Source organism: Cohaesibacter celericrescens (genome assembly GCF_002866925.1).
Classification (GTDB): Bacteria; Pseudomonadota; Alphaproteobacteria; order Rhizobiales; family Cohaesibacteraceae; genus Cohaesibacter; species Cohaesibacter celericrescens.
In genome coordinates this window covers 403,701-461,371 of sequence record NZ_PKUQ01000016.1, presented here as the reverse complement: position 1 = coordinate 461,371, position 57,671 = coordinate 403,701, and the positions used below count along the sequence as shown (strand labels likewise).

Sequence of the window (57,671 nt, the reverse complement as noted above, 5' to 3'; positions counted from 1 at the left end):
ACACATGATGGTGTTCCAAATCTGAGAACAAAAAAACCGCGATCAAATTGATCGCGGTTTTTTTAATTCGGTCACCAACAACGCATCAGTTCAACTGATCATTATCCGGTTGATAAATGCCTTCTTTCAGGCCCTTAAACAACTGATGTACTTGAGGATGGCGCACGGGCTCACCCGTACGATCCTCTAGCAGATTCTGCTCTGAGACATAGGCGACATATTCAGTTTCATCATTCTCCGCAAAGAGATGATAGAAAGGCTGATCCCGACGCGGCCGCACATCTTCAGGAATGGAATCATACCATTCTTCACTATTTGCAAATTCCGGATCAACGTCAAAAATCACGCCCCGAAAGGAATAGACCCGGTGACGTACGATTTGACCGATCTGAAATTTTGCAATTTTCATTTCTGTCATGGAACCAGGCTCCGCTCCGTTGTTTGCTACCATTCAGTGGATCTCCAGACCAACCTAGCACGAAACGCCGACTGGATGCCACGCGTATTCAAGTGTGCAAAGGGGGTCAAAACAAGGCGCAGAAAAGGCCATGACGGCGATAAGAAGTCAAGTCGCAAATGCCCCAATCACCTCATCATCAGAAAGAAATGCTCCTATAGACCATATTGTTGCGCCATATCAGGGTCTTTGACTGCAACCTGTCTGGCGAGATCAACAATGACCTTGGCTTGTTTCCAGGTCGCGTCGTCTTGCATTTTACCATCGATCATCACAGCACCGGTACCATCGGGCATCGCCTCTAGGATACGAAGAGCCATTTTGACTTCTGCAACCTCGGGACTAAAGACGCGTTTTGCTATGTCGATTTGCGTGGGATGCAGCGACCAAGTCCCCATACAGCCAAGCAGGAAGCTATTCAGGAACTGCGCCTCGCAGGCTTCAGGATCAGAAAAATCCCCAAATGGTCCATAAAAGGCTTTCAATCCATGCGCCATGCAGGCATCAACCATTTTGGCCATCGTGTAGTGCCACAAGTCCTGCTGATAGATTGCACGTTCAACGCCCTCCTGAATGTCGCCCAACACCCGATAGCCCGGATGTCCACCGCCAACCCGGGTGGTTTTCATACCGCGAGAAGCTGCCAAATCAGCCGGCCCTAGCGAAACCCCATGCATGCGAGGAGAAGCTCCACAAATGGCCTCGACATTATTTACCCCCTCAGCTGTCTCAAGGATGGCGTGGATCATTATCGGCGTCTCAACGCGATGTTTGGCTTCCAGCTGGGCCAACAATTGATCCAAATAGTGAATATCCCACGGCCCTTCGACTTTAGGCAGCATGATCACATCAAGCTTATTGCCAACGGCGGCGACGATCTGGGTGATATCATCCAACAACCAAGGTGAATTGAGACAATTTACCCGCGTCCAAAGCCCCGTGTCGCCAAAGTCGTTGTCCTGCGCCATCTGGATGAAACCGGCTCGGGCTTCTTCTTTCATATCCGCAGGTATCGCATCTTCCAGATTGCCCAGAATCACATCTACCTTGTCGATCAGAGCTGGCACTTTGGCGCGCATTTTTTCAATCTGCGGCGGCACAAAATGAATCATGCGCTCTACTCGAACGGGTTTTTCCCTGAACGGCACCGGTGCTCCGATGGCGAGTGGTTTGAAAAATGCAGTTGGGGTTTTCATTATTTCCTCCCTGACACACGCCACCAAAAATGATGCAACGCCTCACTCCAATAAAGCGGGCAGGGTGCAGCGCGTTCCTCGGGCTCTATTTGCCGTCAATTTATGCTGCAACGCAATAAGACTGAAGAAGGAGAGGTTGAAGACCGGATTAGCCCCAGCGTTTGTGCGCCCACATCCATTGTTCCGGCTTGGCACGAATCCAGCCTTCAAACACCTGCTGAACTTGTCTGGTGGCCGACAAAATATCGGCATCCAAATCATCTGTACGCAGCACTTCGATCAATTCAGCATTGATCTTGAACTGAACGCCATCTTTGCGCAAAATTTGCACCGCAATCAGGGGAACATTCTGTTGCAGGGAAAGGCGTGCCGGAAAGGTGTTGGTCGGGGCTGGGCGACCGAAGAAAGGGACTTTAACGCCCCTCCCATCGCGTAAATCGCCCATGATTGCAGCAACGGTTCCGCCTTTTATGGTCGACATAATGCGTGTTCCCGCCTTGTCGCCTTTGGCATAAATACCGCCCTGAAAGGTAGATGCGCGTCTGCTGACCACATAGTCATGCACCAAAGGGTTCTTTAGCTTCTGAATGGTCACAGCAGCCTTAAACCCGTATTTGGAAGACACAACACCCCCAAGTTCCCAATTGCCTGAATGCAGAGAGACAATAACAGCACCGCTAGTTTGAATTTTTTCGACCAGATCGTCAAACTCGGATGTGATTTCAATCAGGGAAGCTGCCGTATCCAAAAACTGCTCTGCCAACAAACTTTCCACAAAAGTGCGGCCTAGATTATCCCACATGCCCTGCGTTATGACATAGAGTTCTTTTTCACTTTTCTCTGGAAAACATAAGCGCAGATGCTCCATGGCGCGTTTCTGGCGTGATAATTTTGGTGCTATGAAGCGCCATACTCGTCCCATCATTCCAGACGCCACCGAAAGAGGCATCAAGCGCAGCACAAAAATAACAAACATGAGGCCAGCATATTCCATGCGATGGCTAAGGGTGACTTTTCTCATGAGTGCTCGCTCTTCATACCAAATCGATCTGGTCCTGTTTTAGCCAAGTTATCAAAAAGCGCAATGTCCCATGTGGACAGTAAAATCTGAGCTAGAATGCTGGGGACATTGCTTTTGGTCCGGCAATTTGAAAGACTGGCAAGCCGCATCTGCCGCTAAACATCAACCCCAGCCATCAAACGATAAAACAAATGAATGACCTATTCACATTGGCATTGCCCTTTTTCGGGTTGATCTTGCTTGGTTTTCTGTCTGGAAAAATCGCTTCTTTGCCTGAAGCGGGACTGACATGGCTCAATTTCTTTGTAGTCTATATCGCACTACCATCGTTGTTTTTCAGATTGATCTCACAAACACCGCTAGAAGAACTCAACAATTGGAGCTTTGTGGCCGCGACCACTGCCACCACCTATGTGGTTTTTTGTCTCGCCTTTGCTTTTGGACTTTGGAAGACACAGGGCAATATGGCAGAAGCCACCATACAGGGGCTTGCAGGCAGCTATTCCAATATTGGTTACATGGGACCGGGCCTGACCTTGGCAGCGCTAGGACCGGCGGCGACGGTTCCAACTGCGCTGATATTCTGTTTTGATTCTGTTCTTCTCTTCACGCTGATCCCGATCTTTATGGCACTGAGCGGAACTGACAATAAAAACTGGCGTGAATTGACCTATTACGTGCTTACCAAGGTTTTTCTGCATCCCTTCATTGTCGCCACCATTTTGGGTGTTCTAGCTGCAGCAATAGATATTGAGCCACCGATCTGGATTGATACGATGTTGAAAATCCTCAGTGGAGCTGCAGCCCCGTGTGCTCTGTTCGCTATGGGCGTAGCTGTCGCACTGCGTAAGGTGCGCCGCATACCCGCAGAACTGGGTATTTTACTCCCAATCAAGCTGGTTTTGCACCCCTTGTTGCTTCTGGCTTTGCTCAGCTTTTTGGGCACAGTACCGCCCGTATGGATCCACACTGCGATCTTAATGGCCTGTCTGCCACCAGCTGCCAATGTTTTCATTGTTGCACAACAATATGATGTCTATGTAGAAAGAGCCTCAAGCGCGGTGATGCTAGGAACGTTGGTTTCGGTTGTTTCCGTTACGTTCTTCCTTTATCTCATCACACAGAACAAACTACCTATTTAGACATCTTGGTTTGCGGCATCCCCGACCGAACCGATGCGACTAGGGGACGCAAGGCCTGCTTTCATCATAAAGCGCCGCAAAGACGGAACCATTTTGGCAAGCGCCAAACCAGCGGTGCGCGCACCTTGTCCAAAAGGCAAAGACGATAGCAGTGACATGTTGAGCATATGCACCCCAGCAGTCCGGGACCAAATATCGCTGATGCGAGAGCGGCCATAGCTGGACAACACCTGTTCAGAGCCAGGGTCAGCCTCGCCTTTGGATACTATGGCATCCGTCAGCGCTTCAATATCCCGAAGGCTTAAATTCAACCCTTGCGCACCGATAGGTGGGAACACATGGGCACTTTCTGCAATAAGAGCCGCCCGTTGACCATGAAAGCCCTTGGCCACCATACCGGCCAAGGGAAAGACTTGTGGCTCGGTCAGAAGCTCGAAAGCACCATAAATGGATTGCGCACGGCGTTCTAGCTCCATTGCCAACGCCTGCTTATCCATTGCCTTTAGCTCTTGTGCTGTTTCCGGTGTAACCACACAAACCAGACTTGACGTATGGGAATCGCGATAGGGCACCAAAGTGAACGGACCGGTTGGCGTGTGAAATTCCGTCGACGTATTGTTGTGCGAAGAAGAGGGGTGATGCAAATTCACCACCAATGCAGACTGCGGGTATGACCACCTACGCATCTCGACACCAGCGGCTTCTTTGACCAATGAATTGCGACCATCTGCAGCAATGGCCAGCTTGGCCTGCCAGATTGAGCTATCCTCCATCTCAATCGAAGCATAGTCATCACCGAGAGCAACCGAACGGGCAAATTGTTGATCCTCAACCAACAGATCCCGATCAACCGCATCAAGCCCTTCATGCAGCGCAGAGACCAGCGAGTTGTTGTCGATGTTGTAGCCAAAGGCTTCCAACCCGATTTCGGAACTGTCAAATTCAGTGGTAGGTGCCCGCAACAATCGACCGGTATCATCAATCAAGCGCATCACACGCAAGGCCTGACCTTTGGATTTGATGCCATCCCAAAGCCCAAGCCTCTCAAGATAGGAGACAGAACTACCCAGCAATGCCGTCGTGCGCCCATCCTTGCCGCTATGGGCCGGACCAATCAAGACAACCGAGAGACCAAGCCGCACCATCTGAATGGCAGCAACATGTCCTGCAGGGCCACTTCCAACCACAGCAACATCAACTTGGCGCATCTCAACCATAGTGGTTCCTCAATTTATATTTGGACAGACCTATAGGAGCATCTGTTTGCGGGGTCATAACGTGATGCCAAGGCGAAATCCACCCCTCATTATGCCCTAGGCAATGACAAACCATTGCAAGGCGAGCATGAGACATTATGGCGCATGACTTCCAAGTCATCATGCGATACTTCTTGAGACCAGTCCAATTCCCTACCTACAAACACCTACGCGCAGGATCTTGTATCGGATGAGTTTCTTTAGCACTTTCTTTGACACCAGCAGCGCTACGCAATTGCAACAGCAAATGAAGCGCTTTCGTCAAGAACATCCCGAGCTTGCCAAAGCGGAGACCAAACCCCGCATTATCTTATTCCTTTGCATTGGCATCGCGTCTGTTTTTGCATGGCTCTACCTCTTTGCCATGGTGGTAGATATGGCACCGGATATGGACATGCGAGCACTGGGGCCGGGCATGTCTGCCTTCAATGTCTTTAATGGCTTTGAAAGTCTGGACCCTGCGACCCGCGCTTTCATCGCTGCGGTTTGTGCGCCATCTGCAGCACTGGGACATTTCGGCATGCCAAGTCTTGGTGCTTGGGGGCTGTCCGATCTTGGCATCGTCTTTGCCATGTGGATAATGATGGCCTTTGCCATGATGTTGCCAACGGCAGCGCCAATCTTGAAGAGTTACGCAGCCGTACAGGAATCCAACGGCCACAAAGCCGGACCACTCGCTATTTTGCTTTTAGCACTGGGATATCTCACCATTTGGGTCGGTTTTGCCCTACTGGCCACTCTGGCCCAATGGGGCCTGACAGAAATACAAACCATGTCGCCCGTTATGGCGCCTGCCTCGATGATTTTCTCCGCCTCCACCTTGTTGCTAGCCGGTTTCTATCAATTCACGGCAGTCAAACAAGCCTGCCTGCTGCGTTGCCAGTTGCCGTTTCCCTATTTTACGCGCCGCACCGAACAGGGGTTCTTTCGCTCCTTTGCCGGATCCTACGTCATGGGGCTGGAGCAGGGACTCTTTTGCACCGGCTGCACATGGGCATTGATGATTGTCATGTTCGCGGTCGGCGTCATGAATATTGTCTGGATGGCAATCCTTGGTATTTTGATGGGGGTGGAAAAAGCAATTCCCAATCCTTGGGTTACCCGCGGAATTGGCATCTTTCTCATCCTATGGGGGCTTTTGGTGCTGTCCATATCTCCGGCGGGACGCACAATCTTGGGTATCTAATCATCGAAATCCGGCATTGCCAATGAATGGATGATAAGCTAGTCAGTGCTCATGAAAACTCTTTGTGCATTCCTAATTCATTTGCTCACCGCATCCGGTGGCGCCTTCGCAGTACTGGCCACATTGGCAGCGGCTGACCTTCAGTGGTCAGACATGTTTTTATGGTTGTTCGCCGCACAGGTTGTTGACGGCATTGATGGCCCTCTCGCGCGCAAATTCGAAGTGTCAAAGCATCTGCCCAATTGGAGCGGTGATAGTCTTGATTATGTCATTGATTACGCGACCTATGTTTTCATTCCAGCCATTGCTTTTGCCCGTGCAGATCTTTTGCCGGCGCCTTACGGTCTACTTGCCGCTTGTTTGATCGTGATCTCCGGCGGGTTGTATTTTGCAGACAACAGAATGAAAACAAAAAGCAATGCCTTTCGCGGTTTCCCGGCCGTTTGGAACGGCGTACTGTTCTACTTCTTTTTATTCACACCCAGCCCTATCCTTGGCTTTGTAATCATCGTGCTACTGGCCGTGGGTCAGTTTTTGCCGGTGGAGTTTATCCACCCCGTGCGTGTTGCCGCCTACCGTCCATTGACCCTCGCTGTCATGGCGCTCTGGGCAGTCTTTTGTTTTCTCGTCATTCGCAATGATATGATGCCAACAGCCTTGGATCAGATTGTATTGGGCCTGACGGGCTTGTATTTGTTTGCAGTCGGCCCAATCTTGCATTATCAGCGCAGCCAGCGGCATTAAGCGGCTTAAATATAGCATTCATCGCCCAATGTTTCGCCCGATCGATCAAACCGCTATAGTATAGCCCCGAACCATCAGCAGACGGACGTAACATGTTTCCCAACTTCCTTGACCCGACCATTTTGGCCAGCCTGTTGACGTTGACCGCTATGGAAATCATTCTCGGCATCGACAATATTGTGTTCATCTCTGTGCTGGTGAGCAAGCTCCCTGCCCAAATGGCCAAGCGCGCCCGCGCCATTGGTATATTATTGGCACTGGTGTTTCGCATAGGCTTGTTGTTCGCCTTAACTTGGCTGATCGGCTTGACACAACCGGTCTTCACTGTCTTTGACCAGCCCTTTTCATGGCGTGATCTGATCATGATCTCCGGTGGTCTGTTCTTGATTTATAAAGCGATGGCAGAAATCCATCTCGAACTTGAATTCTCCGACGAAGATGAAACAAAGATCCGAACAGGCAAAGCCGAATATGTCTTTGGTGCAGCCATTGCGCAAATTATCGTCATAGACCTTGTGTTCTCCATAGATTCCATCGTCACCGCAATTGGTATGGCAGAGCATATCGAGGTGATGATCGCTGCCATGATCATTGCCATGATCGTCATGTATGCAGCCTCTGGGCCCATTTCGCATTTTATCGAAAGACATCAGACCACAAAAATGCTGGCGCTATCTTTCCTCATGCTGATCGGCTTTGCCTTGGTAGGGGACGGCATCAGCCTTCACATCCCGCGCGGCTACATTTACGCCATGATGGCCTTCTCTGTATTGGTTGAATTTCTCAACATTGTCTCTCTCGATGCTCGCCGTCGAAAAAAACTGGCAAAAATCAATAAACAACAGGAAGAACAGCAAGGAACATAAGGCAACGCCTTGTTTCATAATGCTGAATATGCCATTCTAATTGAACACTAAAATCGTCTAGGGAGCAGGATTCTGGACCGCGCTCGACTTCTCTATTCACCCGCGATGCGATATTTCGCAGCCGTCGCTGAGCACGGAGCCATCCGCGCCGCCAGCCGTGAGCTTAATGTTGCATCGTCGGCGGTCAATCGCCAAATTCTGTGGCTTGAAGAAAGCCTCGGCGTGCCATTGTTCGACCGGGTAGGCCGTCGCTTGCAGCTTTCGTCTGCGGGCGAAATTCTGCTCAAGCACACCACACAAGTTTTGCGCGACTTCGAACAAACCTCATCAGAACTCGACGCCCTGAAAGGCCTTAAACGAGGTATCGTCCGCATTGCCAGTGTAGAGAGCGTTGCGACGGAATTATTGTCAGATTTAGCTGCATCCTTTGGCAAGAGCTATCCAGACATCCAGTTGCGCATCACCGTGACCCATTCAGACAAGATTGCCAAACTGGTCATCGATTCTGACGCCGATATCGGTTTCACGTTTGATCCACCCGACGATGATCTTCTAGCTGTCAATTATTCGAGACCCTTCGAAATTGGTGCGGTTGCAACCAAGGATCATCCTCTGGCCCAAAAAGAAAACTGCAATTTCGAAGATTGTCTTCAATACCCAATCATCCTGCCATCCAAAGGCCTATCGTTGCGCACGGCCCTGGATCGATTGTTGGCAAGCAGCGATGCTGAACCGTCCGTATTTGCCGAGGTTAGCACCTTGCATATGATGCGCCGTTTAACCGCTCGCGGGCTCGGCCTGTGTTTTCAAACGCGTATCGGCCTCAATGATTCTCTTGATCATTCAGAACTATGTTTCATTCCGTTGACTGACGAACAGCTACAGCACAACCGACTGTCAATTGTGACCCACCATCAGCGTCAGCTCAAGTTGGCGCCAGCGATGTTCCTAACCCACGCCAAACGGTTCTTTTCAGATCAGTTCCCTGACGCCTCCTAGTCTTACTATGATGCCTCCCCACATCCGGCTTGTTCAAGCATCGACGATGTCGAGATGAGCATGGTCCCGCAATTCACAGCACGTTCAATAGACAGCTTGTAGAAAAGCTAAATCTCATTCGGGCGTAAGGCATTCTTGCGTTGCGTAAAATTCCTTATATTCAAATGACTTAAGGTGAAGCGACTCGATTATCTCATTTCTCGATAAAATCTTTCAGTCTCTTTTGGTTATCGAACAAATAGACAATGATCACATTTTGTGCACACTAATGATGAGTGCCCAAATGTCGGTCACAAAAACATTGCAAAAGCGTAAGATTTTTGCGGGAACCAGCGAATCCCGTGTGGATTGTCGACAGATTGTCACTTAAAAAAGGACAAGAACTCGATGCCCATCATACGAAACAAATTTGCCGTAGAAACACTTCTTCGGGCCACCCCTTTAAGCGGGGCCGATCATTGTTTGATGATCGCCTGCAAAATCGGACGAGCCTCATAGTCAAAGCTTCGTTGAGACAGGTCACCATGACAACTGCCCCCCTTCTTGAAGCCAAAGGCCTGACAAAAGCATTTGGCACACTGCTTGCCAACGATTCTGTTGATCTCGTGATCCAGCATGGCGAAATCCACGCTCTTCTCGGCGAAAATGGCGCTGGTAAGTCAACGTTGGTCAAAATGCTTTATGGCTCGCTGGAACCGACAGCCGGTGAGATTTTCTGGAAGGGCGAGCGTATTTCCCTTTCAGACCCTGCCCAAGCACGCGACCACGGAATTGGGATGGTGTTTCAACATTTTTCGCTGTTTGATAGCCTCACCGTGGTTGAGAATATCGCACTCGCGTTGCCCAAAGGCCAAAAAATGCACGAGCTGGCCAAGCGAGTTGAGAAGGTTAGCCATGAATATGGCTTGCCACTCACCGCTGACACTCTGGTTGCTGATCTCTCTGTTGGCGAACGCCAGCGGATCGAGATCGTCCGCTGCTTGCTGCAAGATCCGCAATTGATCATTATGGATGAGCCAACGTCGGTTCTAACACCACAAGAAGCAGAGCTTCTCTTTGAAACTCTGGCTCGGTTGGCAGGTGAGGGGCGTTCTATCCTTTATATCAGCCATCGCCTCGAAGAAGTGCAGCGCATGTGTGATACAGCAACCATTCTGCGCCACGGCAAATTGATTGCCCATTGCACGCCGTCCCAAGAAACAGCCTCATCTCTAGCAACTCTCATGGTTGGAACCAACGTCAAGCCAGTCACGCGCATCCAACCTGACCTGAATGACGCCCCTGTGCGTTTACAGCTCAAAAAGCTGAACCTTCTGGCATCCGGCCCATTCGCCGTTGAACTGAAAGACATCTCACTTTCGGTCAAAGGGGGAGAAGTCGTCGCCATAGCCGGGGTAGCCGGTAACGGACAATCCGAATTGTTCGACGCCCTGTCCGGGGAACGCGACAGCGCAGTAGATGCCATTGTGATCAATGACGAACCTGTCGGCCGCAAAGGCGTCACCTTCCGCCGAAATCTGGGAGCTGCCTTTGTGCCTGAAGAGCGCCTTGGTCATGCAGCAGTGCCCGGCATGTCACTATCAGACAATGTGCTTCTGACGCGTCATGGGTCTGATAAACCGTTGACGCGGAAAGGCGTTTTTCTCAAACGAACCACAGCTGGAAAAATTGGAAAACGCATTTCCGACAATTTTGATGTCCGCAAGGGCGAACCAAACCCTAATGCGGGCAGCCTGTCTGGCGGAAACTTGCAAAAATTCGTCGTGGGCCGCGAAATCGACCGTGCCCCCAGCGTTTTGGTCGTCTCCCAGCCGACATGGGGTGTGGACGCGGGTGCCGCGGCCCTCATACGTCAGTCACTTCTCGATCTAGCCAGAGAAGGAGCCGCGGTATTGGTCATCTCGCAGGATCTGGATGAAATATTTGAAGTCGCCGACCGTATCTCTGTGATCAACAAGGGCTCCCTATCAGATCCCGAGCCGGTGGAAACCATGACATTGGAAAAAATTGGCCTTTTGATGGGGGGCGTGCATGGAAAAGACCCACGCAGCAAGATCAATTCAAATGAAATGACACCATCTGACACTTCATCTTCCAAAGGAGATACCGATGCGGCTTGAATTGCAAAAGCGCAGATCATCTTCTTCGGCGATGTCGCTGCTTTCCCCGCTTCTGGCAATTTGTCTCACAGTTTTGACTGGTGCGGTTATGTTCGGTTTGCTGGGCTTCAATCCAGCTGAAGCCCTGTATGTTTATTTCATCGAACCATTGTTGGACCCCTGGAGCCTTCAGGAACTCGTCGTCAAGGCATCACCCTTGATACTGATTGGTGTTGGCTTGTCCATTTGTTATCGGTCCAACAACTGGAATATCGGCGCAGAAGGACAGTTTACCATCGGCGCCATTTGTGGTTCGGTTCTTCCCATCCTGCTGCCAGAATGGCAAACCCCGATTGTTTTTCCGATCATGGTGGCTTTGGGCGCCGTCGGAGGCGCTTTATTTGCTTACATTCCAGCCGTGCTCAAAAATCGTTTCGGTGCCAATGAAATTCTTACCAGCCTTATGCTCACTTATGTGGCCTTGTTGGTTCTGGATTTTCTGGTCCGTGGTCCTTGGAAAGACCCCGAAGGATACAACTTCCCCGAAAGTCGCCTGTTCCACGATTTTGCAATTGCCCCCAATATTATAGAAGGCAGCCGCATGCATATCGGGGCCATCTTTGCGCTGGTCGCTGTGGTCGTTGTCTTTATTTTGTTTTCGCGCACCCTCAAAGGTTTTGAGATCAAGGTGTTGGGCATTACACCACGCGCAGGTAATTTTGCCGGATTTTCCAAAGAACGCATGATCGTTTTTGCATTCATGTCATCTGGTGCTCTGGCTGGCATAGCAGGTCTGCTCGAAGTAGCAGGCCCCATTGGTCAACTTCGTCCAACCATTTCACCAGGTTATGGCTTTACCGCCATTATTGTTGCATTTCTGGGTCGTCTCAATCCCATTGGCATCCTGTTCGCAGGATTGCTGTTGGCCTTGTCTTATTTGGGAGGAGAGGCAGCACAGGTAGAGTTAGGGGTTTCAGAGAAAACCGCTAAGGCCTTCCAAGGTATTTTGCTATTCTATGTGCTCGCCTGCGACACGCTCATTCATTATCGTATACGATTGGTCAGAAACAGACCGATGAAAAAAGAGGTCGCCTGATGGAATTTGCAGAAGCCTTGCTCATTTCGATTGTCACAGCGTCCACGCCCTTACTTTTGGCCTCACTGGGCGAACTGATCGTAGAGCGATCCGGCGTTCTCAATCTCGGCGTTGAAGGCATGATGATCATGGGCGCGGTCTGCGCCTTTGCAACATCACTTACAACAGGCAACCCTTATCTTGGCATTCTTGCTGGCGTCGCAGGGGGCATTGTCATGTCTCTGCTGTTCGGGGTCCTAACCCTAACTTTGGTCGCCAATCAAGTCGCGACAGGTTTAGCCCTCACTCTGCTGGGGCTTGGTATATCGGGCATGATCGGTGAAAATTTTGTCGGAACACCCGGTGTGAAGCTGATGTCGATCGACATACCATTTCTGTCCGATCTTCCAATTATCGGCAAAGGCCTGTTTAGTCAGGACATTTTATTCTATAGCTCCTTTGCACTGGTTATTGGTGTCAGTTGGCTGTTGTTTAAGTCGCGCTGGGGCCTGATTTTGCGAGCGGTCGGCGAAAACCACACCTCCGCTCACGCTTTGGGTTACGATGTCATTCGCGTTCGCTATTGGGCAGTTCTGTTTGGCGGTTTTTGCGCAGGCCTGTCTGGTGCCTATCTTTCGTTGGTCTATACCAATCTGTGGATTGAGAATATGACTGCGGGTCGCGGCTGGATTGCATTGGCGCTGGTGGTGTTTTCATCATGGCTGCCAGGTCGCATTGCCGTCGGCGCGTATTTGTTCGGGGCTGTATCAATCTTACAATTTCATGCTCAAGGAGCCGGCTGGGATGTGCCGTCCCAACTCCTTGCAGCACTGCCCTATTTGGCAACCATTGTCGCACTCGTGGTTATTTCACGTAACCGTGCTGTGGCAAGGGTCAATACGCCATCCTGCCTGGGTCAGCCTTTTGTGCCTGACCGCTAAACAAAGGCCCTTGCCGCGATTGCGGCAGTGGCAAAAAATGGAGTCTCGATTGTCTGCCAGTCGTGGTCCTAATAAACAAACGACGAGATCCCCTATCAGGATCCGGTTACAAAAAAGAGGGATGCAACAAATGCGTAAATTCTTAGCAGCGGCAGCAGCCGTAGCACTCGGCCTTACGGCCGGAATGGCACAGGCTGCTGACAAGACCAAAGTCGGCTTTGTCTATGTCGGACCAGTTGGTGATATGGGGTGGTCTTATCAGCACGATCAAGGCCGTCAGGCCATCGTGGAAGCATTCGGCGACAAAGTCGAAACCACTTATGTTGAAAGCGTATCCGAAGGACCAGACGCCGAGCGCGTGATCGAAAAGCTTGCTCGTTCTGGCAACGACATCATTTTCACCACGTCCTTTGGCTACATGAACCCAACTCTCAAAGTTGCAAAAAAATATCCAAACGTAAAATTCGAACATGCAACGGGCTACAAACGTTCTGATAATGTGTCTACCTATGCAGCACGCTTCTATGAAGGGCGCTATGTCATTGGCCAGATCGCAGCCAAAATGTCCAAATCTAACATTGTTGGCTACATTGGTTCTGTGCCGATTCCAGAAGTGGTACGCGGCATCAATGCATTCCTGTTGGGTGCACAGTCCGTTAATCCAGACATGAAAATCAAAGTCATCTGGGTTAACAGCTGGTTCGATCCAGGCAAAGAAGCCGACGCAGCCAAAGCCTTGATCGATCAGGGCGCAGACATCATCACCCAGCATACAGATTCCGCCGCACCTCTGCAGCTTGCAGCTGAGCGTGGTGTATTGGGCTTTGGTCAAGCATCTGACATGATCAAATTTGCTCCCAACAATCAGTTGACCGCAATCGTCGACGTTTGGGACGACTATTATGTATCCCGTGTTAAAGCTGTTATGGACGGAACCTGGAAATCCCAAGACACTTGGGGTGGTTTTGACGCAAAAATGGTCAAAATGGCTGATTACACCAATCTGCCTGAAGACGTTGTTGCAATGGCTAAAGAAACAGCAGCAGCCATTGAAGCTGGCACTCTCAAGCCATTCACCGGCCCAATCTTTAAACAGGATGGTACAGAAGCGGTCAAAGAAGGTGAAACCCTTGATGATGGCGCTCTGTTGGGCATGAACTGGTATGTCAAAGGCGTTGACGGCAAGCTGCCTAAAAACTGATTTTAAGACATAAAACCAAACGAGAGAAGCCCCCGATATCGAAACAATAATCGGGGGCTTTTTTGTGCCTGCTTTTTGACAGATACGTGGCTCAACCACATCAAGATAATACGTATTTATGCTTCCGTAACAATGCGTTATGAAATACCGCAAGGTTAGATGTGCGAATATAACACTTCACATACAGTCGAAAAAAGCTCATAAAATAATGAGCACCAGTGGCCAAACATTGGATTTCTAAACCAAACCTCGACCGCAAACCAATATCGAGCATCGGTGTAGCTCGCGAACAGGAAGGTCGCCATTGGGACAATTTCCTGCTCAACAGGAACGACGAGAGCAGAAGAATGACTCACCTAGCAAAAGAATTGCGGTCACAGGCCCACTACATCAGAAGCTGTTTGCAACAAGGAAATTTGGGCTATGCTGATGCTAAAATGCAAGAAAAACTTGAACGCGCTGCAGCACGCATTACGACACAAAACAGCAGTTTAGATGACTTACAAACCTTTGCAAAAGATCAAGCTGCATTAAATGAAGAACTGACACGGTCCAACGGAAACCAGCGCCATGCACTGGAACAAGTGGTAGAAGCCCTGTCCGCCACACTGACCAAGATGCATAGCGACAGCACCAGCGAGACTTGCAGCAGTTATAAGCTCTTCGAAACGCTAGAGTTAGCGCGCAAGGCACTAAAATAGAGCATCTTTGCTCCGCATCACCATCCAAGCCTCAAGCGAGGAACCTCTGACCCGTTATTGAACAGGCTCAGCCTATCTTTTAGTGGACTTGTGTTTCCAATGATTGAAAATTCAAAAGCATCATGATCTAGTATTTCAACTTGAAATTGAAGGGAATTGTTCATGAAACGCACAATGAATCTGTTATCAATCATGGGGTTAGTATTTATGGTATGCGCACCTAGCGCTCAGGGCGCTCGGAGAGCAATGGTCTATACAGAAGGCCATAAAGGCGCGCAATCCGCTATCAAAAAAATGCAGAAAAGTGATCAGATTCCGACAAGCATGAGCTGTCGGAACTCTCCATCTGCCGGAAAAATGCTAAAACCTGAGGTTACCTTCAAGGCAGCTCCGAACAAGGAAAAGCGTGCTTGGACAGTCTTTGCCTATTTTGGTCAAATGGAATGGAAACCAGGAAAGCCAGGCGTTAAAAATGCTTGGACCAAACGCTATAGTACCCATTTCGGGGCACCTGGTAGCGGTAGAGAATTTCACTGTTCTCTTTGGTATGGCCCAAAAGGATCTTTGGGCAAGCTTAAACGAAATGGTTCAAACGCGAGAAGTCAATAAAGGCTAGACTATCAATCAGATATGCAAAATGCCCCAAAATGCAAGCCAGCAAATTTGGGGCATTAGACTGAAAAACCTTATCAAAATTTGTCGACAGTCAAACCACCAACTGGAACACGATGCCTGACAGAATGGCGCCTGTGATACCCAGCCCAATATACAAGGCAAAGACAGCGCGCTTGACCAATGACCAAACAGCGGCCATTGCCGGTATCGAACTGACGGCACCGGCCACCATAAAGGACATGGCAGCACCAGCGCTCATCCCCTGTTCCATCAGACCGGCCAAAAGCGGTGGCGCGATATAGCTGTTAAGGTAGGCCGGAATGCCAACAACAGCAGCGATAGCAATTGGCCCAATGCCCGTTCCGCCGACAAGACCGGCAATCACGCTTGCGGGTACATACGTAATCAACAAACCTTCCAGCATATAGGCCAACGCCAACCACTTGACCAAGAACAGTGCGTTGGTTTTCAATTCAGCCACAAACACATCCTTGCGCTTATTGTCTTTCCATACCGCCCAGACGGGTTTGCCTGAAAAAGGCGAAGGACCACAGCCACAAGAAGAGCAGCCAACCGAATTTTGTTTCAACGGGCTGGTTAGCAAGCCAGCTTTCATTACGTATGAAACAATAAAACCGCCAAACAATCCCAACGCCACGGCGGATATGGCCTTACCAACCGCAAACGGCCACCCGAGCACAGACGCAGTAATCAGTAGAGTAGGGGGATCAATAAGAGGGGAGGAAAGCCAAAATGCCATAACAGCAGACAGCGGTGCCCCCAAAGCCAACAAGCCAGCGATAAAGGGAATAACCTCACACGAACAGAACGGGGCCAGCCCACCCAACAGCGCGGCCAAAAAGATCATCCGGACCTCTTTGCCCTTAAAGGCCTCGGCAATGACAGCCTCTGCACCCGCAGCCTTCAAATAGGCAATCAGAAACACCGCAAATGCAATGACCGGCACCGTTCCCAGAAAAGCCGTAACGGCAATATCCACCACCGGCACCAGATTGGAAAAATCCAAAATAGAAACCATCACAGGAATCAGAACAACAATGGTCCAGGGAGATTGCAGCGTGCTCAGAGATTGCCGCCAAGAGGATTGATCTGGTTCAGCAAATTCACTCATATTTTGTCCTCAGTTGGACCGGTTTCAAAGACCGGTCTGTTCATCAGTTAAAAGAGTTTCATCGACACAACATTCACTTAAAATGAAAGCAGCCAATGCGCGCAGCCGGTCGTAATTGGCCCGATTGACAACAGACCGACCTTGCTTTTCCTGAAGGATGACATCCGCATCAGTCAGAAATTTAAGATGATGGGCAAGAGTTGAGGGAGCTATTCCGGTTCGCTCCTGTAAATCACCCACACTCAAACCCGTTGATCCAGCCCGCACCAAACACCGAAGCACGGCAAGACGTGCTTCAGACCCCATTGATGCAAACCCTTGAGAGGCAAGCTCTGTTTTCATCATCTACACTCCATATCTATATAACTAGTTTTATAGTTATTAAGACTGCAAGTCAAGTCGGTCTAACGCCCCTTGAACCAAGGCGCTTTAAAAAGTTTCAAAAAATCAAAGGATCATTGACGATTAAAAGGGAATATTTTTCCCCTGAAAGGTGCGTTTTTATGGAAAATGCCGCCCGTAAAGTCGACGAATTCAACAAGTATCCATATATAAAACACCAATTTGCCTGTTAGAGAAACACATGGTTCTGTTCAAAGAATGATGCCGCTGCCTTTAAGGTGAGCTATTTCGAGAGCAATTTCGTCGGAAAAAGCCTTACCCAACCTGCTCAGCTTATATTCCTTGGGGATAAACTGAGCAATATCCCAGTGAATTTTGGGAAACAACGGGCGAGTGACTATTTTTTGAGCATTTATGAGCTGACAAGCCACGGGGTCAACAATTGCAACGCCTAGCCCCCTTTCAACCAAATTCACTACCCCACGCAAATGGCGCATTTCTGCGACAATGTTTCGTTTTAACTCGACATCTTGCATCAAATAATCAACGCGGGTTCTTAGGGGGCTGCCGGGGGCAAGTTCAACGAACTTCTCATTCAACAATTGAGGGAAAAAAACGACATTCTCATGGGTTAGCGGATGATCAGCCGGCATAATACAGACAGCCTCACAACGAGCAAGAGGTGTTACCGAAGCGCCAAACAGATCTCCGTTCAAAGTGATTCCAAGCGCAAGATCGCAGCTGTGATCACTGATCATTCGCGAAATTTCTTCCATTCCGGCATCAATAATTCGTACATTGACCTTGGGATGATTGAGATTGAAACGCGCCACAAGATCCAACAAGAAAGTATCACAGAATATAGGCTGGGCAGCGACGACCAAATTGCCCACTTGTTTATTGGCAATGGCTACGGCCTCTTCCCGAATATGACGAAAAGAAGCAAGCGTCCTCACCACCGCAATATGATACTGGAAGGCCTCGGGAGTAGGGGTTAACCTATTGCGACTCCTAATAAAAAGTTCAAAACCGACACGCTCTTCAAGCGAGGTCAATAGACGGCTCACCATTGGTTGCCGAAGCCCCATCGACACCGCAGCTTTCTGCATTCCTCCGTGCCGCATATAGGCGTCAAACGCCTCGAGTTCTCGCAACTTCACCATAACAAGCGCCTCTCCTCAGTATTCATAAAAGTAATAGTAAATCAAAATACTTGTCAAAATAATAATGCCGTGAAAAACTGAATTGATCACCAACCTTGGCCGGAACCCGGCCTAATATGCGAGGGAATAATGAAATCCTTTCTGACAGGAATTGTATTTGCCGCCGCCCTGATATCAGGCTCGGTGCAAGCTGCTGATTATCCAGATCAAGCTGTTACACTTGTAATACCTTATGGCCCAGGTGGAGCATCTGATTTGGCTGGACGTGCTTTGGCTGAAAGCGCCAAACCTTATCTGGGGCAACCCGTTACCGTCATGAACAAACCGGGCGCAGGTGGCATGAACGGCGCACGCTTTGTCTCCAAAGCTGACCCTGATGGCTATACATTGCTTCTTGCGCGCGTTGGTATGGCGCTAAGTCCGGCCGTCAGCCCAGATTCAGCTGTGCCTTGGGACTCCTACACCTTTGTTGGTGCTCTGGAAGCCACACCAATGATCCTCGCCGTTAAAGGCGATGCGCCCTATAATAGCGTTGAAGAACTGATAGCCGCTATCAAATCCAGCAATGGTTCAATGACATATGCAGCATCTGGCGCAACTGCCATTGACGGTTTTACCGTCCAGTCCTTGCTGTCTGACAATGACCTTGATCCTTTGACTGCTGCAACGCTCGTCCCCTATAAAGGTGGTGGCGCTTTGGCAACGGCATTGCTTGGTGGCCATGTTGACTTCCTAGCCGTCTCAGCCGGTTCATTGGTTTCACATGTCGAAAGCGGCGCGATGAAAGCACTGATGGTTTTTGCTCCTAAACGTATGGAAAAATTGCCAGACGTCCCCACTGCAGCCGAACTCGGTTTCGCTCAAGCTGGTAAAGTAACCGGTTGGAGTGCTCTTTATGCTCCCAAAGGACTGCCTGAAGATGTCCTTGCGAAATGGAGTGAAGTTATGAAGAAAGTCTCCACAGACGAAACTTGGCTGACCCTTGCAGAGCGTCGCGGTTCCATCTCGACTGTTGCCGCAGTCGACATGCCAGCTTATGCGGCGGAGCAATACAATCTGTTCCACGATATGGCTCAGAAATTTGGCTACCTTCCTGCAGAAAAATAAAATTCAAAATGCTGTGGAAGCATGAATTCAAGAACACTTCTCGCGATAGAGTTTTCGCGAGAAGTGCTTGAGCGGAGATGTGAATATGAACAAGGCTTTATGGCGCGGAGTGTTTACCGTTGCATTCTTTGCAGTAGTGACATTTATTTTGATACCGATCTATGTCCCACGCCCTTCCTTCATTCCCGGTTTTGCCCCACCACCTGATATGTGGCCCTTCACAGTATCAATCATCGGTATAGTTCTTGGTTGCGTCGCTGTTATCGGTGCTTTCCTTGACCCAAAACGCGCCGTGGTGGAAACAGCTCTGGAACATGACGGCGCCCCGATCAAAATCAAGCTCCAGCGCTTTCTAGGCTTGATCACACTTTTCGGCCTGTTTTTGTTACTCGTGCCTTATATCGGCTTCCTGATTGGTTCCATTCTCCTAATTGGAACAACCATTCTGCTGACTGGCGAACGGTCCTACCGCATTTGGGCCGCGGCTATCACAGTCGTTGGACCGATCCTCCTGCTTTATATTTTCAACATGGCTCTGGGCACACAATTCCCCAAAGGGCTTCTCACCAAACCCTTTGGATTCTAGGAGAATATGACCAATGACGAATGATATTCTTCTGGCCTTTCAGGCTGTTGCGACCCTAGAAAATTTTCTGGTTATGATGGCCGGTATTTGGGGTGGCGTAATCATTGGTGCCATTCCCGGCATGACTGGCACCATGGCAGTAACTCTGGCGTTGCCTTTTACATTTTATATGGATCCAGTTCCCTCCATCTTGCTGCTTGTTGCTCTTTACAAAGGCTCAACCTATGGCGGGTCTGTCTCCGCAATTTTGATCAAAACCCCCGGAACGGCATCCGCAGCCTGTACAGCCCTTGATGGATATCCCTTGGCCCAACAGGGTAAGGCAGGCAAAGCGCTCAACATGGCGCTCTATTCTTCTGTTATCGGCGACTTTGTTTCCAATATATCGCTAATTTTTCTGGCCGCCCCCCTTGCCATTTTGGCCTTGCGTGTCGGGCCGCCAGAATATTTCATGCTTATGCTCTTCGCTTTGACTACGGTCGCAGGTGTGTCGGGTAACTCACTTCTGCTGGGCTTAATCTCAGCCGCGTTGGGACTGTTGCTCGCGACAGCAGGGGAGGATATGTATGGCTCATTCCGCTTTGCTTTCACCGATGAAATGCAAGGCGGCCTCTCGGTTGCCCCCGTACTCATTGGACTTTTTGCCCTACCTGAACTGATAAAACTCGTCGTTTTTCGTGCCTGTCCGATAATGGATGCTGCCAAGCTAGGGGATCAACGGGTCTCATTTTCTGAGTTCAAAGGCTCCATCAAGTCCATCACGCGCGGCAGCGTGATTGGTGTTGTCCTTGGTGCCATCCCCGGCATTGGTCCCTCTGCTGCGGCCTTCTTTTCTTACGGTGAAGCACAACGATCTTCAAAGAATGGCGAGAAGTTCGGCAAGGGTGAGCTTGAAGGCATTGCCGCCTCGGAATCGGCCAATAATGGTGCCTGCGGCGCGACGATGATCCCTCTACTGGCATTGGGTGTGCCCGGCGATGTCATCACCGGAGTTATGCTGGGAGCCTTTATGATCCAAGGCCTGACACCGGGGCCACTTCTGTTCCAAACCAATCAACATGAAATTTATATGCTGTTTATCGGCATGTTGTTTTCCTCAACATTTCTGTTTTTTGCCGGAAAGGTTACGATGCGGATGTTCTCGCATGTTGCGCACATTCCGCAAACCCTACTGACATCCGCAGTTTTGTTGCTCTGCCTATTCGGCATTTACTCGATCTCTTCGAGTATGTTCGATGTTGCCATTTTGTTGATCATGGGGGTCGTCGGATTTGGCATGATGCTTTTCAGTATTCCAGCCGCTCCTTTCCTCATCGCTTTCATTCTCGGTCCGATGATCGAGGAAAATTTGCGCCGTGCACTGGCTATTTCCCGTGGTGACCCCACGGTCCTGTTATCGTCCCCGATCACCTGGATATTTGCCGTTCTCATCATATTCGTAACGGGTTTGACAATCCATCGGGAGCTAAAAAAATCAAAAGATAGAAAGGCCTCTCGGTCATGAGTCAGAATGCGTTCGCAGACCCTCAAAGTCACCCCAGACTGGACGCAGCCAAAGCTCATCTCAGAGCTATGGTGGGCTTTGATACTGTTTCAAAAAATTCAAACCTCGCACTGATTGCCTATATGGCAGACTATCTAAAAGAGCTTGGCGCCGAGCTGACCATTCTCCCTAACCAAACAGGCGAGAAGCAAAATCTTGTTGCGCGCTTTGGACCATCAGATAAGGCTGGTATTGTACTATCAGGTCACACTGATGTAGTGCCCGCCAACGAAGACAGCTGGAAGACACCTGCTTTTGAGGTCAACGAAATCAACGGCCTGCTCTTTGGCAGGGGAACCTGCGATATGAAGGGCTTTGCTGCGTGTGTTTTGGCAACAGCGCCGGTTTTGGCTTCGAAGAATTTACAGCAGCCCGTTTATCTCTGCTTTTCCTATGACGAAGAAGTAGGGTGCCTTGGTGTTCCTGCGATTGCAGAATATCTGGCCTCTCTCGATACCCCTCCCAAGCTGGCAATCATTGGAGAGCCATCCAATATGCAGCTGATCACGGGCCAAAAAGGCAAGATCGCAATGCGGGCCCACGTCAAAGGAAGCTCTGGTCACTCGTCTTTTTCACCCAAACACTTAAACGCAATTGAGTTGGCTGGCCATGTCATTGATCTGATAGAAAAGCGCGGCGTGAAGTATGAAAAAGAGGGACCGTTTGATCCGGAATTCACCATACCGCATTCCACTATGCTCGTGACGATGATAAAGGGAGGTGTGGCAACCAATGTAACCCCAGATACTTGCAGCTTCACGTTCGAATTGCGCTCAATTCTTGAAGAAAACGCAAGACCCGATATGGACGCACTGCTGGCGTCTGCCGATGCCGAAGTTGCCAAAAGAGTGAGCAGCAAATCCGTCGCCGGAGGAATTGAGTGGCAAGAGATATTTTCCTATCCCGCCATGGGTGATGCTCGCCAAAGCGAGGGTTTTCAAGCACTAGCCCACATCATGCCTGAACTGGGCGGTAAAGTTTCTTATGGATCAGAAGGTGGCGTGTTCGAAACCATTGGTGGCATTCCCTCGGTAATCGTCGGACCCGGTTCCATTGAACAGGCTCACAAACCAAACGAATTTGTTGCTATTTCTCAGATAGAGCAATGCTTGTCGTTTTTAGATCTGGTCGCAGCAGAAGTATCTAAATAGATCAAAAACAGAAGCATTGTAAGATGAAATCTTCAACGCAGAGAGGAGAGGGCTCTTCACTTCTCACTCTTCGCTCTGCGCACCATGTTTGTCACGGACACGGTTCCCCAGCCCAGACAAGGTTGCCCCACGCAATCTCTGCTTACCGCCTTGGCATATCGACCAAAATGATGAACCATTGCAGGCCTCGATACTTAAAGCTCACGGTTATGAGGCAGTCGTATTTCGATCAGAACCCGCTTTGGACGTTCATTTGGTGTATCCAGAACACTCAGATCTAAAAATTAAAAAACAGAATTTTACGCTGCAAGGATCAACTTCATAACGCATCGCGGCGACAATCATAAAACAATGATGCTCAAGTCGGTTGTCTCTGTTCAAACGCCTAAGCGTGAACGGAGGACTGAAAACCCGCGCAATGCTGAGCTACGATACATTATATATCAAGGAAATCACACCGGACTACATCTGCCAATACTATAGGGCTTTGCTGCGTCAGACTCATTTTTGAGCCTATAAATCCAACAGATTCACTATAGACAAAAATCAAATTGAATTGCAAAGAAAGTATATGGCGGAGAGGGTGGGATTCGAACCCACGGAACGCTTGCACGCTCGCCGGTTTTCAAGACCGGTGCATTCGACCACTCTGCCACCTCTCCAGGTCCATTGTGGTTGCTCGCCCTTTTGCCGTTATTCTCTATCAAATGCAAGCCTAGAATTTGACATTCTGTTTTGCTGTTGAAAAATCCATTGCATCGTTTCAAATTTTTGGCAGAAACGAGACAAAACACCGCACATCATTAAAGTCCCATAGCCAACACTCTTCATAAATCCTTTACCATGTGGATGAGAAAGCGGGGAAATGGCTGGTAAATTGATTTTGATTCATGAATAACAATCAATTACGATTTACGATCCTACTTAACGCGTGCAGCTTGTATGATTAACCTTGATACTTTACATTAATCGGCGATGTAACCGGCCCGCCGTTTAATCATGCGAGTCTTGTTGACGAGCAAATTTTGACAAAATGGACCCCTTACATGGGCAAACACTTTCTTTCTTTTGCTTCCACAATGCGAAAGCGCAGCATGCCAATTGCGACAGTTGGCACTCTGTGTGTTTTGCTGACGGCCTGTTCAGGGTCGGGGCCCTCGCCATCGTCAAAAAAAGGCAAGTTTGACCCCAAATATGGTGTATCGGCCAGTGTAAGGGTAGCAAACAAACAAAACGAATTCCGTAAGGGTGGCGGACATTACAAAGTCGGAAAACCCTATAAGGTTGCTGGCAAAACCTATGTCCCCAAAGATGAAAAGGGTTATATCAAAACCGGAAAAGCGTCTTGGTATGGCGACGATTTCCATGGTCGCCTGACGGCCAACGGCGAAATCTTTGACATGAATACCCTAACAGCGGCCCATCCGACGTTGCCCCTGCCATCCTATGCACGAGTGACCAACTTAAAGAATGGTCGATCCGTGATCGTTCGCATCAATGACCGTGGTCCCTATGCCCATGGAAGAGTCATTGACTTGTCCAAACGTGTGGCTGAGGTGTTGTCCTTCAAGAATGACGGCATCACTGATGTGCGCGTAAAATACCTAGGCAAAGCGCGGATGGATGGAAAGGATGCCCCCTATCTGGAAGCTTCCTATCGCAAGAAAGGGCAGCGTATCGGCGACGATTTCAAAGCCGTGCCCAAAGAAGGCGAACATCGCGCGCCACCACCAGAGATCATGATGGCTTCTGCCGCCCCAAAACCGCAAAAGAAAAAAGACTCCAACTTCTTGATGGCCCATGTACCTGCGCTTGGATCAGGGTTCGCGTCAAACGAAACACCCAACACTACGCAGGTGGCTTCGGCCCCCATATCGGGTTGGGCGCCTGTTGATCTGGTTGGAGACGGATATTTCCCACCATCTGGAGATTTGGCGACATCAATGAACCTTGCTAAAATGGCGCCTATTCAGCTTTTCTACACGCCAGCTATGTCTTTACGCATTGAAACAGGTCACCAAGCAATCGCAAATCAGTTTGATGATCGCAAAACCTCAAACCTGGCCATGGCACTTAAAAGCAAAGTTCAGAAAGCCACTGTAAAGTCGGGCGCTGCTGCAGCAAACTCGGCGGATCAAGCTCATCAAAGCAACATTGGCGCGTTTGAACCAAACTACGCTCTCCGCTTAGCAGAAGAATTTGCATCCATTGCCGCAGTCGAAGTGAAGCGTGCGCCAAATGGGTTATCGATCGTACGGATCGTAAAACTCAAATCCGGCGTACAACCGAGCGACCTTACAGCAATGAAAAAACGGCTTGGCCTTGCCAACGGCTAAAATCGCAATAAAAACCTAAAAAAATCAACGAAAACGCAAGGAGAGTGTCAACACTCTCCTTTTCCTTTTCGAGCTTGCCATGTAGTATCGACAGGAATGAAGGCTGCTTTGATTTTGCCCATTTAAGCAAAACACAAAGCAATTATATCACAAACTGCGATCAATCTATTGTGTAACGTTGGGAGGGGGATGGATGCTCAACGCGTATATTAAGAAGCCATTTGTTTTTATCATATTAGCCACAATTGCGGTTTTTGCTTTTGAACAAGGCGCCTTGGCTCAGATTTATCAAACCAAGGCAAAACAGGCCTTTTTGATTGATTGGGCCAGTGGCTCTGTCCTGTTTTCTAAAAAAGAAGACGAACCAATGCCGCCAGCATCGCTGGCCAAGCTGATGACCATTGAAGTGGTTTTCAATGCGCTAAAAAACAATGAATTATCTCTTGATGATGAATTCATGATTTCAGAAACTGCTTGGCGAGAGGGTGGGGCCAACTCCGGTGGCTCAACGATGTTTGCCAAATTGAATTCAATGGTGCCTTTGGATGCCTTGTTGCATGGCATCATTGTTCAATCGGGTAACGATGCCTGTATTGCAGTTGCAGAGGGTATGGCTGGCAATGAAGCAACCTTCGCCCAGCTCATGAACCGTCGTGCAAAAGAAATCGGTTTGACCGGCTCAAATTTTGCCAATTCCACCGGATTGCCCGCTGATGGTCAATATGTGACACCGCGTGACTTATCGGTGCTTGCGCGACATATCATTGATGAATATCCAGAATACTATCACTATTTTGCCATCCCTGAATATACTTGGAATGGCATCACCCAGCAGAATCGCAACCCGATTCTCGGTTTCACACAAGGGGCAGATGGACTTAAAACAGGTCATACACAAGCGGCCGGATACGGTGTCGTTGCCTCAGCGATGCGCGGTGATCAGCGCCTAATCGCCGTTCTCAGCGGCATGAAATCAAAAAAAGAACGTCGCGAAGAAGCTCGTAAAATCGTAAACTGGGGGTTCCGTGCATTCACATCTCAACGCATATACGATGTAGATGAAGAAATTGAATTTGCTAGTGTGCACGGCGGCGACCAATCAAAAGTGATGCTGGTCAGTGAACGCCCCATCAGCTTATTCATGGCGCGTTCCAACCAAGGAGCGCTGAAGGCCCGCATCTATTATCAAGGCCCGCTGAAAGCGCCAATTGAAGAAGGCACTGAAGTGGCGACTCTAAAAATCTGGTCCGATGACAAGTTGATTTTGGAGTCCCCGCTCGTGACTGGACATGCCGTCCATAAGGGAACAATCACACAGCGAGCACTGGATGGATTGCAACAACTGCTGTTGGGGTGGTTATAGACGTAATGTGATGTTGAGCAGACATAGCCCTACTTAAATATTCACAGTAAAGATAAGAATGCGCGCAGATGGATTCCGAAAGAGTGCATCCGGCGCGCATTTGCGTATGATGCTCACAGCAACGACCACTTAGGAACGAGTCGCACATGCAGCGCGGAAAATTTATCACCTTTGAAGGCGGAGAAGGGGTGGGCAAAACCACCCAAATTCGTCTTCTAACGGAAAGATTGGCCGCAAGAGGCATCAATTGCATAAAAACCAGAGAACCGGGCGGCTCCCCAGGCGGAGAAGCTGTGCGTCATGTCTTGCTTTCTGGCGCAGCAGAAAAACTGGGCATCGGCCCCAGAGGCGAAGCCATTCTGTTCGCAGCGGCCCGCGCCGATCATGTGGATACAAAAATTCGCCCAGCTCTAGATCGAGGCCAATGGGTGTTGTGTGATCGCTTCATGGACTCAACTCGCATTTATCAGGGCGAACATACCGATGTTCCACAAGGATTGGTCGACATTTTGGAGCGGATCGCAATAGATGGACTGCGTCCGGACCTCACCTTTGTTCTGGATTTGCGTGCAGAAATTGGCATGAATCGAGCCAACACACGCAGAACCAAAGGCGAAATTGCCGACAGATTTGAGCGTGAAGATCTCTCTATTCACAAAAACAGGCGCAACGCCTTTTTGCAGCTGGCTCGTCAAGACCCAGCTCGATGCAAAGTCATCGACGCTTCACAAACAGTGGATGAAATTTCATTTGATATCTGGCAAATCGTGGAACGGGAATTGTTATTAAAAGAGCAGGGGCAGACCGCACTCCTGCAGAATGAAAAGGAAGCCTAGATGGCCGAGACAGATCATGAGATCCCAGTCTTTGACGCTTTAGACAATTTGGCTCCACCTCATCAGCAGCATCAATTTTTCGGTCATGAAAAAGTCGAGAAGGATCTATTGTCCGCGTGGCAAACAGGCAAAATGCATCATGCCTGGCTGTTAACCGGACCAAAGGGCATTGGCAAAGCAACATTCGCCTTTCGGGCTGCCCGGTTCATTTTCAATGAAGGCATACAAGAAACCCCGGGGCTTTTGGGCGATCATAAGCCCTCAAATATGGATGTCCGGCCTGATAGCCATGCGGCGCGCCTTACAGGCAATTTGGCACACCCAAATCTTTTGGTGATTGACCGCCCCTATGACCAAAAGGGGAAAAAATACAAAACAGAAATTACCGTTGATGAAGTGCGTAAAACCGTGCGTTTTTTTGGCTCAACTGCAGGTGAAAGCACTTGGCGGGTCTGTATCGTAGATCCGGCAGATGAATTGAACAGCAATGCCGCCAACGCTTTGCTCAAAATCCTAGAAGAACCACCGAAACGTACGGTATTTTTTCTAATTTCACACGCACCTGGAAGACTACTGCCGACAATCCGCTCTCGCTGCCGTCGGCTGTCCATGTCGCCGCTTGAAAATCCGCAATTAAGCAATGCGATTGCCTCACTTGACATTGCGCAAGGCGAAATCGTTTCACAACTTAGCGAAATCTGTGATGGCTCTCTTCGCAAGGCAGCTGAATTGCAGTCGGATGACGGCCTCATCTTGGTGCGCGCCTTTGAGCGCCTCTTGGCCCCGCCATTCAACCCCGACTATGAAAGCCTGAACGCCTTTGCAGACATTGTGAACCAACGTGGCAAAGAACAGAGATTTGCAGGCTTTTCGGATTTGGTTCATCGGTATTTGTCGCACCAATTGCACCATGCAAGCCGCAATACTGGCGCGACAGCAAAAGAGCTTTACCCATTGGCCCAAGCTTGGGATAAAGCTGATGAAATGATCCAACAAACACGCACCTTTAACCTAGACAAGAAACAAACAACCATTGATGTAATGCGCATGTTGGCCAAGGCATCCAATGGGCAATAAAGAGAAGCCCTGATTAATCAGGACACCTTTCAGGTTTTTTGTTCGTCAATTTGCATCCTGTCCACTAAACTAAGACAAAATCCTTGACGAAACCGGCACCTTCGCGCACAACGACTAAAGAATTTTAGGCAATTGTGTCTGCAGTTTCACAGCCTTAAACAGCAAACGCAACGACCAAAGTAAATCCAACCCCAGACCTTGAGAAATCGACGACAGGCATGACAAAGAAACCGTTTTTCATCTCCACAGCGATCTCCTATCCCAATGGCGCCCCTCATATTGGGCATGCCTATGAAATGATGGCGACCGACGCTATGGCGCGTTTCAAACGTCTGGACGGGTATGATGTTTTCTTTCTGACCGGCACCGATGAGCATGGCCAAAAAATGCAGCAAACTGCAGAAAAGCTTGGCATGACCGCCGCCGAGCTAGCAGACCGAAATGCGCCGGTTTTTGAAAAAATGGCAAAGGCATTGAACTGCTCCAATGATGACTTTATCCGCACCTCGCAGGCTCGTCATTATGAAAGCTCCAAAGCCATCTGGAAAGCCATGGAAGCCTCTGGCGACATCTATCTTGATAGTTATGCTGGTTGGTATTCCGTCCGCGATGAAGCTTTTTATGCAGAGAATGAAACTGAAAAACGAGAAGACGGTGTGCGTTACGGTCCGCAAGGCAGCCCAGTAGAATGGACTGAAGAAGAAAGCTATTTCTTTCGTCTATCCAAATATCAAGACAAATTAATTGAACTCTACGAAGGTCAGCCTGATTTCATGGGCCCCAGCGAGCGCCGCAACGAAGTGATGAGTTTCGTAAAAGGGGGCTTGCGCGATTTATCGATCTCGCGCACGACATTTGACTGGGGAATTCCTGTTCCCGGTACTGACAACCATGTCATGTATGTGTGGGTAGATGCATTGACCAACTATATCACCGCATTGGGTTACCCCAATGTAGATGGTGATAAATTCCAGAATTATTGGTCCAATGCCACGCACATCATCGGCAAAGACATCATTCGGTTCCACGCCGTTTATTGGCCTGCCTTTCTGATGTCCGCGGGCATTCCTTTACCCAAGCGCGTCTATGCACATGGCTTCTTGTTTAACCGCGGCGAAAAAATGTCGAAATCCGTCGGCAACGTTATCGACCCATTTGGCTTGATCGAAGAGTATGGGTTAGACCAGACCCGTTTCTTCTTCATGCGCGAAGTCCCGTTCGGACAGGACGGCAACTACAGCCATGATGCCATTGTCAACCGGACCAACGCAGATCTTGCCAATGACTTGGGCAACCTTGCCAGCCGTTCATTGGCGATGATCGCCAAAAATTGTGACAATGCCTTACCAGCACCAGGTACCTACAGCAGCGAAGATCTGGCGATGCTGGCGCAAGCAGACGCGATGCTGGAAAAATGCCAAGACTTCATGGATAAACAATTGATCCACAAAGCGCTTGAAACCATCTGGGATACGGTTGGAGAGTGCAATAAATATTTTGCCGCGCAAGAACCATGGGCCCTGCGTAAGAATGATCCCGAACGCATGAAAACCGTGCTTTATGTCACGGCCGAAATCATCAGGCAGGTCGGCATTCTGGCACAACCATTCATTCCGGATTCCGCGGCGAAATTACTCGACCTGTTCGCACTCAATGCTAACAAGCGCGACTTTAGCGCTTTGGGTGCAGGCAACCGCCTTGCACCGGGCACACCGATTGAAAAACCGAGTCCGGTCTTTCCACGCTATGTTGAAAAATTAGAAGACGAGGCATAAAACAATGCTGGTTGATAGCCACTGCCACTTGGATTTTCCTGATTTTAAGGATGAACTGGGGGATGTTATCCGCCGTGCAGAATTGGCAGGTGTGGGTCACATGGTCACCATTTGCACCCACATTTGCAAGTTTGACCAGATCAAGGCCATCGCAGAAAGCTACGACAATATCTTCTGTTCCGTCGGAACCCATCCCCACAATGCTGATCAGGAACTGGACTTTACAGCAGAAGACATTGCCAAGTTGGCAGACCACCCCAAATGCGTGGCTATCGGAGAAGCTGGACTGGACTATTTCTACGACAATGCCCCGCGACAAGCGCAGGCACAAGGGCTGCGTACCCATATCAAAGCAGCCAGAATGACCCAGCTACCACTGGTCATTCACTCCCGTGATGCTGACGAAGATATGATCTCAATCTTGTCGGATGAAATGGAGCAGGGGACCTATCCTGCACTTTTACATTGTTTCTCATCCGGCCGAGAGTTGGCCATGCGAGCCGTCGATATGGGGCTTTATGTTTCTCTATCCGGTATCCTGACCTTCAAACGCAGTCAGGATATTCGCGACATCGTCGCAGATGTACCAATGGATCGGCTTTTAGTAGAAACCGACGCACCCTATTTGGCGCCCATGCCTTATAGAGGCAAACGGAACGAACCGGCATATGTGGCCCATACTGCTGAAATGCTAGCCGAAGTAAAAGGCGTCTCGATCGATGAGATAGCCAATATCACTACCGATAATTTCTTCCGCTTATTCAGCAAAGCAAAACGCTAAAATAGGCAGAAATACCAACAGGGCACCATGACGCACAGCGGATATAAATTACAAATTTTGGGATGCGGATCATCTCCCGGCGTACCACGTGTGGGTGGCGATTGGGGCAAGTGCGATCCGACCAATCCCAAAAACCGCCGCCTGCGATGCTCGGCCTTAATTGAGAAATTTGACGGTGAAAAAGTCACCCGCATGTTGATCGATACTGGACCTGATTTCCGCCAACAAATGCTGACTGCGAACATCGAATGGGTTGATGGTGTCGTCTACACCCATTCACATGCCGACCATCTTCACGGCATCGATGATCTGCGCGCCTTTGTATTCAATCGCCGTGAACGCGTAAAAATATACGCCAACAATATGACAATGGACCGGATAAAATCGGCTTTCGGATATTGCCTTGAAACACCACCAGGTAGTTCGTATCCACCAATTCTGGAAGCATCCATTATAGACCATGGACAACAATTAAGCATTGAAGGCCCCGCAGGAACGATCAAATCGACACCGTTCAATCAGATCCATGGCGATATCCATTCACTGGGCTACCGCATTGGTGATATCGCATATTCTTCTGATGTCAGTGATTTGGAACCAGCAAGTATAGAGATGTTGCAGGATCTGGATGTCTGGATCGTGGACGCCTTACGCTATACGCCTCACTCAAGCCATTTCTCACTTGATGAAGTACTTGAATGGGTCGAGCGGTTGCGTCCTAAAAAAACCATCCTCACTCATATGCATATCGATATGGATTATGACACCTTGTGCCGCACCTTGCCTCTAGGTGTGACGCCCGCCTATGATGGACTGACACTCTCATTTTGAATTTGCCAAACGGTAAATACCACCACGCTCGACCGCACACTGATAGGCTGGTCGCGTTCGGATTCTATCAATGAACTGCCGAACAGCTCCAATGTCTAGATCAATTTCAAATCGCTCAACAGCCGCTTCAACCACGAAACTCATAGCTATATCTGCTGCGCTAAAGTCGCCACAGGCGAACCAACCATCGCGGCATAATTCTTTGTTCCAATGAGTGATATGATCTTTGAAAGCTGGATCAATCAGTTTTTGCATTACACCTTTGCAGATTAGCTTTGCGATAGGCCGAACAAAAAATGGCGTCTTTGAAGGCAACAGCTCGAACAACAACTTGTTTGTAACAAGAGGCATCGCAGAGCCTTCACAATAATGCAGCCAATAATTATACCGCCAATAAGACGCGCTGGCCGTATCTGGCTTAAGGCCGGCATCCTTACCATAACGCTCTACAAGATAGTCAATGATCGCGCCGCTTTCAGCCAGAAGGAGATCGCCATCCTCAATGATGGGAGACTTACCCAAAGGATGAATGGCTTTCAAACTTGCTGGTGCTAAATAGTCTGGCCCACGCTTATAGACAACGACATCATAATCCACGCTAAGCTCTTCGAGCAGCCAAAGAATTCTATGAGCACGAGAGTCTCCTAGATAATGAACTTTGATCATCCGTTGCTCCTAATTCCATTCAACATGCGTAAAAGGGATAATCCAGCTTCACGAACAGAATTGACAATTGAATTTTGCCAGCCTGTTTAGATCTCGATACGTTTAAACACGAAAAAACGATCACTGTTGACTTGTTTTCTGAATCGGAAGAACTTTAACCAGATGCAATAAAGCAATGAAATAAAAGAGTTTATCGAATAGCAAGAAAAGAAGAAAATGCACTTGTTGGTATTTTAGTTCCATAATATAGATTATGCGAATTACAGTTCAGCGATATCAGATCAATTGCTACGCAACCTAGTAGCCATCCCGGTTTGGCATATCGGATGAAGGCCGAGCCCCTTCTGACATTTCCATCAGATTATAAAGTTTTACTTTTCTAACATTGGAAATACCCTGCTTATCCGTGATAAGCAGAAAATAGATAGACAAGGAGATTTCGGTGAGAGCTGACCTACGAGCCAAAGCAATCGACATATGCAATCGCAAGATTGAACAAAAAGGCGACAATGTTGGCCTTTCATTCTATGCCTTTTTTGCCAATAAAAATGACAATCCAGAGCTCTTAATGGAAGCGGCTGAATGGTGGATCAAAACCCATCAGCTTGATCATTTCGAAAAGGCAGTAAAGATCCGTGCAATGATCCAGTCCGGAGACTAGGCACCATTTGTGAACAGCCGCCTTACCAAATACGGTCCACCCGTTAGGGCGACCAAGTCCATGGTTCCCCATTGAGATGATTATAAGCCTCAAATGAGTTAGGTAACTTCAAAGTTGGCGTTAACCCAGCAATGCGCTCTACAGAGACCTGAGCAATCGCATGAGCAATTCCGAACCCTATTTTGAAACCACCCGTCGCGGCAAATAGGCATTTGGACCCGGGCAAAAATCCCACCATCGGATCTCGCTTCTTGGGTTTGGGCCGAATGCCAGCCCAACGCGTCACAATTTCAGCACCCTCAAGCATTGGACACAAGTCCTTAGCAATTTCAAACATCTCATCGCACCGATTGTCCGTGCTATGTTCATCGTCCCATTGAGGTTCAGTCGTGCTACCAATAGCGCACATACCATCATCATGAGGCACCACATAAACCTTGCGATCGAACAAGATTGGCATGCCATCTGGCTGCCCGACCTTAGCGATCACAGCTTGGCCCTTGACGCCTTTACCGAGGTTCTCTGTGCCCGTCACCTTCTCAATCATCGGGAAGCTTTTATACCCCGCTGCCATCACAACAACGCCGGCAGAAATCACATCTCCGTTCGACAATGTAACTTGAGCCCCCTCACCCAAATCCTGGATATCGACAACACCAACCTGTTCCATCACCTTACCACCACGCTTCAACACCGACGCTTTGGCCGCGGCACAGTAGCTCCTTGGATTGGCACGAGCAGAAAAATTGTCATAAGCGTACCCCTCCGGACAAAGCTCAACATTCAGCCAACCGTTGAGATTGGTTTTTTCAAACACCTTGTGAAAATACCCTGTTTCAGCTCCGTGCCACAAGGTCTCGGCTTCCTTGGAGCGCACCTCATGAGCCTTTCGCAAGTCATCCGTAGCCAAAGGAACAATCCGCCCGCAACGGTCATAACCAATCGATATTCCCACCTCTTCTTCAAGTGAAACTTTAACTTTAGATAATTGATCTAGTGCTATGTATTGAAACTGTTTTTTCTCATTCCATCTCTCGGACATATGAGGTAATAACGCCCCCAACAAACCATAACTGGCGCCATGTCCAATTTGACCTTTATCGACCAGAAGAGTGCTTAACCCAGCACCAAGACAAGAGCGAGCAATAGAAAGACCGAAGACACCGCCACCTATGACAAGAAGGTCATAGTGTGCAGAGGAAACTAAGGTGGGAGAGGTAATGGGACTTGGCATGACAGACATTTCTTCTTATGAAAGGATAGTCTCCCCTGGCTCAAATGCCATGGAGACAGTTGGCTGCACCCTACTCCCTTGCTTGGAAAATTCATATGCCCAACACACCCGAACTTGTTTGGCTGGACAATTTGACCCCAAAATCCACACGCTTTGACGACACATATTATTCACGTCAAAACGGCTTGGATGAAACCAGATATGTTTTCATCAATGGAAACAAATTGCCTCAACGGTGGCAGCAAGGAGAGGCGCCACTCATTGGCGAGCTCGGTTTTGGTACCGGACTAAATTTTCTCGCAACATGGCAAGCATGGTTATCCGTACAAAATCAACAGAACAAACATATCTCTCAGACCTCAAACCGGCCATCGATTGAGAAAGGCACGCATAACGCATCCAAACTGACCTTCCTCTCGGTTGAAAAATACCCGATGCCCAAACAAGACTTACACATGGCCCTGTCCCCTTGGCCGGAGTTGGAACCACTTGGCGCTAAACTTCTCGCGCTGTGGAACCCGACATATATCGGCTGGCAGACTCTACATTTCGGGGCCGTAACGTTACTATTGTTTATCGGTGACGCATATGAGGGGCTCCTTACCATCCCACACTCGATTGATGCTTGGTATCTTGATGGTTTCAATCCCAAGACCAATCCAGAACTTTGGTCACTTGATCTGCTGCGAACCGTCAGTGAGGCCTCAACTCCAAACGCCACCCTTGCCAGTTACACCGCAGCGGGGTGGGTGCGGCGCAACCTACAAGAGGCCGGCTTCACCATTGCAAAGCGTAAAGGCTTTGGGCATAAACGGGATATGATCACAGGCACCAAAACAATTTCACACATCTCCTAAGCCTCATCACATCGAGAACCTTTAATGACCATTGCCCCCTCACGTGACATAGCCATCTTAGTCAAAATAATGGCACGCCTCAGAGACAAAGACACCGGCTGCCCATGGGACATCGAGCAGGATTTTGCGTCAGTCATTCCCTATACCATAGAAGAGGCTTATGAGGTTCAGGACGCGATCGAACGCAACGACTTGGATGATCTGCGTGACGAGTTGGGTGATCTGCTTCTGCAAGTGGTTTTTCACGCCCAAATGGCAAATGAACTGCAGGGGGATCGTGCTGCCTTTGATTTCGGAGATGTCGTCTATGCCATCACCCAAAAGATGATCCGTCGCCATCCTCATGTTTTTGGTGATGCAGGCCAGCGCGGTAAAAAACTGGTGCGCGAAGCATGGGAAACCATCAAACAAGAAGAAAAGGAAGAGCGTGCGGCACGACGTGCAGAACTCGGTCTAGATGAAAGCACAAAAGGCTTTCTTGACGATGTGCCTCGCGGCCTACCCGCCATGAAAGCGGCAGTTAAACTACAAAAGCAAGCCAGCAAGGTTGGCTTCGATTGGAACGACCCATTGTTAGTGCTCGACAAAATTTCAGAAGAGATCGAAGAAGTCCGCGAAGAGTTAAGCCGCAAAGAAGCCGTCAACGAGCAGGCCGTTAAAAGCGAAATAGGTGACTTGCTTTTTGCCGTCACAAATCTGGCGCGTCACGCCCATGTTGACCCTGAAGAGGCGCTTGCTCGCACCAATCAAAAATTTCGCGATCGTTTTGGCTATATCGAGGCACAACTAATTAAACACGAAACGTCTCTGCCAGATGCGACTTTAGAAGAGATGGAAAAACTATGGCAAGAAGCCAAAGAAAAATGACAGCTGACGCCGTCATTCAACGTAAAATCGGTTCCGCAATTCGGACTGAATTTTATCCGCAGCCCTGACCTTGAGATCAATACCGGTTTCAATGTCAGTCCGCTCCAGCACGTCACAGTGCCGATAGAGCCAAGCAAGACCTTCTCCATCCGAAAACTCAAGGTGCAGATTTATCAAATTGTCTTTCTGCGCCAGTTTTTCTTCGATTTCGCCAAGCAGAGTATCAACACCCTGCCCCGAAACCGCAGACAAAGCGACGGGCTGCATTTGGCCCGTTGCCAAAGATGGCTGCTGTCCTGCGGCACGATCCAATACCGTCTGCCGTTCGTCGTCAGGCAACAGATCAATTTTGTTCCAGACTTCAATGACACGCGGATCTTCCGAGATTTCGATCCCCAAATCATGCAGCACATGGGCAACATCTTCGGCCTGAGCACCGGTGTCCTCATGGACAATATCCCGAACGTGCAAAATCACGTCTGCCTCGAGAACCTCCTCCAAAGTAGCCCGAAAGGCCGCCACCAAATGTGTTGGCAGATCAGAAATAAACCCAACAGTATCGGATAAGATCACATCACGACCATGGGGCAACGTCATGGTTCTCAAGGTTGGATCAAGTGTCGCAAACAGCAAATCTTCTGCGAAAATTTCCGCGCCCGTCAAATTATTAAACAACGTCGACTTGCCCGCGTTGGTATAACCAACCAAGGCAATAATCGGATGAGGAACCTTTTGCCTATTTGTGCGATGCAAACCACGCGTCCGCCGAACCTGATCAAGATCATGTTCCAAACGCGCAATCTTTTCCTGCAACCCACGCCGATCTGATTCAATCTGGGTTTCACCAGGACCACCCATAAAACCAATACCGCCGCGCTGACGTTCCAAGTGGGTCCAACTACGAACCAATCGTCCCTTTTGGTAATTCAAATGCGCTAGCTCGACTTGCAAACGCCCCTCTTTGGTCTGCGCGCGCCGACCAAATATCTCCAGAATAAGACCAGTGCGGTCAAGGACTTTGCAGCCCCATTCTTCTTCCAGATTGCGCTGCTGGATTGGCGAAAGCGCATGATCCATGATCACAAGCTCAACTTCTTCGTCATGGATAAGCTGCTTAAGCTCTGCAAGCTTTCCCTTACCAATCAGTGTCCCCGCTTTAAGAACGCTAAGTGGCACACGCAAGACCTCGACAATATCCAGTTCAATAGCAGACGCAAGCCCGGCAGCTTCTTCAAGACGAGCATCATCCGTGCGTCGAGTCAGACGCCCTTCAATCACAGCTTTGTTCTGCAAACTCTTTGATAATATGGGAACCAGAACAAGTGCGCGCGTAGCAACAGCACCGCGATCAATCAGCTTTTGACCACGTTTGTTGGATTCACCGTCTTCAAATTCATTAAAATCGGACAATCAGCCCTCTGCCTTCTCTCCATTTTCACCCGCTTCAAACAGGGACAATGGGCCATTTGGCATAATCGTAGAAATGGCATGCTTATATACGAGTTGCGAGTGACCATCGCGCCGAAGCAGCACACAAAAATTGTCAAACCAGGTCACAACGCCCTGCAATTTAACACCATTGACCAGAAAAATAGTCAGCGGTGTTTTTGTTTTGCGGACGTGATTTAGAAAAGTATCCTGGAGGTTCTGGGCTCTTTCTGCCATTTGTCCTGCCTTATTGTTGTAATAATACGCTGAGCTTTAGTAATCATATTCGATATTATTATGGCGTAGTCCACTGTAATAGACCAGACCACACGCTATCGTTTTTGGACCACAACCCAACATGAGTCTGTTGTTGTCCACACATCTGGGGTGAACTACGCGTTTGATCGGCATATTGAGGCATCCCCACCACATATGCAAACATCTCAATTTGGACAATTACAAAAATCAACCAAACCGATTCATATTCACATCAGTCTATCGGAAACATTGCTCTTGCCAAGTCGCAATTGAACCGAATGGCAATTTCCAGCGTGACCGTGTTTTCACTCCATATTGAAACACCGACTACCGCCGCCAGAAATTGACATTCAGAGCCCCTAAAACAACAATAATTTCAATGCGCCCCAAAATCATCGTGACAATGAGTGCATATTTAACAGCCAGTCCCATATCCGCATATGCCGGCCATTCATTGGTTTGCGTCCAACCGGAGGAATAAAGCGGTCCGATATTGGAAAAATTTGAAACTGCTGCGATCAATCCACCATCAAAATGACCAATATCATAGGTCACGATACCTGCAACGATTGCAATAAAGATCATCGACAACAGAAAAGACGCCCAAATCGCTTTCATCAATTGCATCGTGTAACTGGTTCGACCGAACCGCCCACCGCGAATTGAATGCGGATATATCAAACGTCCGATCTCGCGTGTTGCTTGCACGGTCATCGCCCCAATTCGGTAAAGCTTCAACCCACCTGCAGTCGAAAACGGCGTGGCACCGATCAAGGCAATACAAACGACCAAAATGCCGGGAAGAACAGTTACATCAGCATGACGCAACTCGACACCTGTCGTCGAAATCAATGAAATGGCAGTAAAAAAACCTTGGCGCAAGGCAGAAGAAGGTGGCAAAACCGATGCACTGCCCGCCAATTGAAACAGAACGATGGAGTAGAGCAAACCCAATGCCAGCACTAGCCCCAAAAGGGCATAACTTTCGCGATGCTCAACAAGTAATTGTACTTTGCCTCGTACAGCCATGCGGTGCCACAAAATACTGGTTGCGCCGATTATCATCCCGATTGCAATGAAAAACTCTGCCAATCTGTTATCATAAGCCGCGATTGTTCCATCAATTGGCATAAACCCACCGGTAGACAGGGTGGAAAAGGCCAAGCATATGGCGTCAAATGCGCCCAAGCCCGAGATGATGAGCAACCATGCAAGACTCAAGGTAAAGAAACAATAGGCCGCACCGATTTGCCTAACAACAAAGAAAATGCGACCGGTATCGTCGCCCAGGTTCCGCTCCATGAGACCAGCTTGGCGATCGGGCAAACCACCAACGCCGCTGGGAGATAGGATCAGAATAAAGCTAAGAAGCGTTAGAAATCCGCCAAACCATTGCAAAATAGCGCGCCAGAATACAATGGCCGTAGGCACCTCAGCAAGGGTGCGAAACATCGTGGATCCGGTGGTCGTTAATCCGGAAGTGGCTTCAAATAAAGAATCTATCCCCGAAAGCTCACCCGAAAGCATAAATGGAAAAGCCGCGGCAAGCGGCAAGCCAAACCAGGTTACCACGCACAACAGAAAAGTCTGTGCGTTTGCCAATTCCTTATTCTGCCCGCGCAGAGCAAAATAGACCCCACCGGACAGAAACCCCGTCAATCCAGACGTTAGCAAAAATCCTTCAGCAAGAGCCATGTCCCCAGCACTGATGGCAACCAATGCTGTTGGCAACATCAAAGCACCCAAGGCACCGAGCAAAATTGAAAGGAAATAGAGAATAGCGGTCATCTGAGGACAGGTTCCAATCAGTAATCAGAAAAATTCGAAACTGACGCGGAACAAAAGTTCAACCTGTTTCACACGGTCTGCCAATGCAAACAAGATGACACGATCCCCCGCCTGAATGGTTGTATCACCATTCGGCATCAAAACCTTTTTGTTTCGATAAATCGCCCCGACGCGCACACCACTTGGAAACTCAACACTGCGCAAAGGGCGCCCAACAAGCGGAGACGTTTCCAGAGCTTCGGCCTCAATGGCTTCTGCTGCGCCATCTTCAACGGCATGCACACCTCGAATCCTGCCGCGCCGCACATGTTGCAAAATCTTTGAAATCGTCACCGAGCGAGGATTGACGTAGGAATCAATACCAAGATCATGTGCCAGATCCGGATAATGAGCATCATTCAACAAAGACATGGTGCGTGTGCAGCCTAAACGTTTGGCCATGGCACAAGAGAGAATATTGACCTGATCATTGTTGGTCAGCGCAATCATAGTATCCGCGTCGCGCACATCCGCTTCCTTGAGGATGTTCAAATCAAGTGCACTACCTTGCAGAACAATCGTGTCCTTGAAATCATTCGCGATCTTGATGGCACGGTCTCGATCCAGTTCGATCACTTTAGCCCGTGTGCGGTGGCGTCTTTCTTCAATCGCCATCGCAACATAACGACCGATGTTGCCCCCTCCTGCAATAACCACTCGGTTCGCCTGATCTTCTTCATGACCGAAAATGCTCAAGGTACGCCAGACTTGCTCCCGATCAACAACCAAATAAGCCAAATCACCGGCCAGCATTTGATCCTCGGCATGCGGCACGAACAAACGTGAATTACGGCGCACCCCAACCACAACAGCTTGCAAATCCGGGAACAACTCCGTCAACTGCCGCAAAGGCGTATCAACAACGGGACAATCTTCCATACACTCGATAGCGATCATCAGAACTTCGCCATCAGCGAACCGAACAGTGTCTTCAGCACCGGGCATAGCCATGCGGGACAAGACCATTTCGCCAACTTCCACTTCAGGCGAAATGATCACATCAATAGGCAAATGCTCACGCGAGAACAAATTAGCCCAATGCTTCTCTAAATAGGATTGCGCCCGAACACGAGCCACTTTGGTCGGGACATTAAAAATGGAGTGAGCAACCTGACACGCAACCATATTCACTTCATCATAAAGCGTAACGGCAATAATCATGTCGGCTTCATCAGCACCGGCACGCGCCAGAACATCCGGATGCGCCCCATGCCCAACATAGCCACGCACATCCAATGTATCCCGAATCGCAGCCACCAACGTAGGAGAGCTATCGATTACGGTTACATCATTCTGTTCTGCGGCCAGATGTTTGGCAATGCCATATCCAACCTGCCCTGCACCGCAAATCACCACTTTCATAGCTGACAGCTCTCTTCTTTCATTGCCTTATGACCGGTCGGTCCAATATTAACACACAGCGTTTCTGGGTCAAAAATCGCAGCACCAGCAAAATAATGTTCACGCTTTATTGCACATAATGAGCCAAGGCCCAATCCTATATAAACATACTGGATCGGAAATCTTCGCGCCAAACAAAGCAACCCCCGGCGAGCCATCGATTGGCACGGGCATTAAACAACACCAAGACTCTTCAGTTTACGATGCAAAGCCGAGCGCTCCATCCCAACAAATTCCGCTGTACGTGAAACGTTACCACCAAATCGCGAAATCTGCGCCTTTAGATATTCCCTCTCAAACACTTCTCTGGCTTTTTTGAGCGGGAGGGACATAATTTGTTCGCTCGCGGAATCTCCACCAGGAATACTGGGTGCGGTTTCCCCAACTTCACTGGGCAACAAGTCTGCGGTAATAATAGCGTCTTCATCTCCCTTGGTCAGGATCAATAAGCGCTCGATATTATTCTTGAGTTGGCGAATATTGCCGGGCCAATCATGCGCTTGCAGAATAGCCATTGCATCTTGACCAATTTTCCTTGCTGGCAATCCTGCCGTGGCGGAAAGCAGTTCCATAAAATGCAAAACCAGCTCAGGGATATCTTCACGCCGCTCGGCCAACGGAGGTACAGCCAATGGCACCACATTAAGCCTATGGAACAGATCCTCTCGAAACCGTCCCTCACTCACCAATTCCTCCATATTCCGAGAGGTAGATGAAACAATTCTCAGGTCAACCTGAACCGGTTTTTGGCCGCCAATGCGTAAAAATTTGCTACTTGTCAGAACGCGGGTCAATTTGCTCTGGATCTCAATAGGCAAATCAGAGATTTCTTCCAAATACAAGGTGCCGCCATGAGCCTCTTCCAAAGCACCAATCTTGCGAATGCTCAAGCCATCGGCCTCAGTGCCAAACAGCTCCATTTCTAGATCTTCTATCGACAACTGAAGAGCCGAAAAAGAAACAAACGGATTGTCAGCACGTCTTGATTCTTGATGGATACAGCGTGCCACCAATTCCTTGCCGGACCCAGACTGCCCGGAGATCAAGACTCGACTGTTGGTTTGAGATACACGCTGAATCATTTGACGTAGATGGTTCATAGCTCCGCTGGAGCCAACCAAGGTGGTTGTCTCACCACTACGTGACTGCAAGTCCTTGACCTGCCGCTTGAGATTGGATGCTTCCAACGCCCGCTCGGCAACCAGTATCAAACGATCAACTTTAAAAGGCTTCTCAATAAAATCATAGGCTCCACGCTTGATTGCAGCCACTGCGGTTTCAACGCCGCCGTGGCCAGAAATCATCACCACCGGTAATTCCGGATGCTTTTGTTTGATGACAGCCAAAAGCGCCAAACCATCCAGACGCGAGCCCTGTAGCCAAATATCCAGAAAAACCAGAGAAGGGCGCCGTTGCTCAATCAATTCAAGCGCTTCATCACTATGAGATGCCATGCGGGTCTCATAACCTTCATCTTCTAGAAGGCCCGCAACCAATTCGCGAATATCCACTTCGTCATCAACAACGAGAATATCTGCTGCCATGGTCATTCTCCTTCCGTTTCTTGAATTTTTGGTTCACTACCCTCGGGTATAGTCGACAGGATCAAGCCCGAATTATGCTCGTCATCCGAACCATTCTGTAATGCATCCGCTTGTTCCACAGATTCTTTTGGAATGCGTATCTCTATGCACGCACCGCTTTCAAAATCAGACACTTCAATAGCATCACGCAGAAGGATGGAGCCTCCATGTTCCTGCAAGATTTTGCGTACAATGGCGAGCCCCAGTCCACTGCCTTTCTCACGCGTTGTCATATAAGGCTCCAACAACCGTTGACGATTGTTGGCGGGAAACCCGATGCCGTTATCGATCACACGCACACAATAACAATCGGCGTCTTCAGAAGCCCAAACGTGGACATGCCCCGCGATATCGGCCCTGTCCTCTCGGCCTGCGATTGCTTCGCTGGCATTCTTTACGATATTTGCCATCGCTTGCGCCAACAAGCGGTGATCAAAATATCCCGGCATTGTTTCTGGGATATCTGTATCGAACGAAATTTCATGATTTGCTACTTCGACCAAAAAAACCGACTGTTTGATCACTTCAGACAAGTCACCGGGCTCAAAAACAGGTTTAGGCATGCGAGCGAAAGATGAAAACTCATCAACCATTCGGCCAATATCACCAACTTGCCGCACAATAGTACTGACACATTGATCAAAAACCTTGCGATCATCGGGATCAATTTTCTTGCCATATCGGCGGCGCAAACGCTCTGCAGACAATTGAATCGGCGTCAAAGGATTCTTGATCTCATGTGCAATCCGTCGCGCCACATCGGCCCAAGCGGCAGAGCGCTGCGCAGACACTAGATCTGTTACATCATCCAGTGTCACAACGTAAGAATGGGCTTCTTCTTCGCTGCGTTCAGACGTGACACGCACGCGCAATGTGTGTTCGATGCCATCACGCACCACAGCAACATGATCATCCTTACGCACCCCCATGTGATCCTGCGCTTCTTCCACCAATCCAGACAATTCTGGAAAAACATCCTTGAGTTCTTCGCCAAGCAGGTCTTGTTCACTCACACCCAACAACGATTGTACCGATTGGTTTGCAAGCGAAATTTGCCCCGTCGCATCCACCCCCACAACACCTGCACTGACCCCTTGAAGCATCGCCTCAGTGAAGCGACGGCGCGCATCAATCGCATCGCGAGCCAAAATCAATTCATCACGCTGCAATCGCAACTCTGTGGTCATGGCGTTAAAACTGGTATTGAGATTCGAAAAGTCAGGCGATCCCGCCTCGACTGGCAAACGCACAAACAAATCGCCATTTCGCACCCGTTCAGCAGCGCTGATTAAACGGCGGATCGGCGCGACCAGAGTGTTAGCAAATCCAATTGCAAACCAAGTGGTCGACAATAAAATGATGAGACCGGCGCCAATATAAAGAATTGCAAATGCGGCTTGAATATTGGATCGACTATCAAAGAAAGCCTGATATTCCTGCACATTTTCCGTTGTCATACGTAGAAAATTGGATACCACAGGGTCAATGACACGCACCACGAACAAGTAGGCATCGCTGAATTCGTCAAGACGGACAATGCCGGCAACAAGATTAGAATCCCCCAAAGCAATCAATACAGGCTGACTGTGTGCCTGCTCCAACAGCTCCGGACTGGGCATGTTCGGCAAAGGCTGATCGAGACGACTTGGAGAGGCCATCATCTCTTTGCCATCAGCACTCACAACAAACGCGGCAGGAATACCACGCAGGCGCGTCTGTTGAGCAAAAATCGCCCGAAACCGATCTTCGGACAAAAGAAAATAGGGCTCAGCTTCATTCAATGCGCGGCCAATACCCAAAAGCTCATTCCGCAACACCCGAGCATGCTCCTTGGTGTATGCGTTGGCAACGGTTTGGGAGCTGTTGATGATGGCTTGTGTGCGGGATGAAAACCACTGATCCAGCCCTCGATCCAACGTAATGGAGGCAAAAATTGCAACGATGATCGTTGGTGCCGCAGCGACCAATGCAAACAATCCCATCACCCGGATGTGCAACCGCGCCCCTGCCCGACCTTTTTGGCGCGCAAGGAAAATGGAGCTGGCTTCCCAACTGATAACCAGCGCCAGCAACACCATCAGGCTGCCGTTGATGACCGTTGCAATCTTGATAACATCGTCCGTCGGCTCAATAGAAGTAAGCCCCATCAAGACAACAAAGGAGACAACACCTGAGACCACAGCGAGAATAACGGCAACAAGACCAATCATGCGCGCTTTGCCGCGACGCTCCGACTTATCCAAACCAGATGAAGCTGAACCGTCACTGCTGGCAAGAGGGTCCAACAGTCCCCCTTTATTCAATCCATTCTCAGATTCCGAATAATATGACACGCGCAACACGTTCCTTTGCAAAGGACTCGATCATGAAATAATCCAAGCCCTTCTATCCAATTGAAATGTTGCCTAAATGTGACAGGTCTGCACATACCTGTCTATGCCTCAGCGAGCAGCTGTGTCGAAAAAGCCACAACTATCTTTTGACCACCGGTCGGTACAATTAGTCACACTTGCACTAAGCGCCTCTAACCACCTGAATATCCAAGTCTTTTATTTTCTTACGTAAGGTATTCCGGTTCAAACCGAGCAATTCGGCTGTCTTGATCTGATTGCCTTTGGTGGCGGCAAGCGAGGCACAAATAAGAGGGAATTCAATCTCGCGCAGCAAGCGGTGATAAAGCCCTGGAGGCGGCAGATTATCACCAAATTCTTTGAACAACTGCTCAAGATATGATTCCATTGCCACAGCCAGATTTTGAACTTTTTGCTCTGATTGAATATCCGTTGTCAGACTGATCTGATTGAGCTCATTTTCTATCTGTGCCGAGGTGATTGTTTCTTGCGGATAGAGCGCCGCCAATCTGCGCACCAGATTTTCCAATTCGCGCACGTTACCGGGCCAACGATACCGCAACATCACGTCCAAAGCATCTGGCTGAATCTGCTTGGCCTGCAATCCTTCACGCTCTCCGATGGCGAAGAAATGCCGGACAAGATCTTTGATATCTTCTGAACGCTCACGCAAAGGCGGTAAGCGCATTGGCACTACATTGAGCCGAAAGAACAAATCCTCACGGAACAAACCCTGATGGATGAGCGATTGTAAATCCTTGTTTGTCGCAGCTACGATTCGCACATTGGTCTTAATCGGAGTGCGCCCACCCACCGTGGTATACTCACCCTGTTGCAATACGCGCAATAGGCGAGTTTGAGCCTCCATTGGCATATCGCCGATCTCATCGAGGAACAAAGTGCCCCCTTCAGCCATCTCGAACTTACCGGCAGAGCGCCCAAGCGCTCCTGTAAAGGACCCTTTTTCATGGCCAAACAATTCGGATTCGATCAAATCCTTCGGAATTGCAGCCATATTGATAGCGACAAAAGGCCCTTTGCGCCGCTTGCCATAATCATGCAAAGCACGCGCGACCAATTCCTTGCCGGTCCCGCTTTCCCCTGTCACCATGACCGTCAGATCATTTTGCATCAAACGCGCGAGCATGCGGTAGATATCCTGCATCGCCGCTGAGCGACCAATGAGCGGGATATCCATGCTGTCTTCTTCTGTCGCCTTAAGACTGGGCCGAGGCTCGGAAAGCGCTCTTCCAACAATGCTGATCAACTCTTTGAGGTCGAATGGCTTGGGAAGATACTCATAAGCCCCGCGCTCAGATGCCTTGATTGCCGTCATGAAGGTATTTTGCGCACTCATCACAATCACAGGCAAATGAGGCCGCGCTTTTTTTATGCGAGGCAAAACATCAAAGATGTTTTCATCCGGCATAATCACGTCGGTAATGACCAAGTCCCCTTCCCCTTGTGAAATCCAACTCCACAGGGTGGTGGCGTTTGAAGTCAAACGAACGGTATAACCCGCACGCGACAAAGCCTGATTAAGCACGGTACGGATGGCAGCATCGTCGTCGGCAAGAAGGATTGTCCCTTTAGACATGGTCCAAACTCCTATAATTGTTCCGAGCTGCTCGTCGGCAGCATCACGCGGAAAATGGTCTGGCGGCCACTGCCGTCAAATTCGATAACCCCCCCATGGTCACCAATCAGCTTGGCAACGAGAGCCAAACCCAATCCGGAGCCGTTGGTCTTGGAGGTAACAAAAGGATCAAACAGGCAATCTTCCAATTCTTTGGGTATTCCAGCCCCATTATCCTTTACACAAATTTCCAAAGGCAACGAGGTTTTCTCCGTAGAACCAGGCACTTGAATACGAATTCCCGGACGGAAAGCAGTTGTAAGAACAATCTCCGGATCAGGCACGTCGATAATGGCTTCTGAAGCATTCTTCACCAGATTCAGAAAGACCTGCACAAGCTGATCCTGATTGGCAAAGACTGAAGGCAAAGAAGGATCATATTGCTCAACAATGCGAACCCGATCCCCGAACTCGGCTTTGGCCAATTGCTTTACACGATCGAGCACAACATGAATATTGACACCTTCTCGCTCGACAGGACGTTGATCAGAAAAGATTTCCATACGATCAATCAACCGCACAATCCGATCTGTCTCTTGCGTGATCAATTGCGTTAAAGCCCTGTCTTCATCCGAAACCGAGCTCTCTAACAACTGCGCAGCTCCGCGAATGCCCGACAAGGGGTTCTTGACCTCGTGTCCCAGCATAGCAGCCAGACCGGTGACAGACCGTGCAGAATCACGATGGGTGAGTTGACGATCCATTTTATCTGCAATTGAGCGTTCTTGTAGCATCACACTAACGGATCCGGTTCTATCGGGCACCGGAGCGGCATAGACATCCACGACTTTATCGGCACCAATGCGCGGATTGGAAATATCAATCCGGTATTCATTCACCGGAGCGAGTCGAACGCGCGCTTGGTCAACCAACGCCAAAACAGGGCTGCCAAACGGCAGAAGATCGGATAGACTTTGGCGGGAGAGCACAGATGCGCTCGACTGGAAAAAAATCTGCGCCATATCATTAGCAGCGGCAACGAATCCCTCCCTATCCACTAAAATTATGGGATGCGGCAGGGCGCTCATCATTGCCTGATAAGGAACATCTGCGGCATTTTTGGTCTTTTGCCTCTCGCTCATGCGACTTGTCTTTCAGCAGTAAATTGAAAATAGGCGCGCAATGCAATCCGCACCTGTTCTGGATCATCTGCAGTAAGGATTTGTTTTCTTAAGCGTGCCAGTTGTGAGGATGCTGACTGCATAGGTTCGGTCGCATGGTCCATATACCAGCCCAGATGCTTACGCGCGCACCGCACACCAACCACCTCTGGATAATAGTCAATCATCCGATCATAGTGGTCGATCACCAGAGCCAACAATTCATCACCACGAGGATGGTCTAGCTTCTCACCGCAAGCCAGAAAATGGGCTATGTGTCCGGGCAACCATGGGCGACCATAAGCGCCACGCCCAACCATCACACCATCGGCACCTGACCGCGACAAAATATCTTGTGCATCCTCTTCATTCAGCACATCACCGTTGGCGATCACTGGAATGGACACCGCATCCTTAACCGCTTTGATCGCATCCCAATCGGCATAACCCTTGTAGAACTGATTACGGGTGCGTCCATGAATAGTGACCAGAGCAACGCCGCTTTGTTCGGCCCGAGACGACAATTCAGCTGCATTCAAACTAGCATTATCCCAACCCAAGCGCATTTTGACGGTCACAGGTACGGACACAGCATCAACCACAGCATCAATCAAACGGACGGCTTGATCGAGATCCCGCATCAACGCAGAACCGGAATAGCCCGAAATGACTTTCTTGGCCGGACAGCCCATATTGATATCGATAAGGGATGCACCAGCCCCTTCGCTCAAACGCGCAGCTTCCGCCATCCAATCAGCACGGTTGCCAGCCAACTGAACAGCATGTATATCCATGCCTTGCCCCTCAGCTCTGAGACGCATCTCTTCTTTGCCAACAGCGAAAGCTTTGCTAGCGACCATTTCTGAGATAACCAGACCAGCGCCAAACTGCCCCGCCAACTCGCGAAATGGCAAATCCGTAATACCGGACATAGGAGCCAGAAACACGCCATTGGGCACAGTAACAGCACCGATTGATAGGCTCGCGGCTGCATTATGGATAGCTGACAGAGACATATAGAGATTAGCTTTCAAAAATATCTTTTGTTCCAGTATAGAGATGCCTAATATATGTGCAAGACATTTTAATGATCATTATTTAGACATTCACACCCTTTATTGCATAAAGTTGGCATGTCTCCCTTGACCGGGCGCACAATCTAACTCAAGGCAATAGGAACAAACTGATGTTTGGAGCAAAGCAGACACTTATACACTCAGCCCGATGACACAGACCAAGACTCGGTCAAAGGGCAACAAACAGTGCAAGAACAAAAGCTCAACCATGAAAGCCTCGCAATCATGACATGCGCAGCAATCATCGTCGCCGCAGGATCCGGCGTTCGCGCCAGACGCACATCCGATGCCGTCGCCAAACAATACGTGCCCCTGGCCGGCAAGGCCGTACTCTGCCGAACCATCGAAACATTCCTTACCAGCGATGCCATCGACCTTATCGTGACGGTGATCGCCCAAGAAGATCTGGACCTTTACAAAAATGCAGTCGCCCCATTGTTGCAAGGCAAACTGGCGGAGCAAGCGCAGAAAAAGCTGCGAACATCAGTCCGCGGGGGCACAACACGACAAGCCTCTGTTTTGTGCGGACTCAGAGCCTTGGAAAAGGACAGCATAGACACCGTTCTAGTGCATGATGCCGCCCGCCCGTTTATCTCACATGCGATACTGGATAGATGTCGCATTGCCTTGCACAGCCACAAAGCGTGCCTCGTTGCGGTTCCGGTGACCGACACAATCAAGCAAGCCACCCCAGAGGGGCGCATTCAAAAGACCATCGACCGCTCCAGCCTCTGGGCTGCGCAAACCCCGCAGGCGTTTGCATTTGACTTTATCTACGACGCCCATACTCGCGCCGCTCAACAATGCGCAGAGACGTTTACAGATGACGCTGCCGTTGCAGAATGGGCCGGAGCCGAAGTCCACATCGTTGAGGGCGATCCAACCAACATAAAATTGACCAACCGGGAAGATCTCGACATGGCTGACGCGCGTCTAAATTCTCTTCAGGGGTCAACATCCCCGTTAACCGATGTACGCATGGGCACAGGCTACGATGTTCATGCCTTTGATGCTGGCGACGCAGTGATCATTGGCGGTATTCAAATTCCCCATGACAAAAAACTGAAAGGCCACTCTGACGCTGATGTTGGCCTTCATGCCATTACAGATGCCATTCTAGGTGCCATAGCAGATGGCGATATCGGAACGCACTTCCCGCCCTCCGACCCGCAATGGAAAGGCACTGCATCCGATCTGTTTTTAAAAGATGCGGTACGGCGCGTTAGAGAACGCAATGGGAAAATATCAAATATCGACCTGACCTTGATATGTGAAGCGCCCAAAATCGGCCCACATCGCCCAGCAATGCGTCAGGCCATAGCAGACATTTGCGAGATATCGATCAATCGTGTCAGCGTCAAAGCCACAACCAGCGAACGCCTTGGCTTCACCGGCCGCAAAGAAGGCATCGCAGCAATGGCGAGCACATGTATACAACTCCCCGATAGAGAAGACTAAAAGTGGATACCATCACAATCCGATTTTGCTCAGGCAAGGACACCCACCATGTATGTTCCCGTAGATGCGATCGAACTATCCAATGAAGTTTTGGAAATCGCCAGAAAGAACAATCACAAGCTTGCAGCGGCGGAATCGTGCACAGCAGGCCTAATCAGCGCGACGCTCACCGAAATACCGGGCGCATCAAAAGCCTTTGATCGTGGCTTTGTTACCTACTCCAACGAAGCCAAATCAGAGATGCTAGATGTGCCGCCCGAAATGATCAAACAATGCGGCGCTGTAAGTGAAGAAGTCGTCCGTGCCATGGCAGAGGGAGCGATCTATTATTCAAATGCAGATTTTGCTGTCGCGGTAACCGGAATAGCTGGCCCAGCCGGAGGATCCGCGGACAAACCAGTCGGACTGGTGCATTTTGCTGTCTCGTCAAAACACTATCCGCAAATCCATAGAAAAAAAATCTTTGCAGCGATGGACCGTGAGAATGTCAGGGCTGCAACTGTTGAATATGCCATGATCATGCTCATTGAATCCATGACCCAAAAACCGCGCATGTCTCCTGACTAAAATTCATTCAAAAATAAAACCCGATAAAACAAAAAAGGGGGTGCCCAAACACCCCCTTCTATCTTTAAATCTAACGGCCCAATCAAGAGCTAATCAAATATGGCACTGGATCGACTGGATCACCCTTAATTCTCAACTCGAAGTGAAGCTGAGGACTGTCGACATTGCCAGAATTACCGGCTTGCGAAATAATCTGCCCTCGGCGCACCTGCTGCCCTTTGGAAACCAGTATTTTTTCATTGTGCGCATAGGCTGTCACCCAACCATTGGAATGCTGCACCAGAACCAAGTTGCCATAGCCTTTCAACTTGCTACCCGAGTAGATCACGGTGCCACTTTCTGCAACGCGGACAGATGTCCCTGTCGGAACCGACAAGTTGATGCCATCATTGCGCCCGCCGTCCCGCTTCCGACCGTAGTTTGAAATAATACGTCCACGTACGGGCCATCTGAATTTAGGTGCTCCGGCATTGCCAGTTGCTGCAGTTGAACTCTTGTTATTTGAAGTAGAAACCACACCACGAGAAACCGGTGCGGCATCATTTGTGACACCAGTAGGCAAACCAACAGGCTGCTGTAAGGTTGCAACTCTTTGACGTTTGGCTTTTGCCTTTGGCAAAGACACTATATTTCCGGTGGGTTGAGACTTCATAATCGCCAGAGAAGACGGTATCGTTTGCAGAGGTTTCGCCTTTGGAATACGCGATACCCTGACCAGAGGCGGCATAGCTTGATTACCAGCCGAGTTCATATCAACCGGTTGGCGATTAATTGAAGCTGTGGTCGTGTAGTCAACTCCATTGGCCGCAGCGCCAGGCTGTGGGATATGAAGTCTTTGTCCCATCCGAACCGGCGAATTGGTCGATAGGCCATTGGCTTGAGCCAAACTTGCAACAGTCACATTGTAGCGGCTTGCAATACCACCAAGACTGTCCCCAGGCATGACCATATGACGGCGCTGCGCATTTGCGGTTTGCTGCATACGAATAATTTTTTGACCGTAAGGCGACTGGCTTTGCAAACGCAGAGGGTTTGATTTTGGCACCTGCAATACTGCCGGCACCACGTAATTTGAAGTTGCCACCGCCGCTGTTTGCTGCCCCGCACTTTGATAGCTTGGCGTACCTGCCTGTTGATAGACCGGAATGAGAAGCTGCTGCCCCGGCGCTACATAGCTCTGATCCACCAAACCATTAACGTCTGCGATAGCCTTAGATGGCACACCATAACGGCGAGACAAAACTTGAATAGTCTCTCCAGAACGCACGGTGACCATAGAGCCACCAGCACTCGTCCAGTTCCCGCTGGTTCTCGCAGATTGTGTATTTTGAAACCGGTTAATCGTCGACGGAGCGACTTGCTGGCGCCCCGAGACAGAAGAACCAGACGGGATCATTGCCGGCGGCGTAATCGATGCGGTTGTACCATAATCAACCGCCTTCGTCTTAGGCGCAGTCTTTGGCAAAGAAAAGAATTTGGCTATGCTGAAACGGGATTTCTCCTGAACCGGCTTAGGCGGCATCGGCTGCGCAGCAACTGGAACATACACTGGCATCCGCTGCGAAGAAACAGCAGGCACCGAAGCGTATGTCTGCGGCGCATTCTTAACCCGAGGTGCAGATTTTGGCATAGAGTGGAAGCTAGACACAACCACTGGCGGCTTGTTAAAAGTGCCGGATGCAATTGATCCTGTCGATGTATAATCAACATTCGGCGTTGAAGACGGATACCGGTAATTTGCCGTATTGGTCGCCACAGGCACAGCACTATAGACAGGTACAGACCCTGCCGTGTTCGACACTTGCGCAGGCATCGGATAGGATTGAACAGGTGTCCGCACAGCCGTTTGAACCGAATTGGTTACCAAAGGAGCGCTATTTCGCGCGGCAACAACAGGAACATTCGTAGGGCTGGTATAAACGGGAGATTGATAACGCACTTGTTGCCCGGGCATCACTGCTGCTGGCATTTGCTGATTAGCAGCCGTCTGCAACGGGACCTTAGTCGTTGAATTTGTGAAGATCTCTTTTTGATTTGGGGTATAACCCTCAAAACCGGGAGAACTCCAACGTTCCATCTCACCACTACACGCCGAAATTGTTGCCGCAACAGCAACCAATGACGTGGTCGACAGAAACTTACGCAATACTGAATAGTTCATACCAACACCGGATTATACGCACAACACCCAAAATACTGACTTTGATTAGAACTCAGTAACCTTTCCAAACCTTTAAAACGGACATCGAATTAGTAACTTTTGGACTTTTGCCACAAAAGCCCCTTCCCCATTTCCATGCGAAAATCCCCTCCAAATACAACAAAAGCCCACTGCTTTACGTATCAACGCAGAGCAATGAGCTTTTACAATTGTTCAAAGACGGAAGAGCCTTTATCCTTTTTGAAGCACACCCAGCGTGCTGTGGTCGGTCATATCCAACCGCAACGGTGTAACGGAAATTTGCCGATTCGCAATCGCGTGCAAATCTGTACCCTCGGCAGGATCAGATCTGCGCCCTTCAAACCCGAGCCAGAAATAAGATTGCCCCCGTGCATCAAGCCGAGGCTCGACACTCAACTGCGCTTGATCTCGACGTCCCTGACGGGTGAAAACCACATCCCCGATATCCGCGGGTGCGCAATCGGGGAAATTGATGTTTAGCAAAGTCTGAAACGGCAAATCATGGGTCATCAGATCCTTGACCACGCGCGCTCCAAATTCTTTCGAACAGGTCCAGTCAATGCCGCCTTTGGTTTCCCAGCCATAGGCTTGGCTCAGCGCAAAAGAGCGAATACCGAGCAATGCACCTTCCATAGCTCCCGCAACGGTACCAGAATAGGTTACGTCTTCAGCCATATTCTGACCACGGTTGACACCAGACAAGATAAGGTCAGGTTTTTCCGGCAACACATGCCCTACCCCCATAATGACACAATCAGTCGGCGTGCCTTTCACCGCAAAGCGTTTGTCGCCCAGCTGACGCAAGCGCAACGGATCGTGCAGTGTGAGGGAATGCGACATGCCCGACTGTTCAGTTTCAGGAGCAACAATCCAAACGTCATCGGAAAGAGAAAGCGCGATTTCTTCAAGAACAGACAGCCCAGGCGCATTTATGCCGTCGTCATTGGTCAGGAGAATACGCATCTTTTTCCTCATTCCGTTTGAGTTATGAACCCTCGCGCACAAACAATTCACACGCAAGGTTTAAAATCACATCCAATAAGTCGCAGCGCGATCCAGCCAATTCATAGCCGAACTTGCATCACACCCAGACAACAAAAATCAACCTTTAGCCGAAATGATCTCCTGCCCACCCATATAGGGCCGCAGAACTTCAGGGACCACGATTGATCCATCGGCCGTTTGATAATTCTCCATGACCGCAATCAAACAACGCCCGACAGCAACGCCGGAGCCATTCAAAGTGTGAACAAACTTCACAGACTTTTCACCAGCCACACGATAACGGGCATTCATACGGCGCGCCTGAAAATCACCACAGACAGAAACAGAAGAGATTTCTCGGAAGCTATTCTGCCCCGGCAACCATGCTTCAATGTCAAATGTCCGGCGCGCAGAAAAGCCCATATCGCCGCAACACAACGTCATTACGCGATAAGAGATGCCCAATTTCTTCAAAATGGTCTCTGCGCACTCCAACATCCGGTCTTGCTCGGCAACAGAGCTGTCCTCATCGGTAATGGAAACCATTTCGACTTTGGTGAACTGATGTTGACGCAGCATACCGCGTGTATCGCGCCCCGAAGATCCTGCTTCAGATCGGTAACAATGACTGAGCGCAGTGACACGCATCGGCAACTGCTCGGCATCCATAATGCTGTCGCGCACAAGGTTGGTCAGCGGCACTTCCGATGTCGGGATTAACCAACGATCATCATCTGTATGAAAGGCATCTTCAGAAAATTTAGGCAGCTGGCCAGTACCATACATGGCCTCGGACCGTACCAAAGTAGGAACAGAGACTTCTTCACACCCATGCTCGTTAACATGCACATCAATCATGAACTGGCCGATAGCCCGCTCAAGACGCGCCAATTGTCCCTTTAACACCACAAAGCGAGAACCGGACAATTTAGCAGCAATTTCAAAGTCCATCTGCCCCAGCGCTTCGCCAAGTTCAAAATGCTCTTTCGGGGCAAAATCCATCTGAGGTTTGTCACCCCATGTGTGATGCACGACATTGTCATTTTCATCCTGACCGGCAGGCACATCATCAAGCGCAATGTTAGGAACGCTGGAAAGCGCAGCAGTCAGCGCATCTTGCAATTCCCGTTCTTTGGCTTCGCCACCCTGAATGAAACCTTTGAGCTCACCCACTTCAGCCATCAGTGCCTTGGCTTTTTCTTCATCACCAGTCGCTTTGGCTTTGCCGATTTCTTTAGAGGCAGCATTGCGGCGCGTCTGTGCATCCTGCAATTTACGAACGTGCGCCACACGCTCATCATCCAGCGAAATCAAACGGGAAGACGATGCTTCGGCTCCGCGCGCGATCTGGCCCTCATCGAAGCTTTCCGCATTATCGCGGATCCATTTGATATCAAACATGATAATATTTCCGAATTTTGTTCTGTCGGCAGGATGGGTCAAAAACCCAATTGGATGACCGCACGTCTGCACTAAGAAGACTCAACGCCAAAAAATAACCGGTCGCGCGAAAAATAGGCAAGCACGCAGCGCGACGCAAGCCAAATGCCCTCGAGATGGGGCAAACTGTCCAGTAACCCACAAACTGTGTTGATTTAACCACGATAAAGTGGTGTTGAGCGCCCAAAACGGGCGCCAACCTGTTAGGAAAACTCGTCGCCTTCCAAATCACGCTCAAGACGTTTCTTTTCTACGAATTTGACCGACAAGATCGACAATTCATAAAGCAAAAGCGTTGGCACTGCCAAACCGAGCTGACTAACCGGATCTGGCGGTGTCAAAACAGCAGCCATGACAAAGGTTCCAACAACAGCATATTTGCGTTTTGCTTTCAAACCTTCCGCATCAACCAACCCTGCACGCGCCAAAAGCGTGAGAACAACAGGCAACTGGAAAACAAGCCCAAAAGCAAAAATCAAAGTCATAACGAGCCCGAGATACTCGCTAACTTTTGGCAAATGCACAATCTGAGCAACACCCTCGCCGGTCTGTTCCATGCTGAGGAAAAACTGCAAGGCAAGCGGCATGACCACAAAAAAGACCAACGCAGCCCCCGTGGCAAACAGAATGGGAGTTGCCAACAAGAACGGGTAAAACGCTTCGCGTTCATGGCGATAGAGACCTGGAGCCATAAACATATAGATCTGACTAGCAATGACCGGAAAGGCAATGAACAATGCGCCGAACAGGGCCAGCTTCATCTGAGTAAAGAAATATTCCTGCGGCGCAGTGAAAATCATTTCAACAGGCCGAGCATCACCGACAGCGCTTTCATAAGGCATAATCAGGATATTGAAGATATCGCTTGCAAAGTAAAAGCAGATAAGAAATGCGACCAAGACAGCGATCACCGTTTTCAGAAGACGGCTACGAAGCTCGATCAAATGCTCGATCAATGGCGCTTTGCTGCCTTCAATCTCATCTTTTTCGGTGTCACTCATGAATCAGCCTTTGAGCTTGCATCATCTGCGGAAGATGGTTTGGAAGGCTCTTTGCTGGCGACCTCTACAGGCTCACTGGCATCAGAGGCAGACATATCAGCAGAAGCAACTTCAGACGCATTGTCATCGTCTTCGATCTCGACCAGATCGGATTTGTCGCTATTGCTCGCACCATCGTCAGCAGACAGAGTGTCATTGATTTCCTGACTGCTCTGTTTCATTTTACTGGATAGATCTTCTGTCAAATCGTCAACAGACCCCAGCTGTTTGGATACCGCATCTTTGACCGCAACAGTGGGGTCCAGTTTGCGAATATCGCCGATGGTATTTTTCACCTCATCCAACTCAGCCTCTTTCAAGACTTCGTTGAACTGATTTTGAAAATCACCCGCCATACGCCGCAAATTGCGAACGGATTTACCAACCGTCCTCAACATTCCGGGCAATTCCTTTGGACCCACCACCAGAACGGTGATGATCACAACAACGAGGATTTCACTCCAACCGATATCAAACATGAAAAAGCACCGGCTCCGCTAATGAACAAAAATAAGAAGGAAACAAAAGCAACAGCCTAGTTCACCTTGTCTTTATGTTCAGATTCAACAGACACCTGTTCACTAGGTTTGTTCTCAATTGCATTTTTGTCATCATCAGCGGACTCGTCATTGAGACCTTTTTTGAAGCTGTTGATGCCTTTGGCAACGTCGCCCATCAACTCGGAGATTTTGCCGCGACCAAAAAGAAGTACGACCACAACTGCGACGATGACGATCTGCCAAATACCAATCTGTCCCATAGATTTATTCCCTGTTTATTGCCGCGCCAAGCGCAGATAAGGGCCTATAAAGCCCCATTGTTTCATTCACTTTGATCAAAGAGATAAGCACTTTATTCCTGCTTGGCAAATATCAGAACATCTTTTTTGCGAAACGATACACCGATATTCTCGCCTGAAGCAAAATATTGCCCTGCACGCGACCGCACAAAGAAAGGTTTATCAATCCCCTTAACCGAGATCTCATAAAGGTCCACTTCACCCAAAAACATGCGCCGCTTCACTCTGGCAGGCAAACCCGGCGCATACCCTTCATCAATAGCAATATGCAGTTTTACCCCTTGTTGCCGAATACAAATCAAGAGCTCTTGCCCTTCATCAAACCCGTCCACTGTGAAATCGCCGATTGCAGTCCGCGCTTTGCCCCCCCTGTAAACTCCTTCGATCTCGTTGAGATCAGAAAAAAAGCGCGCAGCCCAATGATCAACCGGATGATAATAGAGGTCTTCGGGTTTGGCATATTGGACAATCTTACCATTACGCAAAAGCACGATCCTGTCACTCATGCGCAAAGCTTCTTCCGGGTCATGGGTTACAATAATGCAAGTGGCACCAATCTCGCGCAGAACAGCCAGGGTTTCATCTCTCACACGGTCCCGCAACCGATTGTCCAGCCCTGAAAACGGCTCATCCATTAACAGAATGCTCGGACGCGGTGCAATAGCACGTGCAAGCGCCACCCGTTGTTGCTGACCGCCCGAAAGCATATGCGGAAAATGCTCGGCATATCCTTC

General features: G+C 49.4%; 52 protein-coding genes and 1 tRNA gene (1 of these 53 only partly in view). 27 read left to right on the top strand and 26 right to left on the bottom strand.

The window, feature by feature from the left end:
- Nucleotides 1-85: 85 nt before the first annotated feature.
- The 3 genes from hspQ to C0081_RS10025 all read right to left on the bottom strand — a co-directional run bounded on the left by hspQ (nt 86) and on the right by C0081_RS10025 (nt 2,674).
- Entirely contained in the window at nt 86-409 is a 324-nt protein-coding gene (hspQ, locus tag C0081_RS10035) for a heat shock protein HspQ (RefSeq protein WP_101533759.1), read from the bottom strand.
- A gap of 203 nt (nt 410-612) precedes the next feature.
- Nucleotides 613-1,653 carry an HpcH/HpaI aldolase/citrate lyase family protein gene (locus tag C0081_RS10030; RefSeq protein ID WP_101533650.1) on the bottom strand — a complete coding sequence of 347 codons (1,041 nt, stop codon included), beginning with the start codon at nt 1,651-1,653 and terminating at the stop codon, nt 613-615.
- Between the two features lie 148 nt (nt 1,654-1,801).
- Nucleotides 1,802-2,674 carry a lysophospholipid acyltransferase family protein gene (locus tag C0081_RS10025; RefSeq protein ID WP_101533649.1) on the bottom strand — a complete coding sequence of 291 codons (873 nt, stop codon included), beginning with the start codon at nt 2,672-2,674 and terminating at the stop codon, nt 1,802-1,804.
- Nucleotides 2,675-2,865: 191 nt separating this feature from the next.
- Here C0081_RS10025 and C0081_RS10020 point away from each other — a divergent pair, with 191 nt between their 5' ends.
- Nucleotides 2,866-3,816 carry an AEC family transporter gene (locus C0081_RS10020; RefSeq protein ID WP_101533648.1) on the top strand — a complete coding sequence of 317 codons (951 nt, stop codon included), beginning with the start codon at nt 2,866-2,868 and terminating at the stop codon, nt 3,814-3,816.
- Here C0081_RS10020 and C0081_RS10015 read toward each other — a convergent pair.
- Nucleotides 3,813-5,033 carry a UbiH/UbiF family hydroxylase gene (locus C0081_RS10015; protein WP_210200452.1) on the bottom strand — a complete coding sequence of 407 codons (1,221 nt, stop codon included), beginning with the start codon at nt 5,031-5,033 and terminating at the stop codon, nt 3,813-3,815. The genes C0081_RS10020 and C0081_RS10015 overlap by 4 nt on opposite strands.
- 229 nt (nt 5,034-5,262) lie before the next feature.
- On the opposite strand from C0081_RS10015, the gene C0081_RS10010 reads away from it, so the two are divergent.
- The 10 genes from C0081_RS10010 to C0081_RS09965 all read left to right on the top strand — a co-directional run bounded on the left by C0081_RS10010 (nt 5,263) and on the right by C0081_RS09965 (nt 15,493).
- On the top strand, nt 5,263-6,258 hold the full coding sequence (locus tag C0081_RS10010; RefSeq protein WP_210200451.1) for a DUF2182 domain-containing protein: 996 nt from the start codon (nt 5,263-5,265) through the stop codon (nt 6,256-6,258).
- Between the two features lie 51 nt (nt 6,259-6,309).
- On the top strand, nt 6,310-7,002 hold the full coding sequence (locus tag C0081_RS10005; protein ID WP_101533646.1) for a CDP-alcohol phosphatidyltransferase family protein: 693 nt from the start codon (nt 6,310-6,312) through the stop codon (nt 7,000-7,002).
- A gap of 92 nt (nt 7,003-7,094) precedes the next feature.
- Nucleotides 7,095-7,868 (top strand): TerC family protein, encoded by a 774-nt coding sequence (locus C0081_RS10000; RefSeq protein WP_101533645.1) that lies wholly within the window; start codon nt 7,095-7,097, stop codon nt 7,866-7,868.
- 105 nt (nt 7,869-7,973) lie between these two features.
- Nucleotides 7,974-8,867 carry a LysR family transcriptional regulator gene (locus C0081_RS09995; protein WP_101533644.1) on the top strand — a complete coding sequence of 298 codons (894 nt, stop codon included), beginning with the start codon at nt 7,974-7,976 and terminating at the stop codon, nt 8,865-8,867.
- 524 nt (nt 8,868-9,391) lie between these two features.
- Nucleotides 9,392-10,987 carry an ABC transporter ATP-binding protein gene (locus tag C0081_RS09990; protein ID WP_101533643.1) on the top strand — a complete coding sequence of 532 codons (1,596 nt, stop codon included), beginning with the start codon at nt 9,392-9,394 and terminating at the stop codon, nt 10,985-10,987.
- Nucleotides 10,977-12,062 (top strand): ABC transporter permease, encoded by a 1,086-nt coding sequence (locus C0081_RS09985; protein WP_101533642.1) that lies wholly within the window; start codon nt 10,977-10,979, stop codon nt 12,060-12,062. Before C0081_RS09990 ends, C0081_RS09985 begins: the two co-directional genes overlap by 11 nt.
- Nucleotides 12,062-12,982, top strand: coding sequence for an ABC transporter permease (locus C0081_RS09980; RefSeq protein ID WP_101533641.1), 921 nt, complete (start codon nt 12,062-12,064; stop codon nt 12,980-12,982). The genes C0081_RS09985 and C0081_RS09980 overlap by 1 nt, the downstream gene beginning before the upstream one ends.
- 130 nt (nt 12,983-13,112) lie before the next feature.
- Nucleotides 13,113-14,183, top strand: a complete 1,071-nt coding sequence (locus tag C0081_RS09975) for a BMP family ABC transporter substrate-binding protein (protein ID WP_101533640.1) — start codon at nt 13,113-13,115, stop codon at nt 14,181-14,183.
- A 218-nt stretch (nt 14,184-14,401) separates the two neighbouring features.
- Nucleotides 14,402-14,884 carry a hypothetical protein gene (locus C0081_RS09970; protein ID WP_146006434.1) on the top strand — a complete coding sequence of 161 codons (483 nt, stop codon included), beginning with the start codon at nt 14,402-14,404 and terminating at the stop codon, nt 14,882-14,884.
- A 162-nt stretch (nt 14,885-15,046) separates the two neighbouring features.
- Nucleotides 15,047-15,493 (top strand): hypothetical protein, encoded by a 447-nt coding sequence (locus tag C0081_RS09965; protein WP_146006433.1) that lies wholly within the window; start codon nt 15,047-15,049, stop codon nt 15,491-15,493.
- A 97-nt stretch (nt 15,494-15,590) separates the two neighbouring features.
- Here C0081_RS09965 and C0081_RS09960 read toward each other — a convergent pair whose 3' ends face one another.
- The 3 genes from C0081_RS09960 to C0081_RS09950 form a co-directional block, all read right to left on the bottom strand.
- Nucleotides 15,591-16,631: a permease gene (locus C0081_RS09960; RefSeq protein ID WP_101533637.1), complete on the bottom strand. Its 1,041-nt coding sequence runs from the start codon at nt 16,629-16,631 to the stop codon at nt 15,591-15,593.
- Between the two features lie 24 nt (nt 16,632-16,655).
- Nucleotides 16,656-16,976, bottom strand: a complete 321-nt coding sequence (locus C0081_RS09955) for an ArsR/SmtB family transcription factor (protein WP_245417905.1) — start codon at nt 16,974-16,976, stop codon at nt 16,656-16,658.
- A gap of 248 nt (nt 16,977-17,224) precedes the next feature.
- Nucleotides 17,225-18,136: a LysR family transcriptional regulator gene (locus C0081_RS09950; protein WP_101533635.1), complete on the bottom strand. Its 912-nt coding sequence runs from the start codon at nt 18,134-18,136 to the stop codon at nt 17,225-17,227.
- 129 nt (nt 18,137-18,265) lie between these two features.
- Here C0081_RS09950 and C0081_RS09945 point away from each other — a divergent pair, with 129 nt between their 5' ends.
- The 4 genes from C0081_RS09945 (at nt 18,266) to argE (ending at nt 22,523) form a co-directional block, all read left to right on the top strand.
- Nucleotides 18,266-19,243, top strand: a complete 978-nt coding sequence (locus C0081_RS09945) for a Bug family tripartite tricarboxylate transporter substrate binding protein (RefSeq protein WP_101533634.1) — start codon at nt 18,266-18,268, stop codon at nt 19,241-19,243.
- Nucleotides 19,244-19,328: 85 nt separating this feature from the next.
- Nucleotides 19,329-19,829: a tripartite tricarboxylate transporter TctB family protein gene (locus C0081_RS09940; RefSeq protein WP_101533633.1), complete on the top strand. Its 501-nt coding sequence runs from the start codon at nt 19,329-19,331 to the stop codon at nt 19,827-19,829.
- Between the two features lie 13 nt (nt 19,830-19,842).
- Nucleotides 19,843-21,333, top strand: a complete 1,491-nt coding sequence (locus C0081_RS09935; protein ID WP_101533632.1) for a tripartite tricarboxylate transporter permease — start codon at nt 19,843-19,845, stop codon at nt 21,331-21,333.
- A complete protein-coding gene (gene argE, locus C0081_RS09930) occupies nt 21,330-22,523 on the top strand; it encodes an acetylornithine deacetylase (protein WP_101533631.1) in 1,194 nt (397 codons plus the stop codon). The genes C0081_RS09935 and argE overlap by 4 nt, the downstream gene beginning before the upstream one ends.
- Before the next feature lie 572 nt (nt 22,524-23,095).
- On the opposite strand, the gene C0081_RS09925 is transcribed toward argE, so the two are convergent.
- A tRNA-Ser gene (locus tag C0081_RS09925) sits at nt 23,096-23,185 on the bottom strand.
- Between the two features lie 432 nt (nt 23,186-23,617).
- Between C0081_RS09925 and C0081_RS23690 the strand changes: the two genes are divergently transcribed.
- The 7 genes from C0081_RS23690 to C0081_RS09890 all read left to right on the top strand — a co-directional run bounded on the left by C0081_RS23690 (nt 23,618) and on the right by C0081_RS09890 (nt 31,522).
- Nucleotides 23,618-24,859 (top strand): septal ring lytic transglycosylase RlpA family protein, encoded by a 1,242-nt coding sequence (locus C0081_RS23690; RefSeq protein WP_101533757.1) that lies wholly within the window; start codon nt 23,618-23,620, stop codon nt 24,857-24,859.
- Nucleotides 24,860-25,052: 193 nt separating this feature from the next.
- Nucleotides 25,053-26,222: a D-alanyl-D-alanine carboxypeptidase family protein gene (locus tag C0081_RS09915; RefSeq protein ID WP_101533630.1), complete on the top strand. Its 1,170-nt coding sequence runs from the start codon at nt 25,053-25,055 to the stop codon at nt 26,220-26,222.
- A gap of 146 nt (nt 26,223-26,368) precedes the next feature.
- The gene (tmk, locus tag C0081_RS09910) at nt 26,369-27,058 is read left to right on the top strand and encodes a dTMP kinase (RefSeq protein ID WP_101533629.1); all 690 of its coding nucleotides are present in this window, start codon (nt 26,369-26,371) and stop codon (nt 27,056-27,058) included.
- Nucleotides 27,059-28,135: a DNA polymerase III subunit delta' gene (locus C0081_RS09905; protein ID WP_101533628.1), complete on the top strand. Its 1,077-nt coding sequence runs from the start codon at nt 27,059-27,061 to the stop codon at nt 28,133-28,135.
- Between the two features lie 218 nt (nt 28,136-28,353).
- Entirely contained in the window at nt 28,354-29,910 is a 1,557-nt protein-coding gene (metG, locus tag C0081_RS09900; RefSeq protein ID WP_101533627.1) for a methionine--tRNA ligase, read from the top strand.
- Between the two features lie 4 nt (nt 29,911-29,914).
- A complete protein-coding gene (locus C0081_RS09895) occupies nt 29,915-30,691 on the top strand; it encodes a TatD family hydrolase (RefSeq protein ID WP_101533626.1) in 777 nt (258 codons plus the stop codon).
- A 27-nt stretch (nt 30,692-30,718) separates the two neighbouring features.
- The gene (locus tag C0081_RS09890; RefSeq protein WP_101533625.1) at nt 30,719-31,522 is read left to right on the top strand and encodes an MBL fold metallo-hydrolase; all 804 of its coding nucleotides are present in this window, start codon (nt 30,719-30,721) and stop codon (nt 31,520-31,522) included.
- Here C0081_RS09890 and C0081_RS09885 read toward each other — a convergent pair.
- Complete coding sequence (locus tag C0081_RS09885; RefSeq protein WP_101533624.1) at nt 31,514-32,188, bottom strand: glutathione S-transferase family protein; 675 nt, start codon at nt 32,186-32,188, stop codon at nt 31,514-31,516. The genes C0081_RS09890 and C0081_RS09885 overlap by 9 nt on opposite strands.
- A 442-nt stretch (nt 32,189-32,630) precedes the next feature.
- Between C0081_RS09885 and C0081_RS09880 the strand changes: the two genes are divergently transcribed.
- Nucleotides 32,631-32,849, top strand: coding sequence for a DUF6500 family protein (locus tag C0081_RS09880; protein WP_101533623.1), 219 nt, complete (start codon nt 32,631-32,633; stop codon nt 32,847-32,849).
- Between the two features lie 43 nt (nt 32,850-32,892).
- Here the strand turns inward: C0081_RS09880 and C0081_RS09875 are convergent, their stop codons facing one another.
- Nucleotides 32,893-34,083 (bottom strand): NAD(P)/FAD-dependent oxidoreductase, encoded by a 1,191-nt coding sequence (locus C0081_RS09875; RefSeq protein ID WP_180966824.1) that lies wholly within the window; start codon nt 34,081-34,083, stop codon nt 32,893-32,895.
- 95 nt (nt 34,084-34,178) lie between these two features.
- Here C0081_RS09875 and mnmC2 point away from each other — a divergent pair, with 95 nt between their 5' ends.
- Nucleotides 34,179-34,940, top strand: coding sequence for a tRNA (5-methylaminomethyl-2-thiouridine)(34)-methyltransferase MnmC2 (gene mnmC2, locus C0081_RS09870; protein ID WP_101533621.1), 762 nt, complete (start codon nt 34,179-34,181; stop codon nt 34,938-34,940).
- Between the two features lie 30 nt (nt 34,941-34,970).
- Nucleotides 34,971-35,807, top strand: coding sequence for a nucleoside triphosphate pyrophosphohydrolase (gene mazG, locus C0081_RS09865; RefSeq protein WP_101533756.1), 837 nt, complete (start codon nt 34,971-34,973; stop codon nt 35,805-35,807).
- 12 nt (nt 35,808-35,819) lie between these two features.
- Here the strand turns inward: mazG and hflX are convergent, their stop codons facing one another.
- From hflX to dusB, 9 genes are all read right to left on the bottom strand, one after another.
- Complete coding sequence (hflX, locus tag C0081_RS09860; RefSeq protein WP_180966831.1) at nt 35,820-37,163, bottom strand: GTPase HflX; 1,344 nt, start codon at nt 37,161-37,163, stop codon at nt 35,820-35,822.
- 54 nt (nt 37,164-37,217) lie between these two features.
- On the bottom strand, nt 37,218-37,472 hold the full coding sequence (gene hfq, locus C0081_RS09855; protein ID WP_101533619.1) for an RNA chaperone Hfq: 255 nt from the start codon (nt 37,470-37,472) through the stop codon (nt 37,218-37,220).
- Nucleotides 37,473-37,820: 348 nt separating this feature from the next.
- Entirely contained in the window at nt 37,821-39,281 is a 1,461-nt protein-coding gene (locus C0081_RS09850) for a TrkH family potassium uptake protein (RefSeq protein ID WP_101533618.1), read from the bottom strand.
- A gap of 24 nt (nt 39,282-39,305) precedes the next feature.
- The gene (gene trkA / locus C0081_RS09845; protein WP_101533617.1) at nt 39,306-40,682 is read right to left on the bottom strand and encodes a Trk system potassium transporter TrkA; all 1,377 of its coding nucleotides are present in this window, start codon (nt 40,680-40,682) and stop codon (nt 39,306-39,308) included.
- Between the two features lie 212 nt (nt 40,683-40,894).
- Entirely contained in the window at nt 40,895-42,265 is a 1,371-nt protein-coding gene (gene ntrX / locus C0081_RS09840; protein WP_101533616.1) for a nitrogen assimilation response regulator NtrX, read from the bottom strand.
- Nucleotides 42,266-42,267: 2 nt separating this feature from the next.
- Nucleotides 42,268-44,637, bottom strand: coding sequence for a sensor histidine kinase NtrY-like (locus tag C0081_RS09835; RefSeq protein WP_146006432.1), 2,370 nt, complete (start codon nt 44,635-44,637; stop codon nt 42,268-42,270).
- Between the two features lie 181 nt (nt 44,638-44,818).
- Nucleotides 44,819-46,252: a nitrogen regulation protein NR(I) gene (ntrC, locus tag C0081_RS09830; protein WP_101533614.1), complete on the bottom strand. Its 1,434-nt coding sequence runs from the start codon at nt 46,250-46,252 to the stop codon at nt 44,819-44,821.
- 11 nt (nt 46,253-46,263) lie between these two features.
- On the bottom strand, nt 46,264-47,322 hold the full coding sequence (locus tag C0081_RS09825; RefSeq protein WP_373236094.1) for a two-component system sensor histidine kinase NtrB: 1,059 nt from the start codon (nt 47,320-47,322) through the stop codon (nt 46,264-46,266).
- Between the two features lie 47 nt (nt 47,323-47,369).
- Entirely contained in the window at nt 47,370-48,407 is a 1,038-nt protein-coding gene (dusB, locus tag C0081_RS09820) for a tRNA dihydrouridine synthase DusB (protein WP_101533612.1), read from the bottom strand.
- 246 nt (nt 48,408-48,653) lie between these two features.
- Between dusB and C0081_RS09815 the strand changes: the two genes are divergently transcribed.
- Both C0081_RS09815 and C0081_RS09810 read left to right on the top strand, forming a co-directional pair.
- Nucleotides 48,654-49,925 (top strand): bifunctional 2-C-methyl-D-erythritol 4-phosphate cytidylyltransferase/2-C-methyl-D-erythritol 2,4-cyclodiphosphate synthase, encoded by a 1,272-nt coding sequence (locus tag C0081_RS09815; protein ID WP_342587672.1) that lies wholly within the window; start codon nt 48,654-48,656, stop codon nt 49,923-49,925.
- 48 nt (nt 49,926-49,973) lie between these two features.
- Complete coding sequence (locus C0081_RS09810; RefSeq protein WP_101533611.1) at nt 49,974-50,492, top strand: CinA family protein; 519 nt, start codon at nt 49,974-49,976, stop codon at nt 50,490-50,492.
- Between the two features lie 82 nt (nt 50,493-50,574).
- On the opposite strand, the gene C0081_RS09805 is transcribed toward C0081_RS09810, so the two are convergent.
- The 7 genes from C0081_RS09805 to C0081_RS09775 form a co-directional block, all read right to left on the bottom strand.
- A complete protein-coding gene (locus C0081_RS09805; RefSeq protein WP_101533610.1) occupies nt 50,575-52,653 on the bottom strand; it encodes a LysM peptidoglycan-binding domain-containing M23 family metallopeptidase in 2,079 nt (692 codons plus the stop codon).
- 231 nt (nt 52,654-52,884) lie between these two features.
- Nucleotides 52,885-53,637, bottom strand: coding sequence for a 5'/3'-nucleotidase SurE (gene surE, locus C0081_RS09800; RefSeq protein ID WP_101533609.1), 753 nt, complete (start codon nt 53,635-53,637; stop codon nt 52,885-52,887).
- A gap of 138 nt (nt 53,638-53,775) precedes the next feature.
- The gene (gene serS, locus C0081_RS09795) at nt 53,776-55,059 is read right to left on the bottom strand and encodes a serine--tRNA ligase (protein WP_101533608.1); all 1,284 of its coding nucleotides are present in this window, start codon (nt 55,057-55,059) and stop codon (nt 53,776-53,778) included.
- Between the two features lie 242 nt (nt 55,060-55,301).
- Nucleotides 55,302-56,099, bottom strand: a complete 798-nt coding sequence (gene tatC / locus C0081_RS09790) for a twin-arginine translocase subunit TatC (RefSeq protein ID WP_101533607.1) — start codon at nt 56,097-56,099, stop codon at nt 55,302-55,304.
- Entirely contained in the window at nt 56,096-56,617 is a 522-nt protein-coding gene (gene tatB / locus C0081_RS09785) for a Sec-independent protein translocase protein TatB (protein WP_101533606.1), read from the bottom strand. The genes tatC and tatB overlap by 4 nt, the downstream gene beginning before the upstream one ends.
- 56 nt (nt 56,618-56,673) lie before the next feature.
- Nucleotides 56,674-56,898: a twin-arginine translocase TatA/TatE family subunit gene (locus tag C0081_RS09780; protein WP_101533605.1), complete on the bottom strand. Its 225-nt coding sequence runs from the start codon at nt 56,896-56,898 to the stop codon at nt 56,674-56,676.
- 92 nt (nt 56,899-56,990) lie between these two features.
- A protein-coding gene (locus C0081_RS09775; RefSeq protein WP_101533604.1) for an ABC transporter ATP-binding protein crosses the window boundary here: on the bottom strand, nt 56,991-57,671 show its 3' portion. The gene runs 435 nt beyond the window's last position; 681 of the gene's 1,116 nt are visible here — the last part of the coding sequence; its start codon lies off the right edge, out of view; the stop codon is at nt 56,991-56,993.

Excerpts from the sequence above, each read along its gene's own strand:
- hspQ (WP_101533759.1), bottom strand. The coding sequence starts at position 409 with ATGAAAATTGCAAAATTTCAGATCGGTCAAATCGTACGTCACCGGGTC.
- C0081_RS10030 (WP_101533650.1), bottom strand. The coding sequence starts at position 1,653 with ATGAAAACCCCAACTGCATTTTTCAAACCACTCGCCATCGGAGCACCG.
- C0081_RS10025 (WP_101533649.1), bottom strand. The coding sequence starts at position 2,674 with ATGAGAAAAGTCACCCTTAGCCATCGCATGGAATATGCTGGCCTCATG.
- C0081_RS10020 (WP_101533648.1), top strand. The coding sequence starts at position 2,866 with ATGAATGACCTATTCACATTGGCATTGCCCTTTTTCGGGTTGATCTTG.
- C0081_RS10015 (WP_210200452.1), bottom strand. The coding sequence starts at position 5,033 with ATGGTTGAGATGCGCCAAGTTGATGTTGCTGTGGTTGGAAGTGGCCCT.
- C0081_RS10010 (WP_210200451.1), top strand. The coding sequence starts at position 5,263 with ATGAGTTTCTTTAGCACTTTCTTTGACACCAGCAGCGCTACGCAATTG.
- C0081_RS10005 (WP_101533646.1), top strand. The coding sequence starts at position 6,310 with ATGAAAACTCTTTGTGCATTCCTAATTCATTTGCTCACCGCATCCGGT.
- C0081_RS10000 (WP_101533645.1), top strand. The coding sequence starts at position 7,095 with ATGTTTCCCAACTTCCTTGACCCGACCATTTTGGCCAGCCTGTTGACG.
- C0081_RS09995 (WP_101533644.1), top strand. The coding sequence starts at position 7,974 with ATGCGATATTTCGCAGCCGTCGCTGAGCACGGAGCCATCCGCGCCGCC.
- C0081_RS09990 (WP_101533643.1), top strand. The coding sequence starts at position 9,392 with ATGACAACTGCCCCCCTTCTTGAAGCCAAAGGCCTGACAAAAGCATTT.
- C0081_RS09985 (WP_101533642.1), top strand. The coding sequence starts at position 10,977 with ATGCGGCTTGAATTGCAAAAGCGCAGATCATCTTCTTCGGCGATGTCG.
- C0081_RS09980 (WP_101533641.1), top strand. The coding sequence starts at position 12,062 with ATGGAATTTGCAGAAGCCTTGCTCATTTCGATTGTCACAGCGTCCACG.
- C0081_RS09975 (WP_101533640.1), top strand. The coding sequence starts at position 13,113 with ATGCGTAAATTCTTAGCAGCGGCAGCAGCCGTAGCACTCGGCCTTACG.
- C0081_RS09965 (WP_146006433.1), top strand. The coding sequence starts at position 15,047 with ATGAAACGCACAATGAATCTGTTATCAATCATGGGGTTAGTATTTATG.
- C0081_RS09960 (WP_101533637.1), bottom strand. The coding sequence starts at position 16,631 with ATGAGTGAATTTGCTGAACCAGATCAATCCTCTTGGCGGCAATCTCTG.
- C0081_RS09955 (WP_245417905.1), bottom strand. The coding sequence starts at position 16,976 with ATGATGAAAACAGAGCTTGCCTCTCAAGGGTTTGCATCAATGGGGTCT.
- C0081_RS09950 (WP_101533635.1), bottom strand. The coding sequence starts at position 18,136 with ATGGTGAAGTTGCGAGAACTCGAGGCGTTTGACGCCTATATGCGGCAC.
- C0081_RS09945 (WP_101533634.1), top strand. The coding sequence starts at position 18,266 with ATGAAATCCTTTCTGACAGGAATTGTATTTGCCGCCGCCCTGATATCA.
- C0081_RS09940 (WP_101533633.1), top strand. The coding sequence starts at position 19,329 with ATGAACAAGGCTTTATGGCGCGGAGTGTTTACCGTTGCATTCTTTGCA.
- C0081_RS09935 (WP_101533632.1), top strand. The coding sequence starts at position 19,843 with ATGACGAATGATATTCTTCTGGCCTTTCAGGCTGTTGCGACCCTAGAA.
- argE (WP_101533631.1), top strand. The coding sequence starts at position 21,330 with ATGAGTCAGAATGCGTTCGCAGACCCTCAAAGTCACCCCAGACTGGAC.
- C0081_RS23690 (WP_101533757.1), top strand. The coding sequence starts at position 23,618 with ATGCCAATTGCGACAGTTGGCACTCTGTGTGTTTTGCTGACGGCCTGT.
- C0081_RS09915 (WP_101533630.1), top strand. The coding sequence starts at position 25,053 with ATGCTCAACGCGTATATTAAGAAGCCATTTGTTTTTATCATATTAGCC.
- tmk (WP_101533629.1), top strand. The coding sequence starts at position 26,369 with ATGCAGCGCGGAAAATTTATCACCTTTGAAGGCGGAGAAGGGGTGGGC.
- C0081_RS09905 (WP_101533628.1), top strand. The coding sequence starts at position 27,059 with ATGGCCGAGACAGATCATGAGATCCCAGTCTTTGACGCTTTAGACAAT.
- metG (WP_101533627.1), top strand. The coding sequence starts at position 28,354 with ATGACAAAGAAACCGTTTTTCATCTCCACAGCGATCTCCTATCCCAAT.
- C0081_RS09895 (WP_101533626.1), top strand. The coding sequence starts at position 29,915 with ATGCTGGTTGATAGCCACTGCCACTTGGATTTTCCTGATTTTAAGGAT.
- C0081_RS09890 (WP_101533625.1), top strand. The coding sequence starts at position 30,719 with ATGACGCACAGCGGATATAAATTACAAATTTTGGGATGCGGATCATCT.
- C0081_RS09885 (WP_101533624.1), bottom strand. The coding sequence starts at position 32,188 with ATGATCAAAGTTCATTATCTAGGAGACTCTCGTGCTCATAGAATTCTT.
- C0081_RS09875 (WP_180966824.1), bottom strand. The coding sequence starts at position 34,083 with ATGCCAAGTCCCATTACCTCTCCCACCTTAGTTTCCTCTGCACACTAT.
- mnmC2 (WP_101533621.1), top strand. The coding sequence starts at position 34,179 with ATGCCCAACACACCCGAACTTGTTTGGCTGGACAATTTGACCCCAAAA.
- hfq (WP_101533619.1), bottom strand. The coding sequence starts at position 37,472 with ATGGCAGAAAGAGCCCAGAACCTCCAGGATACTTTTCTAAATCACGTC.
- C0081_RS09850 (WP_101533618.1), bottom strand. The coding sequence starts at position 39,281 with ATGACCGCTATTCTCTATTTCCTTTCAATTTTGCTCGGTGCCTTGGGT.
- trkA (WP_101533617.1), bottom strand. The coding sequence starts at position 40,682 with ATGAAAGTGGTGATTTGCGGTGCAGGGCAGGTTGGATATGGCATTGCC.
- ntrX (WP_101533616.1), bottom strand. The coding sequence starts at position 42,265 with ATGGCAGCAGATATTCTCGTTGTTGATGACGAAGTGGATATTCGCGAA.
- ntrC (WP_101533614.1), bottom strand. The coding sequence starts at position 46,252 with ATGTCTAAAGGGACAATCCTTCTTGCCGACGACGATGCTGCCATCCGT.
- C0081_RS09825 (WP_373236094.1), bottom strand. The coding sequence starts at position 47,322 with ATGATGAGCGCCCTGCCGCATCCCATAATTTTAGTGGATAGGGAGGGA.
- dusB (WP_101533612.1), bottom strand. The coding sequence starts at position 48,407 with ATGTCTCTGTCAGCTATCCATAATGCAGCCGCGAGCCTATCAATCGGT.
- C0081_RS09810 (WP_101533611.1), top strand. The coding sequence starts at position 49,974 with ATGTATGTTCCCGTAGATGCGATCGAACTATCCAATGAAGTTTTGGAA.
- C0081_RS09805 (WP_101533610.1), bottom strand. The coding sequence starts at position 52,653 with ATGAACTATTCAGTATTGCGTAAGTTTCTGTCGACCACGTCATTGGTT.
- surE (WP_101533609.1), bottom strand. The coding sequence starts at position 53,637 with ATGCGTATTCTCCTGACCAATGACGACGGCATAAATGCGCCTGGGCTG.
- serS (WP_101533608.1), bottom strand. The coding sequence starts at position 55,059 with ATGTTTGATATCAAATGGATCCGCGATAATGCGGAAAGCTTCGATGAG.
- tatC (WP_101533607.1), bottom strand. The coding sequence starts at position 56,099 with ATGAGTGACACCGAAAAAGATGAGATTGAAGGCAGCAAAGCGCCATTG.
- tatB (WP_101533606.1), bottom strand. The coding sequence starts at position 56,617 with ATGTTTGATATCGGTTGGAGTGAAATCCTCGTTGTTGTGATCATCACC.
- C0081_RS09780 (WP_101533605.1), bottom strand. The coding sequence starts at position 56,898 with ATGGGACAGATTGGTATTTGGCAGATCGTCATCGTCGCAGTTGTGGTC.